General features: G+C 44.5%; 49 protein-coding genes, 1 tRNA gene, 1 rRNA gene and 2 pseudogenes (1 of these 53 running past the window's edge). 30 read left to right on the plus strand and 23 right to left on the minus strand.

What is annotated here, in order from left to right:
- From EAI83_RS03860 to glgB, 3 genes are all read right to left on the minus strand, one after another.
- Positions 1-227, minus strand: a 16S ribosomal RNA gene (locus EAI83_RS03860); the annotation flags it as partial.
- 1,434 nt (positions 228-1,661) lie between these two features.
- Positions 1,662-1,734, minus strand: a tRNA-Thr gene (locus EAI83_RS03865).
- A gap of 126 nt (positions 1,735-1,860) precedes the next feature.
- Positions 1,861-4,134 (minus strand): 1,4-alpha-glucan branching enzyme, encoded by a 2,274-nt coding sequence (glgB, locus tag EAI83_RS03870; protein WP_129974638.1) that lies wholly within the window; start codon positions 4,132-4,134, stop codon positions 1,861-1,863.
- Positions 4,135-4,349: 215 nt separating this feature from the next.
- Between glgB and EAI83_RS03875 the strand changes: the two genes are divergently transcribed.
- The gene (locus EAI83_RS03875; RefSeq protein WP_022427213.1) at positions 4,350-5,321 is read left to right on the plus strand and encodes a carbohydrate kinase family protein; all 972 of its coding nucleotides are present in this window, start codon (positions 4,350-4,352) and stop codon (positions 5,319-5,321) included.
- A 183-nt stretch (positions 5,322-5,504) separates the two neighbouring features.
- Here EAI83_RS03875 and EAI83_RS17995 read toward each other — a convergent pair whose 3' ends face one another.
- The 11 genes from EAI83_RS17995 to tgt all read right to left on the minus strand — a co-directional run bounded on the left by EAI83_RS17995 (position 5,505) and on the right by tgt (position 18,931).
- On the minus strand, positions 5,505-5,720 hold the full coding sequence (locus EAI83_RS17995) for a pentapeptide repeat-containing protein (RefSeq protein WP_129974676.1): 216 nt from the start codon (positions 5,718-5,720) through the stop codon (positions 5,505-5,507).
- Positions 5,721-6,240: 520 nt separating this feature from the next.
- Positions 6,241-7,404: a phosphoglycerate dehydrogenase gene (locus tag EAI83_RS03885; protein ID WP_129974639.1), complete on the minus strand. Its 1,164-nt coding sequence runs from the start codon at positions 7,402-7,404 to the stop codon at positions 6,241-6,243.
- Positions 7,404-8,486: a 3-phosphoserine/phosphohydroxythreonine transaminase gene (serC, locus tag EAI83_RS03890; RefSeq protein WP_015527147.1), complete on the minus strand. Its 1,083-nt coding sequence runs from the start codon at positions 8,484-8,486 to the stop codon at positions 7,404-7,406. The genes EAI83_RS03885 and serC overlap by 1 nt, the downstream gene beginning before the upstream one ends.
- Positions 8,479-10,161, minus strand: a complete 1,683-nt coding sequence (ilvB, locus tag EAI83_RS03895) for a biosynthetic-type acetolactate synthase large subunit (protein WP_015527148.1) — start codon at positions 10,159-10,161, stop codon at positions 8,479-8,481. Before ilvB ends, serC begins: the two co-directional genes overlap by 8 nt.
- A gap of 15 nt (positions 10,162-10,176) precedes the next feature.
- Positions 10,177-11,850, minus strand: a complete 1,674-nt coding sequence (gene ilvD / locus EAI83_RS03900) for a dihydroxy-acid dehydratase (protein ID WP_015527149.1) — start codon at positions 11,848-11,850, stop codon at positions 10,177-10,179.
- 119 nt (positions 11,851-11,969) lie between these two features.
- Complete coding sequence (leuB, locus tag EAI83_RS03905) at positions 11,970-13,055, minus strand: 3-isopropylmalate dehydrogenase (protein WP_044961505.1); 1,086 nt, start codon at positions 13,053-13,055, stop codon at positions 11,970-11,972.
- A gap of 266 nt (positions 13,056-13,321) precedes the next feature.
- Entirely contained in the window at positions 13,322-14,122 is an 801-nt protein-coding gene (locus EAI83_RS03910; protein ID WP_021651410.1) for a TPM domain-containing protein, read from the minus strand.
- A 13-nt stretch (positions 14,123-14,135) separates the two neighbouring features.
- Complete coding sequence (locus tag EAI83_RS03915) at positions 14,136-15,221, minus strand: hypothetical protein (RefSeq protein WP_118608317.1); 1,086 nt, start codon at positions 15,219-15,221, stop codon at positions 14,136-14,138.
- An 84-nt stretch (positions 15,222-15,305) separates the two neighbouring features.
- Positions 15,306-16,667 (minus strand): SPFH domain-containing protein, encoded by a 1,362-nt coding sequence (locus EAI83_RS03920; RefSeq protein WP_129974640.1) that lies wholly within the window; start codon positions 16,665-16,667, stop codon positions 15,306-15,308.
- A gap of 640 nt (positions 16,668-17,307) precedes the next feature.
- A complete protein-coding gene (yajC, locus tag EAI83_RS03925; protein ID WP_015527154.1) occupies positions 17,308-17,622 on the minus strand; it encodes a preprotein translocase subunit YajC in 315 nt (104 codons plus the stop codon).
- 157 nt (positions 17,623-17,779) lie between these two features.
- Complete coding sequence (gene tgt, locus EAI83_RS03930) at positions 17,780-18,931, minus strand: tRNA guanosine(34) transglycosylase Tgt (RefSeq protein WP_015527155.1); 1,152 nt, start codon at positions 18,929-18,931, stop codon at positions 17,780-17,782.
- Positions 18,932-19,233: 302 nt separating this feature from the next.
- Between tgt and EAI83_RS03935 the strand changes: the two genes are divergently transcribed.
- Entirely contained in the window at positions 19,234-23,475 is a 4,242-nt protein-coding gene (locus tag EAI83_RS03935) for a 2-hydroxyacyl-CoA dehydratase (protein WP_129974641.1), read from the plus strand.
- A 135-nt stretch (positions 23,476-23,610) separates the two neighbouring features.
- On the opposite strand, the pseudogene EAI83_RS03940 reads toward EAI83_RS03935, so the two are convergent.
- Positions 23,611-23,841 (minus strand): annotated as a pseudogene (locus EAI83_RS03940) (manganese catalase family protein); the annotation flags it as partial.
- A 134-nt stretch (positions 23,842-23,975) separates the two neighbouring features.
- Between EAI83_RS03940 and EAI83_RS03945 the strand changes: the two are divergent.
- The 20 genes from EAI83_RS03945 to EAI83_RS04045 all read left to right on the plus strand — a co-directional run bounded on the left by EAI83_RS03945 (position 23,976) and on the right by EAI83_RS04045 (position 43,381).
- Complete coding sequence (locus EAI83_RS03945; protein ID WP_129974642.1) at positions 23,976-27,029, plus strand: VaFE repeat-containing surface-anchored protein; 3,054 nt, start codon at positions 23,976-23,978, stop codon at positions 27,027-27,029.
- Between the two features lie 177 nt (positions 27,030-27,206).
- Complete coding sequence (locus EAI83_RS03950) at positions 27,207-27,530, plus strand: YdcP family protein (RefSeq protein WP_005423177.1); 324 nt, start codon at positions 27,207-27,209, stop codon at positions 27,528-27,530.
- A 15-nt stretch (positions 27,531-27,545) separates the two neighbouring features.
- Positions 27,546-27,929 (plus strand): YdcP family protein, encoded by a 384-nt coding sequence (locus EAI83_RS03955; RefSeq protein ID WP_129974643.1) that lies wholly within the window; start codon positions 27,546-27,548, stop codon positions 27,927-27,929.
- 72 nt (positions 27,930-28,001) lie between these two features.
- Positions 28,002-28,772 (plus strand): EFR1 family ferrodoxin, encoded by a 771-nt coding sequence (locus tag EAI83_RS03960; protein WP_129974644.1) that lies wholly within the window; start codon positions 28,002-28,004, stop codon positions 28,770-28,772.
- A gap of 68 nt (positions 28,773-28,840) precedes the next feature.
- Positions 28,841-30,238 carry an FtsK/SpoIIIE domain-containing protein gene (locus tag EAI83_RS03965; protein ID WP_129974645.1) on the plus strand — a complete coding sequence of 466 codons (1,398 nt, stop codon included), beginning with the start codon at positions 28,841-28,843 and terminating at the stop codon, positions 30,236-30,238.
- 158 nt (positions 30,239-30,396) lie between these two features.
- A complete protein-coding gene (mobT, locus tag EAI83_RS03970; RefSeq protein WP_192926465.1) occupies positions 30,397-31,629 on the plus strand; it encodes a MobT family relaxase in 1,233 nt (410 codons plus the stop codon).
- Positions 31,630-31,632: 3 nt separating this feature from the next.
- Positions 31,633-31,767, plus strand: a complete 135-nt coding sequence (locus EAI83_RS03975; protein ID WP_005611092.1) for a DUF3789 domain-containing protein — start codon at positions 31,633-31,635, stop codon at positions 31,765-31,767.
- Positions 31,764-31,985, plus strand: coding sequence for a hypothetical protein (locus EAI83_RS03980; RefSeq protein WP_004844214.1), 222 nt, complete (start codon positions 31,764-31,766; stop codon positions 31,983-31,985). Before EAI83_RS03975 ends, EAI83_RS03980 begins: the two co-directional genes overlap by 4 nt.
- A gap of 5 nt (positions 31,986-31,990) precedes the next feature.
- Entirely contained in the window at positions 31,991-32,482 is a 492-nt protein-coding gene (locus EAI83_RS03985; protein WP_055158665.1) for an antirestriction protein ArdA, read from the plus strand.
- Positions 32,483-32,497: 15 nt separating this feature from the next.
- Positions 32,498-32,893, plus strand: coding sequence for a hypothetical protein (locus EAI83_RS03990; RefSeq protein ID WP_005423189.1), 396 nt, complete (start codon positions 32,498-32,500; stop codon positions 32,891-32,893).
- 16 nt (positions 32,894-32,909) lie between these two features.
- The gene (locus EAI83_RS03995) at positions 32,910-33,413 is read left to right on the plus strand and encodes an antirestriction protein ArdA (protein WP_055158666.1); all 504 of its coding nucleotides are present in this window, start codon (positions 32,910-32,912) and stop codon (positions 33,411-33,413) included.
- A 113-nt stretch (positions 33,414-33,526) separates the two neighbouring features.
- The gene (locus EAI83_RS04005) at positions 33,527-33,916 is read left to right on the plus strand and encodes a conjugal transfer protein (RefSeq protein ID WP_005611098.1); all 390 of its coding nucleotides are present in this window, start codon (positions 33,527-33,529) and stop codon (positions 33,914-33,916) included.
- The gene (locus tag EAI83_RS04010) at positions 33,903-36,356 is read left to right on the plus strand and encodes an ATP-binding protein (protein WP_129974646.1); all 2,454 of its coding nucleotides are present in this window, start codon (positions 33,903-33,905) and stop codon (positions 36,354-36,356) included. Before EAI83_RS04005 ends, EAI83_RS04010 begins: the two co-directional genes overlap by 14 nt.
- Positions 36,353-38,491: a CD3337/EF1877 family mobilome membrane protein gene (locus EAI83_RS04015; RefSeq protein WP_129974647.1), complete on the plus strand. Its 2,139-nt coding sequence runs from the start codon at positions 36,353-36,355 to the stop codon at positions 38,489-38,491. Before EAI83_RS04010 ends, EAI83_RS04015 begins: the two co-directional genes overlap by 4 nt.
- Positions 38,488-39,495: a bifunctional lytic transglycosylase/C40 family peptidase gene (locus tag EAI83_RS04020; protein ID WP_055158653.1), complete on the plus strand. Its 1,008-nt coding sequence runs from the start codon at positions 38,488-38,490 to the stop codon at positions 39,493-39,495. Before EAI83_RS04015 ends, EAI83_RS04020 begins: the two co-directional genes overlap by 4 nt.
- Positions 39,496-39,509: 14 nt before the next feature.
- On the plus strand, positions 39,510-40,412 hold the full coding sequence (locus EAI83_RS04025) for a conjugal transfer protein (protein WP_129974648.1): 903 nt from the start codon (positions 39,510-39,512) through the stop codon (positions 40,410-40,412).
- Between the two features lie 216 nt (positions 40,413-40,628).
- Positions 40,629-41,303: a response regulator transcription factor gene (locus EAI83_RS04030; RefSeq protein ID WP_020994080.1), complete on the plus strand. Its 675-nt coding sequence runs from the start codon at positions 40,629-40,631 to the stop codon at positions 41,301-41,303.
- On the plus strand, positions 41,291-42,625 hold the full coding sequence (locus tag EAI83_RS04035) for a HAMP domain-containing sensor histidine kinase (RefSeq protein WP_129974649.1): 1,335 nt from the start codon (positions 41,291-41,293) through the stop codon (positions 42,623-42,625). The genes EAI83_RS04030 and EAI83_RS04035 overlap by 13 nt, the downstream gene beginning before the upstream one ends.
- A gap of 50 nt (positions 42,626-42,675) precedes the next feature.
- Positions 42,676-43,188: a membrane lipoprotein lipid attachment site-containing protein gene (locus EAI83_RS04040; RefSeq protein ID WP_006857576.1), complete on the plus strand. Its 513-nt coding sequence runs from the start codon at positions 42,676-42,678 to the stop codon at positions 43,186-43,188.
- A gap of 19 nt (positions 43,189-43,207) precedes the next feature.
- Positions 43,208-43,381: a cysteine-rich KTR domain-containing protein gene (locus tag EAI83_RS04045; protein WP_129974650.1), complete on the plus strand. Its 174-nt coding sequence runs from the start codon at positions 43,208-43,210 to the stop codon at positions 43,379-43,381.
- Positions 43,382-43,489: 108 nt separating this feature from the next.
- On the opposite strand, the gene EAI83_RS04050 is transcribed toward EAI83_RS04045, so the two are convergent.
- Complete coding sequence (locus EAI83_RS04050; RefSeq protein WP_006857575.1) at positions 43,490-43,846, minus strand: helix-turn-helix domain-containing protein; 357 nt, start codon at positions 43,844-43,846, stop codon at positions 43,490-43,492.
- A 562-nt stretch (positions 43,847-44,408) separates the two neighbouring features.
- On the opposite strand from EAI83_RS04050, the gene EAI83_RS04055 reads away from it, so the two are divergent.
- The 4 genes from EAI83_RS04055 (at position 44,409) to EAI83_RS04065 (ending at position 47,246) form a co-directional block, all read left to right on the plus strand.
- A complete protein-coding gene (locus EAI83_RS04055; protein ID WP_008704153.1) occupies positions 44,409-44,828 on the plus strand; it encodes an RNA polymerase sigma factor in 420 nt (139 codons plus the stop codon).
- A 1-nt stretch (position 44,829) separates the two neighbouring features.
- Complete coding sequence (locus EAI83_RS04060) at positions 44,830-45,069, plus strand: helix-turn-helix domain-containing protein (RefSeq protein ID WP_006857574.1); 240 nt, start codon at positions 44,830-44,832, stop codon at positions 45,067-45,069.
- 383 nt (positions 45,070-45,452) lie between these two features.
- Positions 45,453-45,596 (plus strand): hypothetical protein, encoded by a 144-nt coding sequence (locus tag EAI83_RS17175; protein ID WP_006857573.1) that lies wholly within the window; start codon positions 45,453-45,455, stop codon positions 45,594-45,596.
- Between the two features lie 81 nt (positions 45,597-45,677).
- Entirely contained in the window at positions 45,678-47,246 is a 1,569-nt protein-coding gene (locus tag EAI83_RS04065; RefSeq protein ID WP_117605852.1) for a recombinase family protein, read from the plus strand.
- An 83-nt stretch (positions 47,247-47,329) separates the two neighbouring features.
- On the opposite strand, the pseudogene EAI83_RS04070 reads toward EAI83_RS04065, so the two are convergent.
- The 3 genes and pseudogenes from EAI83_RS04070 to EAI83_RS04080 all read right to left on the minus strand — a co-directional run.
- A pseudogene (locus EAI83_RS04070) lies at positions 47,330-47,737 on the minus strand (manganese catalase family protein); the annotation flags it as partial.
- Between the two features lie 3 nt (positions 47,738-47,740).
- Entirely contained in the window at positions 47,741-48,019 is a 279-nt protein-coding gene (locus EAI83_RS04075) for a spore coat protein CotJB (protein ID WP_110103245.1), read from the minus strand.
- Positions 48,019-48,264, minus strand: coding sequence for a spore coat associated protein CotJA (locus tag EAI83_RS04080; RefSeq protein WP_015527159.1), 246 nt, complete (start codon positions 48,262-48,264; stop codon positions 48,019-48,021). The genes EAI83_RS04075 and EAI83_RS04080 overlap by 1 nt, the downstream gene beginning before the upstream one ends.
- Before the next feature lie 244 nt (positions 48,265-48,508).
- Between EAI83_RS04080 and trkA the strand changes: the two genes are divergently transcribed.
- Complete coding sequence (gene trkA, locus EAI83_RS04085) at positions 48,509-49,867, plus strand: Trk system potassium transporter TrkA (RefSeq protein WP_022426054.1); 1,359 nt, start codon at positions 48,509-48,511, stop codon at positions 49,865-49,867.
- 12 nt (positions 49,868-49,879) lie between these two features.
- Complete coding sequence (locus EAI83_RS04090; protein ID WP_021651380.1) at positions 49,880-51,319, plus strand: TrkH family potassium uptake protein; 1,440 nt, start codon at positions 49,880-49,882, stop codon at positions 51,317-51,319.
- Positions 51,320-51,501: 182 nt separating this feature from the next.
- On the opposite strand, the gene EAI83_RS04095 is transcribed toward EAI83_RS04090, so the two are convergent.
- Positions 51,502-52,437 carry a radical SAM protein gene (locus EAI83_RS04095; protein ID WP_243113442.1) on the minus strand — a complete coding sequence of 312 codons (936 nt, stop codon included), beginning with the start codon at positions 52,435-52,437 and terminating at the stop codon, positions 51,502-51,504.
- 236 nt (positions 52,438-52,673) lie between these two features.
- Between EAI83_RS04095 and EAI83_RS04100 the strand changes: the two genes are divergently transcribed.
- A complete protein-coding gene (locus EAI83_RS04100) occupies positions 52,674-53,375 on the plus strand; it encodes a response regulator transcription factor (protein ID WP_118369013.1) in 702 nt (233 codons plus the stop codon).
- A 42-nt stretch (positions 53,376-53,417) separates the two neighbouring features.
- A complete protein-coding gene (locus tag EAI83_RS04105) occupies positions 53,418-56,102 on the plus strand; it encodes a sensor histidine kinase (protein ID WP_129974652.1) in 2,685 nt (894 codons plus the stop codon).
- Between the two features lie 86 nt (positions 56,103-56,188).
- On the opposite strand, the gene EAI83_RS04110 is transcribed toward EAI83_RS04105, so the two are convergent.
- The 3 genes in view from EAI83_RS04110 to EAI83_RS04120 are tightly spaced (at most 38 nt apart) and all read right to left on the minus strand, a layout consistent with a single transcriptional unit that may run on beyond the window.
- Positions 56,189-56,683, minus strand: coding sequence for a deoxycytidylate deaminase (locus tag EAI83_RS04110; protein WP_015527165.1), 495 nt, complete (start codon positions 56,681-56,683; stop codon positions 56,189-56,191).
- 38 nt (positions 56,684-56,721) lie between these two features.
- Entirely contained in the window at positions 56,722-57,150 is a 429-nt protein-coding gene (gene rpiB / locus EAI83_RS04115; RefSeq protein WP_129974653.1) for a ribose 5-phosphate isomerase B, read from the minus strand.
- Positions 57,131-57,671, minus strand: the 3' portion of a protein-coding gene (locus EAI83_RS04120; RefSeq protein ID WP_129974654.1) for an L-threonylcarbamoyladenylate synthase. The gene runs 542 nt beyond the window's last position; 541 of the gene's 1,083 nt are visible here — the last part of the coding sequence; the start codon falls outside the window, past its right edge — the gene reads right to left on this strand; the stop codon is at positions 57,131-57,133. Before EAI83_RS04120 ends, rpiB begins: the two co-directional genes overlap by 20 nt.

Below are 57,671 nucleotides of genomic sequence, written 5' to 3' on the forward strand. Positions count from 1 at the left end.
AGTTTTTCACACCGAGCCATGCAGCTCTGTGCGCTTATGCGGTATTAGCAGTCATTTCTGACTGTTATCCCCCTGTATAAGGCAGGTTACCCACGCGTTACTCACCCGTCCGCCACTAGAAACAATCTAAATCTGCCGAAGCTTCAATAAAAGGTTTCCCGTTCGACTTGCATGTGTTAAGCACGCCGCCAGCGTTCATCCTGAGCCAGGATCAAACTCTCTGATAAAATGTTTGATTCGTTTACTCAAGACAACCGTTTGGCTATCTCTCGTTTTTACTGCTTTTGGTTTGTTTAAACCGTTCTTTAAATGTAAAGAAATTTTCGAGAATCGTATGTGTTTCACTGTTTAGTTATCAAGGTTTGTTGTGTCTGTCTCTCAGACAGCTCGTTTATTTTATCTCATCTCTTTTTGTTTGTCAAGCACTTTTTTAAGTTTTTTCAAACATTTTTGAATTAAGATCTTGTTGTCGCTTCGTTGACGACTTGAATACTTTATCATATCTTCTGTCTTTTATCAACTGTGAATTTTATTTTTCTGAAATTCTTTTTAATTGTTTATTTTTTGAAAACAATTATTTGCAACAGCTCAGTTATAATACCACTGGGAGTTATGCTTGTCAACCATAAATTTCAATTTTTTTAGATTTTCCTGGAAGTTTATCTTTATAGGACAATTTCTTTTCTGCTATCATTCATCCATTATGCTATTATCTTCCTGTTTATTATTTTATATGTGTTGTTTTTTAATAAGACTCTTCGCTGGATGGCGCTACGCCGGTCGCATTTTCAATGCGGGAAATGCAGGGGGAAGGCCATCTCAGAGTTCCGTAGCCCGAAGGCCCTCCCCCTGCACCCCCACCCTCTTGGGCACGGAAGTAATTCTTCGTTGTTGTGTGTGCTACGTTGTTGACTTTTGTCTGTATGCTGCGGTACTCAAAATGGAACGTTGTGCCGATCTGGTTTCTGTATTCTTCGGTACTTATGGTGGTACGCTGTGCCGATCTGGTCCCTGTATTCTTCGATACTTATAGGAATATCCTGTACCAGTCTGACATTTCAGGACAGGACGCCCAGTCCGCTTCCATCCCCCGCATGTTTTTTCCTGTCGGTTGGAAGCGTCAGCCAGAGGAAGGTGGCATCGGGCCGGGCTGCTGCGGAGGAGGGGTGATTACTACTTGGGCTGCGGGAGACGGCGTTATTGCGGCAGGGTCTGCTGTCTGAGCCGCAGGCGAGTTCTGGCCCTGCCGCAATGCTTTTAGCCGTCTCACGGAGTCCTAGTAGTATCCCCCGACGGAGTCCCTGCCCGGAGCGATGCCACCTTCCTCTGGCGTCCCTCAACCACATCCACCTCTCAAAACCTCAAAAACATCCACGACTGCATCCACTCCCGGAGCGATGCCTTCTTCCCCTGGCGTCCCTCAACCATATCCACCTCTCAAAACCTCAAAAACATCCCCGCTTGCATCCACCCCCGGAGCGATATCACCTTCCTCTGGCGTCCCTCTCCATCCTTCTCACAAAACCTCAAAAGCATCCCCGACTGCATCCACCGAGCGATACCACCTTCCTCTGACGTCCCTCAACCACATCCATACACACCCAAAAAAAGCCCGGCATCTTCATATTCCAAAGACACCGGACTCCCATCAGTCATATATAAGCTGGAAATGAGACTCGAACTCACGACCCCTTCATTACGAGTGAAGTGCTCTACCGACTGAGCTATTCCAGCTTGTGCTAAACACAACTGATATTATACCGTATTTTACAAAAAATGCAAGCACTTTTTCCTACAATCCACTCAAATCCTTACCCTCCAATCCCCCCCAAACCATATTCCCATTTAATTCACAAACCATCACTCATCCCCGGAAGCCCCCTTCCTGCGAGAAGCCACCCGTTTCACAACCTTTACCGCATCCTTTACAGCCACAGATTTTTCAACCACCTTCATTTTCGCCTTATCCATACGCTTTCCCCTGCTTTTCCCCGCAGTCTTTTTCACATTTCCTTTCTTTACAGAGCTTTTCTTCACATCCACCTTCTCCGGTGTACACCCAAATACCGCCACACCATAAGCCGGAAGCTTCAGCTTCAAAGAAAACTCCCTGTTATCACACTCCATATGAATAGCCGCTTTCGCACGTGCGTTCACCACACCCTGTCCGCCAAACTTTTCACTGTCACTGTTGAAAATTTCCTTATATTTCCCCGCAAAAGGCACACCAACCCGGTAACTGTCATAAGATACCGGTGAAAAATTACACACCGCAAGAATCGTTTCTTCCTGCTTTTCCGTCTTACGAAGAAACGCAACCACATTCTCATCATAGCTGGTAAACTGGATCCACTCAAACCCATCCGAATTACCATCCATTGCATACAACGCCGGATGATTCCTGTAAAGTTCATTCAGATCATGCAGATACGCCCTCATTTCCGGCCCCACATCCCCATCCGGCGCTGTCATCTTCACACCCGGATGAAGCATCAGATAGCCATACGCAGCACGCAGCTGAGCATCCTTCTGCCTTGAAGATCCCGGAAGCTTCTCCAGAAACTCTTTTAACGTACCCACATCTCTCTTCCCCAGAGTCAGTACATAATGCTCACTATATGCATACATCATGGAAAGCGTCAGCTGATCATAATAATTTCGTCTGTCCAAAGGCTCTGCTTCCAGGTAAGAAAGAAGATCCTTTGTCCAGCCACCACTCCATTTATAGTCAAACCCCAGATGATCATTCTCCACACTGTCTGTAAGCTGCGGCCATAAACCATCCTCCTGTGCGATCAGAAGAATCCCCGGATACTGCTTCTTCACAATAGAATTCAGATGCTTCAGAAACTCCATTGCCTGAAGGTTCTCATTGGAACTATAAAGATTAGCCGTCCACTGTCCCGCCTCTCTTCCAAAATCCAGATACAGCATCGCATCTACATCATCCATCCGAAATCCGTCCACATGAAATTCATCCAGCCAGAAAAACGCATTGGAAATAAGAAAATCTTTGACCATAGGACTTCCGTAATTATAAAGCATGGTGCCCCACATCGGATGAACGGCCATAGCCGGATCCTGTACTTCATAAAGAGGAGTTCCGTCAAATTTCTCAAGCCCTGCATCAAACCGCGGAAACTGAGCCGGTGTCCAGTCCAGGATCACGCCAATCCCTGCCTGATGAAGATCCTCTACCAGTGTCCGGAAATCTGCCGCAGTCCCAAAACGGGTAGTCACAGCATAATACGCAGACGTAGAATATCCTCCTGAACTTCGGTCAAGATACTCCATCACCGGATGAAATTCTACATGCGTATAACCGGTTTCCTTCAGAAACTCCACCAATTCACCACTGTTTTTCCACTCTGTTACATCCGTTTCATAAATGGAAACCGGAACTTCACGGCTGGCAAACCTTTCACGTTCCTTCATCCACGCTTCATCCTGCCATAAAAACTCCCCCAGCTCTGTTACAACAGAAATCACAGACGGCGCTCCCTGGGTTCCATTTCCGTAAGGATCAGACTTCCGCTGTACATTGCCGCCTTTGATCTTGATCTCATACTGGTAAGAGGCCCCTGCCTGTACACCTGGAACAAAAATCTCAAAAATTCCGGACATTGGCATCCGATGCATCGGAAGACGCCTTCCATCCCACCTGTCAAAATCACCGACCACACTGACACGGATTGCATTGGGTGCCCAGACAGCAAAATATGTTCCTTCTACCTCGCCACAGGTCCCAGGATGCGCTCCCAGCTTCTCATATGCCTTGTAATAAACACCGGCACAAAAAGCTCGTTCCTCCTCTTTCGTGATCTGGCATGGACATTCATACGCATCGTAAAAAGTCTCTTTCCTGCTTCCTCTTATCACACGGAAACGATATTCCGGAATCCTTTTCAGTGGAAGCATTACAGCATAATAACCAGCCTCATCTTCCAGGATCATCGGATAACTCTTTTCCCCTACAACAACCTCTGCAGCATCCGCTCCCGGAAAAAATCCCTGGATCAGAACGCCATCCTCTGTTACCCTTGGCTGCATCACATCACGAGGTGATGCCTCCTCCCCATAAACGATCGCCTCGATCCGGGGCCAATCCATATATTCATACGCTTTATCAGCCATAATCGTCTCCTCCATCATATTTGTTGTTTTATAGACTAAGTTTACCACCATTTTACAGAAAAATAAAGATAACAGTTCTAATCTTCGCAAAAAGCACCACAAGTAACCGGTAACAGAACAGAAAATAATTCGATTTGGTTCTTCCCAAAATCATGTGTAACGATTATAATATGAAGCAGAATATGAAACAAATAACTTATCAGGAGGAATCATCAATGGAAAACAGACAGTATGATGTAACAGCTCTCGGCGAGCTTCTGATCGACTTCACAGAAAACGGTGACAGTTCCCAAGGAAACCCTACTTTCGAGGCAAACCCGGGCGGAGCTCCCTGTAACGTTCTTGCCATGCTGAACCGTCTTGGCAAAAAAACTGCATTTATCGGAAAGGTCGGAAACGACATGTTCGGCAAGCAGCTGAAGGCTGCCGTAGAAGAATGCGGCATTGATACCAGAAATCTTGTCATGGACGATGAAATTCACACTACCCTTGCTTTTGTACATACTTACCCGGACGGAGACCGTGATTTTTCTTTCTACCGTAATCCAGGTGCAGATATGATGCTGACAAAGGATGAGGTAGATGCCGATCTGATCCGCAATTCCAGGATCTTCCATTTCGGCACGCTTTCTTCCACACATGAGGGTGTCCGTGAAGCAACCCGCTATGCTCTTGACGTGGCAAAAGAAGCCGGATGCATCATCACCTTTGACCCGAACTTACGCCCTCCACTCTGGAAGGATCTGAACGATGCCCGCAAAGAGATCGAATACGGCATGGAACGCTGTGATGTACTGAAGATTTCTGATAATGAAGTGGAATTTCTTTTTGACACAACAGATTATGATAAGGGTGCTGCCCTTATCGAAGAAAAATATCATATCCCGCTTGTGCTGATCACAATGGGAAAAGACGGAAGCCGCGCTTATTATCGCGGACGGAAGGTCGAGGCTGCTCCTTTCCTTCAGGAAAAAACCATTGAAACCACCGGTGCAGGAGACACCTTCTGTGCAAGCACCCTGAATTATGTGCTGGAACACGGTCTTGAGGATCTCACTGACGAAAATCTCGCAGAGCTGCTTACTTTTGCAAATGCAGCAGCTTCTCTCATCACCACAAAGAAGGGAGCACTCCGCGTAATGCCTGAAAGAGATGAAGTTCTTGACTTCATTGCATCCCGCAAGTAGTGTATGTTTTTCTTTTATTGAATTATTTTTTTGTTTATTGGCTTTGAAAAGCTGAGAAAACACCGCAGGGGGAGAAAGCACTCAAAGTTACGAAGCCCGTTTTTCTCCCCCTGCACCCCCTCTTTCCGGGCACGTACCGCAGAAACGACGCTTCGCGCCTATCCGCCAATTGTTGTGTATTCTTCATATTTTCCCTATTATATCATATATTTTTATTAATATCTTATCGTATAAAAATTTACAACCAATATCATTACGCATATTATATTTGCACATTATATTTGTATTTGATATATTTACATTTAATATATTTGCATTTAATATATTTGCATTTGATATATTTGCATTTGATATATTTGCATTTGATATATTTGCATTTGATATATTTGCATTTGATATATTTACATTTGATCATTTGATATATTTGAATTTGATATATTTACATTTGATCATTTGATATATTTGAATTTGATCATTTGATATATCTGCATTTGATATATTTACCGCTCAAATTCACTTCTATATTATTCCAAAAAATCCGCAGATGTGCCCCGCACATCGAGACCTACCAACGCCCTCCCACCCTCACTCTCGGCTCAACCTTCCACATCCAATACCGTCACATACCTATAACGGCCTCAAGACTTTTTCACTCTCAACAACCCCGTCAGGCCGTTCTCCTCCATCGGCTCAACCTTTCGTTCCCAGCACCGTCGCATACAGACACAAGTCAACCAAACTCCCGTCCTCCACAACCAAGCACTCCTAAAAAAAGCCCGAGGGGTGTGCAGAGGGGCCGCGGCTTTGCGGCCCCTTTGCGGTTTTCCTTTTTTCCTCAAAAAAAATACTGTGCACCATTCGCCAAAAAAGCAAACGCCACACAGTATTTAAAAAAAAGTATTTCTAACCTCTTGTTCCTTTACTTAACAACACGCACCCTGTACATTCCCTCAATCTCCTTGAGTTCATCCAACGCCTTAGCAGATGCCGCACTCTCAAGATCAATAAGAGTATAAGCAAACTCCCCTTTACTCTTATTCGTCATATCCGCAATATTCAGTCCCTCAGATCCAAGGATCTTGGTAACCTGACTGATCATATTCGGTGTGTTGCTGTGCGCAAGAGAGATTCTTCCAACAGCCACACAGGTACGCATATCACAGTTCGGATAATTAACTGAATTTTTGATATTACCATTCTCAAGGTAATCGCGGATCTCCTTTACAGCCATCTCTGCACAGTTTTCTTCAGATTCCTCTGTAGACGCACCAAGATGCGGAGTTACCAGAATACCCTCGCGTCCTGCAACTGTCTCATTTGCAAAGTCAGTTACATACTTCTTAACCTTGCCACTCTCAACAGCCTCGATCAGCGCATCCTCATCAACAAGAAGATCTCTTGCAAAATTCAGAAGAACTACGCCGTCCTTCATCTTATCGAAAGCTTCTTTGTTGATCATCTTCTTAGTGCTGTCAAGAAGCGGCACATGAATGGTGATATAATCGCACTGGCTGTAGATCTCATCCAGGCTCTTGCTGTGCTTGATGGTTCTGGACAGGTTCCATGCCGCATCAATAGAAAGATATGGGTCATAGCCATATACTTCCATGCCAAGACCGCATGCTGCGTTTGCCACCATGGCTCCAATGGCTCCAAGACCGATGATACCAAGCTTTTTGCCGCTGATCTCGCATCCTGCGAACTGTTTTTTCTGCTTCTCGGCAAGCTTGCCGATGTGCTCTTTATCTTTCTCCTGTGCAACCCACTCGATACCTCCTACGATATCTCTGGATGCAAGGAGCATACCTGCAAGTACCAGCTCTTTTACGCCGTTTGCATTGGCTCCAGGCGTGTTGAATACAACAACACCCTTCTCTGCATACTCCTTAACCGGAATATTATTGACGCCTGCACCTGCACGTGCAACTGCGCAAACGCTCTTCGGCAGCTCCATGTCGTGCATTTTTGCACTTCTTACAAGGATTGCGTCACACTGGTCAGCTGTCTCTGTTTTTTTATAATTATCGCCAAAAAGTTTCAGACCTTTTTCAGCGATCGGATTCAGGCAATGATACTGGAACATTATGCATTCTCCTCCTCGAATTTTTTCATGAATGCAACCAGTGCCTCTACGCCGGCCTTTGGCATGGCATTGTAGATGCTGGCACGCATTCCGCCAACAGTACGGTGTCCTTTCAGGTTTACAAGTCCTGCTTCAGTTGCCTCTTTAACAAACTTGGCATCCATTTCCTTGTCACCGGTTACGAACGGTACATTCATAAGGGATCTGTCTTCCGGAACTACAGTTCCTTTGAACAGCTTGCTGGAATCCAGGTAATCATAAAGGATTTTGGCTTTTTCCTCATTGCGCTGCTTCATCACTTCCAGACCGCCCATCTTCTTCAGCCATTTGAATACTTTTCCGCATACATAGATGCAGTAAGCATTCGGCGTATTGTAAAGAGAGCCTGCGTCTGCATGTGTCTTATAAGTAAGCATGGTTGGGGTTCCCGGAAGAACATCCTCTGTGATCAGATCCTCACGGATGATCACGATAACCATACCTGCCGGTCCGATGTTCTTCTGAACACCGCCATAGATAATACCATATTTGCTTACATCCACCGGCTCAGACAGGAAACAGGAGGATACATCTGCTACCAGAGTCTTACCTTTTGTGTTTGGAAGTTTTTTGAATTTTGTGCCGTAAATGGTGTTGTTCTCACAGATGTATACGTAGTCTGCATCCGGGCTGATCGGCAGATCACTGCAGTCCGGGATATAGCTGAAGGTTTTATCTTCAGAAGATGCGATCTTGTTTGCTTTTCCGTATTTCTGAGCTTCCTGATAAGCTTTTTTTGCCCACTGTCCTGTTACGATATAATCTGCGACCTTGTTTTTCATGAGGTTCATCGGGATCATGGCAAACTGCTGGGATGCTCCTCCCTGAAGGAAAAGTACCTTGTAGTTATCCGGAATGTTCATAAGCTCGCGGAGATCTTTCTCTGCAGTATCAATGATCTCCTGAAAAGCTGCACTTCTGTGGCTCATTTCCATAACAGACATTCCTGTGCCGTTATAATCCATCATCTCATCCGCTACTTCTTTGAGTACTTCCTCTGGAAGCACTGCCGGTCCGGCAGAAAAATTATACACTCTACTCATGTTTCTTCATATCCTCCTCGTCAAATACATCATCAAGGTTCGCACCAGCCGGTACCATCGGGAACACACTCAGATCCTGATCGATCCAGCAATCCAGAACGACAGGTCCCTCTGCTGCCAGTGCCATCTTAAGTGCAGGCTCCACATCCTCCATCTTTGTCACACGAATGGCTTTTGCACCCAGCGCCTCTGATAATTTCACAAAATCAACGGCGTCATCCAGTACTGTGGAAGAGTATCTCTTTCCATAGAAAAGCGTCTGCCACTGACGCACCATTCCCAGTACATGATTGTTCATAACAATCTGGATCAGCTGTCTGCCACAGCGTGCAGCTGTTGCCAGCTCATTCATATTCATACGGAAGCATCCGTCACCTGCTATATTTACAACTGTTTTTTCCGGTCTGCCCATCTTCGCGCCAATTGCAGCGCCAAGGCCATAGCCCATGGTTCCAAGTCCGCCGGAAGTAAGAAGAGTTCTCGGCTCTTTGTATTTATAATACTGCGCCGCCCACATCTGATGCTGTCCAACATCTGTGGAGATGATCGCATCACCGTTGGTCAACTCATAAAGCTTCTCTATAATATACGGACCTGTAAGCTGTGTGTGATCATAATTCAGCGGATATTTTGATTTCAATTCCTGGATATGTGCGATCCACTCCGGATGTTCTTTCTTCGGAATTTCCTCCAGAAGGCGTTTCAGCACTTCCTTCACATCACCGATCACACTGGCATCCACTTTGATATTTTTATTGATCTCCGCAGCATCCACATCGATCTGAAGGATTTTTGCATTATGTGCAAAAGTTTTGGTATTTCCTGTTACACGGTCACTGAAGCGTGCACCGAGAACAATAAGAAGATCGCACTCTGTTACGCCAAGATCGGAAGTCTTGGTTCCGTGCATACCTACCATACCTGTATAGAGAGGATCTTCTCCCGGGAAGGTACCCTTGCCCATCAGAGTATCGCAGACAGGAGCCTGGATCCTGCGAGCCAGCTCACGTACTTCCTGGTCAGCACCGGAGATCACACATCCACCGCCAACAAAAATAAACGGTTTCTCTGCCTCTCTGATCATTTCCAGTGCCTGATCAATATCTTCTTTACGGATACTTTTGATCTCACGGTTAACCGTAGCCGGATGGCATGGCTCATATTCATATTTCATTCCTGTGATATCCTTCGGGACATCCACAAGCACCGGGCCAGGTCTTCCGCTTTTTGCAATATAAAATGCTCTTCTTAACGTATCTGCAAGATCTTCGATATTCTTTACGATGAAACTGTATTTTGTTACAGGCATTACGATACCTGCGATATCAACCTCCTGGAAAGAATCTCTTCCCAGGAGTGGTCTTCCTACGTTTGCAGTAATGGCTACCATCGGTACGGAATCCATGTATGCAGTCGCTATCCCTGTTACCAGGTTAGTTGCTCCTGGACCGGAGGTTGCCAGGCAGACACCCACCTTTCCAGTCGCTCTTGCATAACCGTCAGCAGCATGGGATGCACCCTGCTCGTGAGAGGTCAGTACATGTGTGATCTCATCTTTGTATTCATATAAGGCATCGTAAACATTCAGGATCGCGCCGCCCGGATATCCAAATACGGTATCAACGCCCTGTTCCTTCAGACATTCTACGATGATCTCTGCACCTGTAAGCTGCATATCTTTCGTTCCTCCTTATTTTGCTTTCGGTACTTCCAGGATCGCACCACGGTTTCCGGATGTTACCATGGAAGCGTATCTTGCCAGATATCCGGTTGTCACCTTCGGCTCTCTTGGCTGCCATTTTTCTCTTCTAGCCTGCATCTCTTCATCTGAAACCTTGATCTCCAGTTTCAGCTCCGGAATATTGATGCTGATGATATCGCCTTCCTCAACCAGTGCGATCGGGCCGCCTACTGCTGCCTCCGGTGATACGTGTCCGATAGCGGCTCCTCTGGATGCACCACTGAAACGTCCGTCGGTGATCAGGGCTACGGAAGAACCAAGTCCCATTCCCACAATAGCAGATGTAGGATTCAGCATCTCTCGCATTCCAGGACCACCCTTTGGTCCCTCGTAGCGGATAACCACAACATCTCCCTCTACGATCTTACCGCCCTTGATGGCAACAATTGCGTCATCCTCGCTGTCAAATACACGTGCAGGACCTTCATGTACCAGCATCTCCGGTACAACTGCAGAACGTTTTACAACACCACCATCCGGTGCAAGGTTTCCTTTCAGTACTGCAAGTCCGCCTGTCTTTGTATACGGATTGTCGATCGGGCGGATAACATCCGGATTCAGGTTTACACAGTTTTTGATATTCTCACCTACTGTTTTTCCGGTTACTGTCATACACTCTGTATGGAGAAGTCCCAGCTTGTTCAGCTCATTCATGACCGCATAGACACCACCGGCCTCATTAAGATCTTCCATGTAGGTCGGGCCTGCCGGTGCAAGGTGGCAAAGGTTCGGGGTCTTCTCACTGATCTCATTTGCAAAGCTGATATCAAAATCCATTCCGATCTCATGTGCGATAGCCGGAAGATGAAGCATACTGTTTGTGGAGCATCCAAGTGCCATATCTACTGTAAGTGCATTTAAAACTGCCTCTTTTGTCATAATGTCTCTTGGGCGGATGTTCCTTCTGTACATTTCCATTACCTGCATTCCTGCATGCTTTGCAAGACGGATACGTTCAGAGTATACTGCCGGGATGGTACCGTTTCCTTTCAGTCCCATACCGAGAACCTCTGTCAGGCAGTTCATGCTGTTCGCAGTGTACATACCGGAACATGATCCGCAGGTCGGGCAGGTTTTGTTCTCGAATTCTTCCAGATCATCTGCTGTGATGGTTCCTGCTGCATAAGATCCTACTGCCTCAAACATACTGGAAAGACTGGTTTTGTGCCCTTTTACATGGCCGGCAAGCATCGGACCGCCGCTTACGAATACAGTAGGAACGTTGATCCTTGCCGCTGCCATCAGAAGACCAGGTACGTTTTTGTCACAGTTGGGAACCATGACCAGAGCATCAAACTGATGAGCCAGTGCCATGGCCTCTGTGGAATCTGCGATCAGGTCACGTGTTACAAGGGAATATTTCATGCCAACGTGTCCCATTGCGATTCCGTCACATACTGCGATCGCCGGAAATACAACCGGTGTGCCGCCAGCCATTGCAACGCCGAGCTTTACAGCATTTACAATTTTGTCAAGGTTCATATGTCCCGGTACGATCTCGTTATAAGAGCTTACGATTCCTACCAGTGGTTTGTCCATTTCTTCCTTTGTCATTCCAAGGGCATTGAACAGGGAACGATGTGGTGCCTGCTGTGTGCCTTTTCTTACGGTATCACTTTTCATTTTTAAGGTCTCTCCTTTTTATTCTTTACGATAGGATCCGGTATCTGTTTATAGACTTCCTCTTCCAGGTACCGGTTCTTTCTGTTCTGTTTCGTTTTCTTCTTTCTGTCCCGCTTTATTTATGCAATGGCATCTGCGATCAGATCGCCCATCTCTCTGGTTCCGACAAGCTTGCATCCGTCAGACATGATATCTCCTGTTCTGTAACCCTCTGTGAGAACCTTCTGTACTGCTGTTTCCACAGCATCTGCTTCTTTATCAAGATCCAGAGAATATCTCAGCATCATGGCAGCGGAAAGAATGGTTGCGATGGGGTTTGCCTTGTTCTGGCCTGCGATATCCGGTGCAGAACCATGGCTCGGCTCATAGAGACCAAGCTTTGTCTCATTTAAGCTTGCGGAGGAAAGCATTCCGATGGAACCGGTCACCATACTTGCCTCATCAGAGAGGATATCTCCAAACATGTTTTCTGTAAGGATAACATCAAACTGCTTCGGATCACGTACCAACTGCATTGCACAGTTATCAACCAGCATATGCTCCAGTGTTACATCCGGATAATCCTTTGCCACATCCTCCACTACACTTCTCCAGAGTCTGGAAGAATCAAGAACATTGGCTTTATCTACACTTGTAACCTTATTTCTTCTCTTACGTGCGATCTCAAATGCCTTAATGGCAATACGGCGGATCTCATTCTCATTATAAGAAAGAGTATCTACCGCTGTGCGGACTCCGTTCTCCTCAGTAGTCTTTCTTGCTCCGAAATAAAGACCTCCTGTAAGCTCTCTTACGATGATCATGTCAAAACCATCTCCGATGATCTCATCACGGAGCGGGCAGGCATCACGAAGCTCATTGTAAAGATAAGCCGGACGAAGGTTTGCAAACAGGTTCAACGCCTTACGTATCGCAAGAAGGCCTGCCTCCGGGCGTTTGGACGGCTCCAGCTTGTACCACGGGGATGTCTTGGCATCACCGCCAATGGAACCCATCAGTACTGCATCAGAAGCTTTTGCCTGGGCAATGGCTTCCTCTGTAAGAGGTACTCCGTGAGCATCAATGGATGCCCCTCCTAAAAGAACCTCTGTGTATGAAAATTTATGACTGTATTTCTCACATACTCTGTCTAAAACTTTTTTGGCCTCGGCAACAATCTCCGGACCGATTCCGTCTCCCGGAATCAGGGCAATCTTGTACTCCATTTTATTCACTCCTCCGATTTCCCCTGTGCTGTAAAATTTTAACGCACTGGTGTGGATAATTGTTATTATCATAACGCACTTTTCGACGGATTTCAACCTATTAAATAGATAAAGTTATTTCCGGAATGCAAAAAATAAACGGCAATTCCCTGTTTCTGCCGCCACAGAGACATACTTTCGCACACAGAAAAAAGAAAAACTGCCCTACCATTCCGGTACAGCAGTCTTTCTTTTTTTATCATATTCTGTTTTTCCTGATGATCTTCTCAGAATTTCCCGCTGGAACCACCGAAGGTATCACCGGAAGATGAGGTATGGGTGCTGGAACCACCGTTATTATCCTCATTTTTCGGTTTTGCGGATTTTGATACCGTACTGTAGAGGTAAAAATCATTACTTCTGGTCACATTCATACTGCCCTGCCGCACATAAGAAGCCGCCCGATCCTGTTTTCGCACAGTTTTCAGCTTTCTTCTCATATTTCCGGTCACCAGTAATCCTGCCACAAGCCCCACAGCAAGAGCGATCAGCAGGTTTATCCCAACCGCAAAAGGCTCATCTGGAAGGTTTTCCACATCGTATGGCTCTGCCTCATCTGCCTGCGTGATAAAATCATCGCATTCCGTGGCAAACTTATGAAACGCTTCGTTATAATCACCGTCACTTAAATAAGGCTTCACCTGATCCATGATGTAGGACTGTCCGGCATCCGTAAACACTTCTATCGCATATCCGTGTGTTGCAATGGCCCAGTTACGGTCTCCCATATCCAACAGGAATAAAATACCGTCACCATTTTCCCCCTGTCCATATCCATGGTCAATAAAATAATCCTCCGCATACGCCTGGGCCGTTTTTCCCTCAAGACTGTTAACGGTAACGACCACAACATCTACCTGATCTCGCTCACTGATCTCATCCAGAGTACTGCTCAGGCTCTCCTGCTGCTCTGCATCCAGAAGGCCCGCCTGGTCATCCAGACGGCTTACGGTGCCTGCCCATACTGGAAAAGCACATGCCAGACACAAAAGGATCGATATCAAAAATACAGATATTCTTTTTTTCATGGCATCCACCTCCCTACAAAGCCCAGATCAGATACAGGATAATATAAGTGATCACACCCACGACCCCCGTTGTTCCCAGGAACCATCGTGCAAAAGCGTTCTTGTCTGTAGGCAGATTTCCCACAAATTTCCCTGTCTGACCATTCATGGCAAATATGTAATTATCACCCTTCCACTTCGTCTGCAGGATCCATACGGGATATAACGCATATTTCGTTGTCCCGTTATGAAGCCGGATACTGGTATTCTCCGGTGCCACACTGGCGTATCCTCTCACCGTATCCCGGAATGCAGCCTCTGTGCTGCGGCGGATACGCTCATTGGCACGTTCCTCACACTCGCTCGCTGTCACATCATATTTATCTGCAAAATATCCAGCCAGATACGCAGTCTGAAAATCCACCGCTTCTTTGAAATCAAAAGGCTCTATAGACTCCATCAGATCATTTTCCATGCTGGCAGAGCCATCCACCGGTACATGATCAAAACCAAGAGAACCACTTCTGTGTACTGCATAATAGCTGGTCTCCGTATAATCATAATCACTATCGCTCCAGAACCGGGTCTTTGTTGCACGGTAACGGATATCTGCATCTGCGTCTGTGTCATACAGCCAAAACGGAACGTAGATGCCCTTAACCTCGCTGATATGATTCTCTGACTTAAATGCTTTCGGCAAAAGCCTCTTACCGGTAAGATGCTTTTTCAGCCTCTCCTTTGCCGCTTTCTTGTCCAGCTTAAACGGGATCACATAATCCGGCTTCAGTGCACCGGACAGCTGCCCGGTCATTACCACCGGACTTCCGCAAAACGGGCAGGCCGTTGCTGCCGTGTTGGCATCTCCCACGATCTCACCGCCACAGGACTTGCACACATAGGTACGCAGCCCCTCACTCTCCCCGTCCTGCCACTCACTGCCGGCCTCATCCGACCAGCTCATATCCTCAGGCTGCTCTTCCTCCACAGTCTGGGCATATTCCGATAACGTACCAACATCAAACTCCGTATCACAAAACGGACACTTCATCTTCTGCACAGAACTGTCAAACTCTATGGAGCCACCACAGCACGGACACTTAAACTCCTGCATCTTCGCCATATATTCACCTCACTTCATCATTCTGTATCCAACAACCGGCAGGAGTTACCCTGCATTTTGCTCCTGACCATCTCTCTTTCTGATCTATACTGCATCCTCCGGTCCGAACGGATCACCGCACTCCGGGCAGAATTTCGGTGGATTCTCCGGATCTGCCGGTTCCCATCCGCACCTGCTGCAGCGATACTGCATCTTCTTCTCCGGTTTCTTCGCTCCGCAGTTCATACAAAACTTGCCTTTATTCACCGTACCGCAGGAACAGGTCCAGCTGTCCTCCACCGGACGCGATGCACCACACTCCGGACAGAATTTCCCCGAAGAAACCGCACCACAACTGCAGGTCCAGGAACCAGCCGCAGCCGCAGCCCCTGCTCCGTTCCCTGCCGGCGAAACCGGCTGCGCTGCCTGCTGCTGTACACTCTGCTGCTGCGCCTGCTGCTTCTGGCCCATCTCAAACAACTGCTGAGCATTCAGACCACCTGCATTAGCAGCCATACCCATGCCCATAAAACCAGTCATAGCCCCTGCTGAATTAGAAGCCGCAGCCTTCATAGCATCCGCCTGGGCCCCGGTCAGAGTAGCCGCAGCCATAGCAGGATCACGCATCATAGCCGTACGCTGAGCCTGCTTGATCATCTCGGCATCCTCATCCGGCAATGTCACAGAACCAAGTGCCACACTGACCACCTTAAGCCCACGAAGCTCCTCCCACTTGGCAGAAAGCACCTCATTCATGGCATTCTCCAGCTCCGTATTATGAGTCACGATCTGATTCGGACGCATCTCCAGTTCCGAAAGCCTTCCGAAAGCAGGCTGCAGCGCACTGATAAACTCCGCCTTCAGCTGTCCGTCCAGCTCCTCTCTGGTATACTCCCGCTCCACATTTCCACACACATTCGTATAAAAAAGAAGGGGATCCGCGATCCTGTAGGAATAAACACCATGACACCTCACAGCCACATCCACATCCAGCCCGATCCTGGAATCCACAACCCGGAACGGGATCGGATTAGCAGTACCAAACTTGTTATCCACAAGCTCCTTGGTATTAAAATAATACACCCTCTGATCCTTACCCGTATCACCGCCAAAAGCAAACCTCTTCCCGATCGTATCAAAGGTCTTCCTGATTCCGTCACCCAGACTACCTGAAAAAATACTCGGCTCCGTAGAAGCATCATACGTATACTCTCCCGGATCCGCACAAACCTCAACAACCTTTCCCTGCTCCACGATCATCATGCACTGACCATCCGCCACAGCGATCCCGCTGCCGCTGGAAATGATATTATCACTCCCATGCTTATTGGAAGACCTGGAAGAAGACCTCTTCGTCCCCTTCACAACCATCACTTCTTTATCCATAGCCTCACAGTAAAAAAACTCCTTCCACTGATCCGCCAACGTACCACCCGCTGCACCCACAGCCGCTCTGATAAGACCCATAAATCCAACCCCTTTCTGAAAATTCATTCTTATTTACAATTTTACGATATTCCAAAGCCATCGTCACTCTCATTTCTGATAGTAACATCATTATTACACGAATTTTACCAAAAATCCACTTATTTCTATACAATATTACAATTGTCATATTCCCATCACATCCGCAATTCTAGCACATCCGCAACCCCAGGCTGACAGCGCAGCGCCTCAGCCGTCCCCCCAACCCAACACAAACTCAGCCATTGCAGTCGTCCAGCGCAGCGCTGACGACCCACAACCAACCGTCAAACGACACTATTTCTCACCGGAAGCACCAGCCGGGGAAGGGGATGCTGGATGGCTCTGCTTCTGCAGGAGGGGAGCTGATTCTTGGACGGCGGGAATCTGCGTTGTTTTTCAAAAGTCCGCTGTCTGAGCGGCAGCAGGCCGCGAGTTCGGACTTTTTAAAAACGCTTTTAGCAGATTTCCGGCGTCCTAGAAGCCAGCCCCCGACGAAGCCGCAGACCAGCCAGCATCCCCTTCCCCGGCGTCCCTTCATCCGTTCGTTCGTCCATTCGTCCACATACAAATACAAAAAAAGACACCACGTCACAAAAAACGCAGTGCCTCTCTCATATTCAAGTTATTGCGAAAAAAAGCATCAAGCAGAAGCCTGATCAGCCTTCTCAACCTCAGCAATCGCCTGCTTCCTCATAGGAATACGGCAATTCTTATTATTACCAAACTCAACAATAACATCTTCCTCAGTCATATCAATAACAACACCATAAAAACCACTGGTAGTAACAACACTGTCACCAACCTCCATGCTGTTCAACATAGTCTGAGTTCTCTTCTGCTCCTTCTTCTGCGGACGGATCATCATAAAATACATAATTCCAAACAGAACTACGATCCAGACAATACCAAGACCCGCGCTAAGTCCGCCAGCTGCCGCTGTAGATGATGCGATCATTTCAAATTCCTCCTGCTAAAAACAAATAATCTGCGGTACCCCCGCCGTTACTGACCTCTAAAAGTGTCACTTCGTACTATCATACACAAAAACCAAAAAACCTTCAAGAGTTTTCTTATAAAATCAAAGTAATTTACACAAATTTTATAAATAAAACTTACCGGTTCCCGTTGATCCTGCCTTCCTCAAAGCCTTCCAGACGCATCTTCTTATAAGCCGCAAAATTCCCTGCATCCAGCGCATCCCTGATCTCTTCCATCATATGATTATAGAAATACAGATTATGCAGAACACAAAGCCTCATGCCAAGCATCTCCTTCGCCTTCAGAAGATGACGGATATACGCTCTGCTGTAATGACGGCAGGTCGGGCACTGGCACTCCTCATCGATCGGTTTGGAATCCAGCTCATACTTTGCATTAAAAAGATTCATCTTGCCATGGTTGGTATACACGTGACCATGACGGCCGTTACGGCTGGGATATACACAGTCAAAAAAGTCAATACCACGCTCAACCCCCTCCAGGATATTGGCCGGGGTACCAACCCCCATAAGATACGTCGGCTTGTTCTGCGGCAAATGCGGAACCACCTCATCCAGGATCCGGTACATCTCCTCATGACTTTCACCAACTGCAAGGCCGCCCACTGCATAGCCGTCCAGATCCATCTCCGCGATAGCCTGGGCATGCTCAATACGGATATCTTCATAAACAGCCCCCTGGTTAATGCCAAAAAGAAGCTGGTTCTTGTTAATGGTATCCGGCAGACTGTTCAGACGAGCCATCTCATCCTTGCATCTTTTAAGCCAGCGTGTTGTACGCGCTACCGATTTCTGTACATAATCCCTGTCTGCCACACTGCTTGGGCACTCATCAAAGGCCATTGCAATGGTAGAAGCCAGATTTGACTGGATCTGCATGCTCTGCTCCGGTCCCATAAAAATCTTATGACCATCGATATGAGAGTTAAAATACACGCCCTCTTCCTTGATCTTACGAAGCTTCGCCAGCGAAAACACCTGGAATCCGCCGGAATCGGTAAGGATCGGTCTGTCCCAGTTCATAAATTCATGAAGACCTCCCAGCTGCTTTACCACCTTGTCGCCAGGGCGCACATGAAGATGATAGGTATTGGACAGCTCTACCTGTGTACCGATCTCATGAAGATCCACAGTGGAAACTGCACCTTTAATTGCTGCAATTGTTCCTACATTCATAAAAACAGGAGTCTGGATCGTTCCGTGGACCGTCTTAAACTCGCCCCTTTTCGCTCTTCCTTCTGTTGTGATCAGTTTATATTCTGCCATTTCATTTCCCTTCTAAAAACATTTTAAAGTTGTCTCTGCCCGGCATCTGCGTCGCAGATACAGCCATAACCAGCTGCCGATGCAAATATCTTTCAAAACTTTTAGTCAATATCATAACACATTTTTTTCTTTACGGCTACTGATTGTTAAACTTTTACATTGCCATTTTTTAAACGATATCGTATAATATAGAATATTCGCTTAAAAATCCTTTATAATAAGAAGAAACAACTCCCATCTGACAGAAATGTCAGAGTCGGGCAACCCCTGTATAGATACAACGAGGAGGAAATCAATTTTTTATGAAGAAACACACACTTGGAATTGACATTGGTTCCACCACTGTTAAGATTGCGATCTTAGACGAAAACGATACGCTTGTCTTCTCCGACTATGAGAGACATTTTGCAAATATCCAGGAAACCCTTGCAGATCTTCTTCAGAAAGCTGAGGATCAGCTTGGTGAACTGACACTCTGTCCGGTCATTACAGGTTCCGGCGGACTGACACTTGCCAATCATCTGGAAGTACCTTTTGTACAGGAGGTTATCGCCGTATCCACTTCCCTACAGAAGCTGGCACCAAAGACGGATGTTGCTATCGAGCTTGGAGGCGAGGATGCCAAGATCATCTATTTCGAAAACGGAAATGTAGAGCAGCGTATGAATGGCATCTGTGCCGGCGGTACCGGTTCCTTCATTGACCAGATGGCATCTCTGCTCCAGACCGATGCACCAGGTCTTAATGAATACGCCAAACATTACAAGGCACTTTATCCCATTGCGGCACGTTGCGGTGTTTTCGCAAAAACAGATATCCAGCCACTGATCAACGACGGAGCAACTAAGGAAGACCTTTCTGCCTCCATTTTCCAGGCAGTTGTCAACCAGACCATTTCTGGTCTTGCCTGCGGTAAACCGATCCGCGGACACGTTGCCTTCCTTGGCGGGCCTCTTCACTTCCTTTCTGAGCTGAAGACTGCTTTTATCCGAACCCTGAAGCTGGATGATGAACATATTATCGCACCAGACAACTCTCATCTGTTCGCAGCCATCGGCTCCGCCCTGAATGCAAAGCAGGATGTTACCGTTTCCCTGACTGAACTGAAGGAACGCATGCGGACCACCATCAAGCTGGATTTTGAGGTAGAACGTATGGAGCCGCTTTTTGCCACAGAGGACGACTACCAGGCTTTCCATGACCGTCAGAGTGCCTACAGGGTAAAAACCGGAGATCTTTCCACCTATAAGGGAAAATGCTTCCTGGGGATCGACGCCGGTTCTACCACAACAAAAACCGCGCTGGTAAGCGAAGACGGAACTCTTCTTTATTCCTTCTACAGCAGTAACAACGGAAACCCGCTGAAAACCACCATCAACTCCATCAAGGAGATTTACAGCCTTCTTCCGGAAGATGCAGAAATTGCTTTTTCCTGCTCCACCGGTTACGGCGAAGCCCTGATCAAAGCGGCACTTCTTCTTGACGAAGGTGAAGTCGAAACCGTTTCCCATTATTACGCAGCTGCTTTCTTTGATCCTGAAGTAGACTGCATCCTGGATATCGGCGGTCAGGATATGAAATGTATCAAGATCCGTAACCAGACTGTTGACAGTGTACAGCTCAACGAAGCATGTTCCTCAGGCTGCGGTTCCTTTATCGAAACCTTTGCAAAATCTCTGAACTACACAGTACAGGACTTTGCAAAAGCAGCTCTTTTTGCAAAACATCCCATTGATCTTGGAACACGCTGTACTGTATTTATGAATTCCAAAGTTAAGCAGGCCCAGAAGGAAGGCGCTGAGGTTTCCGATATCTCCGCTGGTCTTGCCTACTCCGTTATCAAAAACGCCCTCTACAAGGTTATCAAGGTTTCCGATGCTTCCGAGCTTGGCAAGCACATCGTTGTACAGGGTGGTACCTTCTATAATGACGCAGTTCTCCGCAGCTTTGAGAAGATTGCCAACTGCCAGGCCATCCGCCCGGATATCGCCGGGATCATGGGTGCTTTCGGTGCTGCTCTAATCGCAAGGGAGCGCTATCAGGAGGGTGAAAAAACCTCCATGCTTTCCATCGATCAGATCAACAGCCTCCAGTACACCACCTCCATGGCAAACTGCCGCGGATGTACCAACAACTGCCGTCTGACCATCAACAAATTCTCCGGCGGCCGTAAATACATCAGCGGAAACCGCTGTGAGCGCGGACTTGGAAAAGAAAAGAACAAGGATCATATCCCAAACCTTTTCGATTACAAATATAAGAGGCTCTTTTCCTATGAACCACTTTCCGCAGATAAGGCTACCCGTGGACAGGTTGGTATCCCACGTGTTCTGAATATGTTTGAGAATTACCCGTTCTGGTATACCTTCTTTACAGAGCTGAAATACCAGGTGGTGCTTTCTCCTACTTCCACACGTAAGATCTACGAGCTGGGTATTGAGTCCATCCCAAGTGAATCCGAATGCTACCCGGCCAAGCTTGCTCACGGACATGTCACATGGCTGATCCGTAACGGTGTGAAGTTTATCTTCTACCCATGCATCCCTTACGAACGCAACGAGTTCCCGGATGCGGTCAACCATTATAACTGCCCGATCGTTACTTCCTATGCGGAAAATATCAAGAACAATGTGGACGAGCTCAGTGATCCATCCATCACCTTCCGCAACCCGTTCCTGGCATTTACTTCCGAGGATATCCTGACAAACCGCCTTGTGGAAGAATTCCAGGATATTCCTGCTGCCGAGGTCAAAGCTGCTGCCCATAAGGCCTGGGAAGAACTTGCAGCCGTACATATGGATATCCAGAAAAAGGGTGAAGAAACCCTGCAGTACCTGAAAGAAACCGGCCGCCGCGGAATCGTTCTTGCAGGCCGTCCATACCATATTGATCCGGAAATCCACCACGGTATCCCGGATATGATCAACAGCTACGGAATCGCCGTATTTACCGAAGACTCCGTTGCACACCTTGGACATCTGGAGCGTCCCATCCGTGTCAACGACCAGTGGATGTATCACTCCCGTCTCTACTCTGCCGCAAATTTTGTAAAAACAAGAGAGGATCTGGATTTGATCCAGCTGAATTCCTTCGGATGCGGACTTGATGCCGTTACCACCGATGAGGTTTATGAGATCCTGGATGGAAGTGACAAGATCTACACCTGCCTGAAGATCGATGAGGTCAACAACCTGGGTGCGGCAAGGATCCGTATCCGTTCCCTGATCGCTGCTATCCGTGCAAAACAGGCACAGAATAAAAAAAGGAACATCAAGCCGGCTTCCATTGAGAAGATATCCTTTACCAAGCAGATGCGTAAGGAGTACACCATTCTCTGCCCGCAGATGTCTCCATTCCACTTCGGAATCTTTGAGGCTGCTTTTAAAGCATCCGGCTATAACCTGGAAGTCCTCCCCAACGACAACAAGCATGCTGTTGATGTGGGCCTTAAATATGTAAACAACGATGCCTGCTATCCGTCCCTGATGGTTGTGGGACAGATCATGGATGCTCTTCTTTCCGGCAAATATGACCTGAACAAAACTGCAGTCATCATGTCTCAGACAGGCGGCGGCTGCCGTGCCTCCAACTATATCGCATTCATCCGCCGTGCTCTGAAAAAAGCCGGCATGGAACAGATTCCGGTTATCTCCCTCAACTTAAGCGGACTGGAGAGCAACCCTGGCTTTAAGCTGACACTGCCGCTGATCAAGCGTATCGTTTACGGTGCCGTATTCGGTGATATCCTGATGAAATGCGTATATCGCATGCGTCCTTACGAGCTGGAAAAGGGTATCGTAAACCGCAAGCACAAAATCTGGGAGCAGCGCGTCATTGCCTTCGTAACAGGCAGCAGCGTCAGCCATGGTACCTTCAAAAAAATGTGCCGTGAGATGGTCCATGATTTTGATACGATCCCGATCTCCGATGAGAAAAAGCCTCGCGTTGGTATCGTAGGTGAGATCCTTGTCAAGTTCCTGCCTGCTGCCAACAACCACCTGGCAGATCTTCTGGAGGCAGAAGGGGCAGAACCGGTTGTTCCGGATCTTATCGACTTTATCTGCTACTGCTTCTACAACCAGAATTTCAAGGTTGAAAAGCTTGGATTCAAGAAATCCAAGGCAACCATCGCAAATCTTGGTCTCAGAGCCATCGACTGGCTGAGAAAAACAGCAAATGAGGCTCTGGAGCAGAGCCGCCACTTTACACCGGCCGCAGATATCCGTGATCTTGCAAAAATGGCTGCGCCCATCGTTTCTGCCGGAAATCAGACCGGTGAAGGATGGTTCCTGACCGGAGAGATGATGGAACTCATCCATGGCGGTGTCCCGAACATCGTCTGCATCCAGCCTTTTGGATGCCTGCCGAACCACATCGTAGGAAAAGGTGTCATCAAGGAAGTTCGCCGTGAGCATCCGGAAGCCAACATTGTTGCCATCGACTACGATCCAGGTGCCAGCGAAGTAAATCAGCTGAACAGGATCAAACTTATGCTTTCCACAGCACAGAAGAATCTGCATAAAGACGATAAAAAAGACGCATAACAAGAAATGTAGGTTACAAACATCTTTTTCCAAGAAAACAAATTCAAAGCTGCACAGCCGCAGGATTCCTGCCGGCTGTGCAGCTCTTTTTATTTCAGATATGATTCCTGTCAGACAGATTTTTTCTCTGATCCATCACTCTTCACAGGAGGCTTTGCACGGAGCATCAAAGCTCGGGTTAAAGGCATAGAAATTTTTGGCATCCAGCTGCTCCTGCACAGAACGCAATGCTTCACCGAAACGCTGGAAATGAACCACCTCTCTTGCCCGAAGGAAACGGATGGGATCTGCAACCTCCGGGATATTTTTCACCACCCGGAGGATATTATCGTAGGTGGAGCGTGCCTTCTGTTCTGGGGCGACTTCGTAAGAACAACATTACACAATATAATATGAAGATAAAACAAGCTATCCTACATAGTTCCAGTGTTTTCGATATTTAGGCGTTCAGAAATGAGCGTCTATTTTTTTACCCAAAATCGAAAGGAGAAAGAGAAAATATGAATAAGCTAGTAAAGCGATTGCTGACAGGGACGCTTGCTTTTGCAACCATTCTCACGGCATTACCAGTGACGGCGGTTCACGCTTCCGGCAATCAATACTGGACAGAATCAGCAGAACGTGTCGGCTACATTGAACACGTTATGAATGATGGTTCTATCAAATCTACATTCAATGAGGGACACATGAAAGTTGAGGGCGAAACTGCCTACTGCGTGGATATCAACACCAGTTTTAAGAATGGATATAAAACACGTTCTGACGCAAGCTCCCGTATGAGTAGCGATCAGATTGCGGACGTTGCTCTTTCCTTAGAGTACGTCAAGCAATATACCGCTTCTCATACGAACTTGAATTACAAACAGGGATACTTGCTGGAACAGTGTGTTGTCTGGCAGAGGTTGAGTGAACAGCTCGGCTGGCAGTGCGATAACGTCAGAGCTTCCTATAATGAAATCTCACAGGCAGTACAGAATGAAGTTTACGCTGGTGCGAAAGCATTTGTGAAAGCAAATAAGGGACGCTATGAATGTGGCGGTTACATTTATACTGGCGAAGGACAGGACATCGGACAGTTCTGGGCGAAGTTAAATGTAGGAAATGCAAAGGTCAAAAAGACTTCTTCCAATCCAACGGTCACAGATGGCAATGCCAACTATTCCTTTGAGGGTGCGACATTTGGTGTCTATTCTGATAAGGGCTGTAACAGCCAGCTTGCCACACTTACTGCCGATGGAAACGGCGATACCAAAGAAGTTGAGGTAAAAGTCGGAACAGTTTACATCAAAGAACTTTCCGCACCAAAAGGTTACAAGCTGGATTCTACTGTCCATGCCTTAAATGTGGAAGTTGGAAAAACAGCGACATTAACTGTTGCTGACACTCCAAAGGTCACAGAGACTTTGATTGATTTATTCAAAATTGACATGGAAACAGGAAAATCTACTCCACAGGGAACTGCTTCTTTAGAGGGTGCAGAGTTCACATGGAGCTATTATGACGGATACTACAATGCAGATAATCTACCTGCAAAAGCTACCCGTACATGGACAACCAAAACCGTTGCCGAAAAAGACAGTGACGGAACTATCCATTATGTATCCAGACTTGCCGACAGCTACAAAGTATCCGGCGACAGCTTCTATACACAGGACGGTAAAAATGTACTGCCACTTGGTACACTCACTGTCACAGAAACAAAAGCACCAAACGGCTACTTATTAGATGGTGCATATATGCAGGCTGACGGAAGTTCTGAACAGATTAAGGGGACGTACCTTACACAGATTTCCGAAGATGGCGAACTTACCATACTTTCTGGAAGTAACCAGTATTCCGTATCTGACAAGGTTATCCGTGGCGGTGTAAAAATCCAGAAACGTGACCTTGAAACAAAGGATACCAAAGCACAGGGAAGTGCGACCTTACAGTACACAGAATTTAATATCATTTCCTTAAATAACAGTCCTGTACTGGTAGAGGGAAAATTATACAACAAGAATGAAACTGTCAAGAAGATTCAGACAGGCATTGATGGAATTGCTTCTACTTCTGCTGACTTGCTCCCTTACGGAAATTACAGATTAGAAGAAAGCAAAGCACCAGAGGGCTACTTAACAGATGGTGCAAAGACAATCGACTTTTCTATCACGGAAGATGGAAAAATCGTGGATTTGACCGACAAATCCCACTCTGTCTACAACCAGATTAAGCGTGGCGATATTGAGGGTGTAAAAATCGGTGCAGGTACACACAAACGCCTTGCAGGTGTTCCATTCAGAATTACAAGCAAGACAACAGGAGAATCCCATATTGTAGTTACTGACAAAAACGGTCAGTTCTCCACTGCTTCAAGCTGGGCTTCCCACAAGGTCAATACCAATGCCGGAAAATCCAGTGAGGACGGTGTATGGTTTGGGACATCTGAACCAGACGACAGCAAAGGTGCATTACTCTATGATACCTATGTGATTGAGGAATTAAAGTGTGATTCCAACGCCGGATTTAAGCTGATTCCAGCTTTTGAGGTGGTCGTATCCAGAAATAAAGTGACCGTAGATTTAGGGACACTTACTGATGAATACGAAAAAGAAATCACAATCCATACCACAGCGACCGACAAGAAAACAGGCGAAAAAATGATTGTTGCCGGAAAGGACATCAAGATCGTGGACAAAGTCACACTTGATGGCTTGGAAGCTGGAACAAAATATAAACTTTCCGGCTGGCAGATGTTAAAGGAAGAAAACGCCGAACTTCTGATTGACGGGAAACGTGTAGACAGTAATTATACTTTCACTGCTGACAGTGAAAAAATGACGGTTGAGATTACTTACAGTTTTGACGGTTCAGCTCTTGGCGGTCAGAACCTTGTTACTTTTGAGGAATTGTACGATATAAGCAATCCGAAAGAGCCTGTCAAGGTTGCCGAACATAAAGACATCAACGATGATGGACAGACTGTTCTTATCACAGAACGTATCATCAAAATCCATACGACCGCTACGGACAAGAACGGCAAGAAAGAAATCGAAGCCGGAAAAGATGTAACGATTGTGGATAAAGTCACATTAGATGGGCTGGAAGTTGGAACAAAATACAAACTTTCCGGCTGGCAGATGTTAAAAGAGGAAAATGCAGAACTTCTGATTGATGGAAAGAAAGTATCCAATGATTATGAGTTTACAGCCGACAATGAAAAAATGACAGTTGAGATTGCATTTACTTTTGATGGTTCTTCTCTTGGTGGTAAGAGCCTTGTCACATTTGAGGAATTATACGATATGACCAATCCAGACGAACCAAAGAAAGTGACAGAACATAAGGACATCACAGACGATGGACAGACTGTGACAATCAAGGAAGTGCCGGAAGTCCCAGACACACCAAAGGATACCGACACGCCGGATACACCATCTATGGTTACTAAGACAAGTGACAGCCCAAAAACAGGCGACAATACCAATATCTATGCTTATCTTGCCATGCTCGGTCTTTCCTGCGTAGGGCTTGGCGGTATGCTTTACTTCAAACGCCGTAAAAAGAAATCATAAGGCGGTAATGTAGCGGTTGGTAGAGCGTTCAAGGTCGCCACCCTTTTTGCAACTTCACGCTCCCGTGAAGCTCTGATTTACGGGAGCGTGAAGTCCACTAGGGGCGTGGGGAGTGTAGCTCCCCACAAAGTACAGCAGGAAAGAAAATAAAACAGAAAGAAAAGAGGTCAATCATTTATGGAATTAAGATTTGTCGTACCAAACATGGAAAAGACATTCGGGAACTTGGAGTTTGCCGGAGAAAATACTACGGAACAGCAGAGAATCAACGGGCGTATGGCTGTCATTACCAGAAGCTACAACCTGTATTCCGATGTGCAGAGAGCTGATGATGTTGTCGTTGTGCTTCCTGCCAAAGCTGGTGAAAAACATTTTTCGCCGGAACAGAAAGTAAAACTTATCAACCCACGAATCACTACCGATGGTTATAAAATCGGGGAACGTGGATTTGTCAATTATATCCTGCTTGCAGACGATATGTTACCAGCAGAAAGTAAATAAGGGGGTATTCAGATTATGAGATTAGCAAATGGAATCGTCATTGATAAAGAAAAGACTTTTGGAGTGTTGAAGTTCTCCGCATTACGCCGTGAGGTTCATGTACAGAATGAAGATGGAACGGTCAGTGAAGAAATTAAGGAACGTACCTACGATTTGAAGTGCAACACACAGGGACGCATGATACAGGTATCCGTTCCGGCGACTGTTCCGTTAAAGGACTATGACTACAACGCCGAAGTGGAACTTATCAACCCTGTTGCAGATACGGTAGCCAATGCGAATTACCGTGGTGCAGATGTGGACTGGTATGTAAAGGCAGACGATATTGTTTTGAAGAATAAAGGTACTCATGCCGGAAATTCACAGAACAATGCTCCACAGCAACCGCAAAAAAAATAATGCTATCTATTGAAACATTTTTAGTATAGCGGTAAAATCCTGTATAAAAGTTAAAAGAAAGAGGTAATTTACTTGATTTTATATTTTTCCAGCACAGGGAACTCAAAATTTGTAGCAGAAATATTAAAGATGGATTTGCAGGACACTGCTGTATCCCTCAATCATATATTTAAAAATAATTTAAAACTGGAATTTTATACAGAAACTCCATATGTTATCGTATGTCCAATATATGCATGGAGGCTTCCACGAAAAATTGAAACATTCTTAAAGAAAGCTCATTTTAATGGTAGTCAAAGCATCTATATTGTTGCTACTATGGGGGATTCTTATGGGTTAGCAGACCAATATTGTAAAAAAATCTTTCTAAAACGGAAAATGGATTATAAAGGTTTTGCTGGAATTCTTATGCCTGATAACTATATGGTTTCTAACAAAATGCTTTCTAAAAATGAAGCTATTTCCAACATACAGTCTAATCTGCCATATTTGCATGAAATTTCAAAGCATATTCTGAATAGAAGTGAATTGGAAATGAAATTATCTTCTAAAAAAAATGCTTGGCTGTTATCAAGTATTGCGAATTGGGGATTTAATACATTTATGCGTAACAGTCGTTCGTTTAAAGTTGATAATACTACATGTATACAATGCCAAAAATGTGTACGAGTATGTCCAACGAATAATATTTGTATGAAAAATGGAAGAATCCATTTTAAAAATGAATGTATGTTTTGCTTGGGTTGCATACATAATTGTCCAGTTCACGCTATTGATTATAAAGGAAAGCTCAAAGCAAATGGTTATTATCTGTGTCCACCTTTAACGGATTTATTAAAATAATTTTTACAATCAAAGCAGTTAGTCTACATGATTAACTGCTTCTCTTATGTCCGAAGAAAGGAGTTTATATGAACATATGGAAAAAATCTAAAGGTAACAGGATTCGTGCCAGCGACAAATCACTGCTCTATCATTTCTGTATTGGCTGGCTGTTGCTCCTGTTCGTTGCGGTGTTCCTGTTACTGAATCTGCGACAGCTTCTTGTTACAGACTGGAAAGATTTTAACCTGCTCCATGCCGGAATTACTTGGACTGCCTACAATTCCATTACGGTTCTGATAGCGACTGGTGTTTGTGCATTGGTCGCTTTTCTCTACTACCGTTACGGATATGACCGTATCAAGCGGTTGCTACACAGACAAAAACTGGCTCGTATGGTGCTGGAAAATAAATGGTATGAAGCGGAAAATACCAAAGACAGCGGTTTTTTCACTGACCTGCAAAGCAGATCAAGAGAAAAAATCGTGTGGTTTCCCAAAATCTACTATCAGATGGACAACGGCTTGCTCCATATCCGCTGTGAAATCACAATGGGAAAATATCAAGAACAGCTCCTGTCCTTAGAGGATAAATTGGAATCGGGGCTGTACTGTGAGCTGACCGACAAGACACTGCATGACGGCTATATCGAATACACCCTGCTCTATGATATGATAGCGAACCGTATTTCGATTGATGAAGTGATTGCCGAAAACGGCGGTCTGCGGTTAATGAAAAATCTGGTGTGGGAATACGATTCACTTCCCCATGCCCTTATCTGCGGTGGTACAGGTGGTGGAAAGACCTATTTTCTTCTGACCATCATTGAAGCATTGCTTAGAACCAATGCGGATTTATACATTCTTGACCCGAAGAACGCTGACCTTGCAGACTTGGGAACGGTCATGGGAAATGTCTACCACACGAAAGACGATATGATTGACTGCGTCAATGCCTTTTATGAGGGTATGGTCACACGCTCGGAAGAAATGAAACTGCACCCGAACTACCGCACAGGGGAAAACTATGCCTATCTGGGGCTTGCTCCACAGTTCCTTATCTTTGATGAATATGTGGCGTTCTTGGAAATGCTCACGACAAAGGAAAGTACTGCACTGTTAAGCCAGCTAAAGAAAATAGTCATGCTTGGCAGACAGGCTGGATACTTTCTGATTGTGGCTTGCCAGCGTCCAGACGCAAAGTATTTCGGGGACGGTATCAGAGATAACTTTAACTTCCGTGTAGGACTTGGTCGCATGAGTGAACTCGGTTACGGTATGCTCTTTGGAAGTGATGTGAAAAAACAGTTTTTCCAGAAGCGAATCAAAGGGCGTGGATACTGTGATGTGGGAACAAGCGTTATATCGGAATTTTATACTCCACTTGTACCCAAAGGATATGATTTCTTAGGTACGATTGGAAAACTTACACACATAAGGCAGGACGGACAGGTGGCGTGCGGAGCGAAAGCCACAGGTACGGACTAGCCTTGCTGGTGTGGCGGTAGCCACGCCAGCATATATCAAGCCCCTCGGTATCTAACAGAGGGGCACAAATCACAAGGAAACATACACAAAAGTTACCGATTCTTGGCTGAAATCAAGCGTTTGGTAGCTTTTTTTACTGCTGTGACATCGGATAAAAAATGTCACAGTTTTTTCGTAAAGGGGGTATCGCACTGAATGATACAGAGTTGATACAGGATTTTGCAGACAGACGTTTGCAGTACGGTGTATCCCAGACGAAACTTGCGGTCATGGCTGGAATCAGCCGTGAACATTTAAGCCGTATTGAATCCGGCAAGGTGGCGGTCACAGAAGAAATGAAAGTGAAACTTTTGGAAGCTCTGGAAAAATTCAACCCAGAAGCACCGCTTACCATGCTGTTTGATTATGTGAGGATACGGTTTCCGACACTGGATATTGGACACATCATTAAGGACATCTTACAGCTCAATATCCAGTACATGATACATGAGGACTTCGGGCATTACAGCTACACGGAACACTACTACATCGGAGATATTTTCGTATACACTTCTCCCGATGAAGAAAAAGGTGTTCTGCTGGAACTGAAAGGAAAAGGCTGTCGCCAGTTTGAAAGTTATCTGCTGGCACAGGAACGGAGCTGGTACGACTTCCTTATGGACGCTCTGGTGGACGGCGGTGTGATGAAACGCCTTGACCTTGCCATCAATGACCATACAGGAATGTTGGATATTCCAGAACTGACCGAAAAATGCCGGAATGAGGAATGTGTATCGGTGTTCCGTTCCTTTAAGTCCTATGCTTCCGGAGAACTGGTTAAGCATGAGGAACAGGACAAGGCTGGTATGGGTTATACGCTTTATATTGGCTCGCTAAAAAGTGAGGTGTACTTCTGTGTCTATGAAAAAAGCTATGAACAGTACATCAAACTGGGGATTCCCATTGAGGAAGCACCGATAAAAAACAGATTTGAAATACGGTTGAAAAATGAACGTGCTTATTATGCTGTCCGTGACCTGCTGACCTACTATGACGCTGAACGGACGGCATTTTCTATTATCAACCGTTATGTACGCTTTGTGGATAAGGAAGCAGACAAGAAACGGAGCGACTGGAAATTATCTGTCCGCTGGGCGTGGTTCATCGGGGAAAACAGAGAGCCGTTAAAGCTCACGACCAAACCCGAACCCTACACACTGGACAGAACCCTACGCTGGATTCAACGGCAGGTTGACCCGACACTCAAAATGCTGGAAACAATCACAGCGAAAACAGGGATTGATTATCTGAAAGAAATCCGTAAATCCACGAAACTGACGGAAAAGCACTACAAGATAATCGAACAACAGACCACATCAACCGAAGATGTGATTTTAGAAAAGGAGAATTGAAAAATGCAACGATTATTATTTGACTTCCTGTTCTTCTCTTTAGGGGGAACAGTTGGCGTGATTGCCATGTGTATTTTACAGGCTGGCAGACAGTCTGACAGAAAAATGATGGAACTGAAAGGAGAAAAGAAAGCATGAATTTTGGACAGAACCTTTATAACTGGTTTTTAAGCAACGCACAGAGCCTTGTGCTGATGGCGATTGTAGTTATCGGTATCTACTTGGGATTCAAGCGTGAGTTTTCCAAACTTATCGGATTCTTGGTAGTTGCCTTAGTAGCCGTTGGTCTTGTATTCAATGCGTCCGGCGTAAAAGACGTATTGTTACAGTTATTTAATAAGATTATTGGAGCGTAAAGCCTATGGAAGAATGTAGCGTATTGATTGAAACGACTAAATTAGCAGAGGATAAAACCTCTCGCTGGTTTGATTTACCTATTGATTATGAACTGTTCCGTGACCTGCTCGGGGTGGAAGCTGACAGTAAAGATTATCAAATCACAGATATGAAACTTCCTTTTGCTGGCGACATTGTAAGGACAACATCTGTCAGACGGTTAAACAAACTGTACTTTACTTACACGGATTTATCGCCAGAAGTTCAGCAGGCATACAAAGAGTTGATTCCCTATTGTGGCGGTGTAGAGGATTTATTGCAGAAATCCGAAGAATTTCTGTTTTATCCAGAGTGCCACAACATCATGGACGTTGCCCGTTACCGCTTGGAGCATAACATTGAATTTTCTGCTCTCTCCGAAAAGGGAAAGAAATATTTTAATCTGGAAGCCTACGCCCATGAACTGGAAGAAAAAGGACGTTATGCCCTCTGCAATAATGGAATGTTCAAACTTTGACAGGTGGTATTGCTTATGGCAGAAATGAAAGTATTTGTTATCAATCTTGATGAACAGGAAAAAGATACAGGCTGTGCATGGTTTACACTTCCCTGCAACATAGAAACATTAAAACAATCCATTGGCTTACCGCCGGACAGTGACCGTTATCTTATCAGTGATTATGATTTCCCTTTTGAAATCCTGCAAGATACAGACCTTGACCTGTTAAACAATATCTGCCTTGCGATTTCGGAGTGTGAAATTCCACCCGAAGATATACCTTTAATTCAAAGAGAATGGTTTTCAAACCTGCAAGAGCTGGAAGCCGGACTTTGCAATGTTACATACCATCGGAACTGGTCAGGTATAGAAGAAACATCGGAACATTTCTTGTGTGTGCATGGCAGATTTTATGAATACAATGAGTGAAAGGAAGTGACCTCTTATGATTGATGATATGCAAGTCTATATAGCCAATCTTGGCAAGTACAATGAGGGAGAACTGGTCGGGGACTGGTTCTCTTTTCCATTGGACGAAGAAGTGATTGCAGAACGTATTGGCTTAAATGCGGAGTACGAAGAATACGCAATCCATGATACGGACAACTTACCGATGGAGATTAGCGAATACACTTCCATTGATGAACTGAACCGTATCTATGAGCAGTTGGAAGAATTACCAGATTACCTGCTGGACGACTTGGACAGTTTTATATCCTGCTATGGAAGTCTGGAAGAACTGGTGGAGCATAAGGACGACATCATTCTGTATTCCGGCTGTGAAACGATGACCGATGTAGCCTACTATCTGATTGATGAAGTACAGGCACTCGGAGAAATCCCGTCCTCTTTACAGAACTATATTGACTATGAAGCCTACGGGCGTGACCTCGATATAGAGGGGACATTTATTGCAACGAACGCTGGTATCTGTGAGGTACTGCGTTAAGGGCTGGCAGATCAGCACCAACTACTGGTGCTACTGTCAGCTTTTTTCTTGGGACAGTCTGGGAAATCTGGCTGTCCCTGTTGTTATGAAAATGAAGAAAGGAGTATTTACAAGTGAAGAAAATCCGAAGTTATACAAGTATCTGGAACGTGGAAAAGGTACTGTATGCCATCAATGATGTAAACCTGCCATTCCCCGTGACCTTTACCCAGATTACATGGTTCGTGCTGACGGAATTTATCATCATTCTGTTTGCAGATGTACCGCCACTTTCCATGATTGAGGGTGCGTTTTTGAAATATTTCGGGATTCCCGTTGCCCTTACATGGTTTATGTCACAGAAAACCTTTGACGGGAAAAAGCCATACAGTTACATCAAGACGATGGTGCTGTATGCTCTGCGTCCCAAAGTGACTTATGCCGGAAAAGCCGTGAACCTGCATAAGCAGAAATTTGAGGAAACTATCACGGCAGTAAGGAGTGTGACCTATGTTCCCGATTAAATATATCGACAATAACCTTGTCTGGAATAAGGACAATGAGGTGTTCGCCTACTATGAGCTGATATCGTACAATTATTCATTCTTATCCCCAGAACAGAAATACCTTGTGCATGACAGCTTCCGTCAGCTTATCGCACAGTCCCGTGAGGGAAAGATTCATGCGTTGCAGATTGCAACTGAAAGTTCAATCCGAAGCATACAGGAACAGTCAAAGAAGCTGGTCACTGGAAAGCTCTGTGAGGTAGCAATCCAAAAGATAGACGACCAGACCGAAGCCCTTGTATCCATGATAGGCGACAATCAAGTAGATTACCGTTTCTTTCTGGGATTCAAGCTCATGGTCACAGAGGACGAAGTCAATCTGAAGAACTTCAAAAAATCGGTATTTCTGACATTCCGTGAGTTTTTGAATGAGGTAAGGCATACGCTGATGAACGACTTTGTTTCTATGAGCAATGATGAAATCAACCGTTATGTGAAGATGGAGAAATTACTGGAAAACAAAATCTCCCGTAGGTTCAAAATCCGCCGACTGGAAGCCAAAGACTTTGCGTATCTGATGGAACACCTCTACGGCAGGGACGGGATAGCTTATGAAGATTATGTGTATCCTCTGCCAAAAAGAAAATTAAAAAGAGAAACACTGATTAAGTATTATGACCTTATCCGTCCTACCCGTTGTGTGGTGGAAGAAAGCCAGCGATATTTGCGTCTGGAACATGAGGACAGCGAAAGCTATGTATCCTACTTTACGGTCAATGCCATTGTCGGGGAGCTGGACTTCCCATCATCGGAAATCTTTTATTTCCAGCAACAGCAGTTCACATTCCCTGTGGATACGTCTATGAATGTTGAGATTGTCGGGAATAAGAAAGCCTTAACCACTGTCCGTAACAAGAAAAAGGAATTAAAGGACTTGGATAATCACGCCTATCAAGCCGGAAACGAAACAAGTTCAAATGTGGTGGAAGCCTTGGACAGTGTCGATGAACTGGAAACAGATTTAGACCAGAGCAAGGAAAGTATGTACAAGTTAAGTTACGTCATACGGGTATCTGCACCCGATCTTGACGAACTGAAACGCCGTTGTGATGAAGTCAAGGACTTTTACGATGATTTGAATGTGAAGCTGGTTCGCCCTGCCGGAGATATGATGGGACTGCATGGAGAATTTCTTCCAGCCAGCAAGCGTTATATCAATGATTATATCCAGTATGTGAAATCCGATTTTTTAGCCGGACTTGGCTTCGGTGCTACCCAGATGTTGGGCGAAAATACAGGAATCTATATCGGATATTCCGTGGATACGGGAAGAAATGTCTATCTGCAACCGTCCCTTGCCAGTCAAGGGGTAAAAGGTACGGTCACAAATGCGTTGGCTTCTGCTTTTGTAGGTTCGCTTGGCGGTGGAAAATCATTCTGTAATAACCTGCTAGTATATTATTCCGTCCTGTTCGGTGGACAGGCAGTTATCCTAGACCCGAAAAGTGAGCGTGGGAACTGGAAAGAAACACTGCCGGAGATTGCAGAGGAAATCAACATTGTAAACATTACCAGTGATTCCAGCAATCAAGGGCTGTTAGACCCGTATGTGATTATGAAAGATGTCAAGGACGCTGAAAGTCTTGCCATTGATATTCTGACGTTCCTTACAGGTATCAGCAGTCGTGATGGAGAAAAGTTTCCTGTCCTTAGAAAAGCTGTCCGCACGGTATCCCAGAATCAGAACCACGGGCTGTTGCAGGTCATTGAGGAACTGCGGAAAGAGGATACCGCCGTATCCCGTAACATTGCAGACCATATCGAAAGTTTTACTGACTATGATTTTGCACAGCTCCTGTTCTCGGATGGTTCGGTGGAAAATGCAATCAGTCTGGATAACCAGCTCAACATCATACAGGTTGCAGATTTGGTTCTGCCGGATAAGGATACCACCTTTGAGGAATACACGACCATTGAGCTGTTGTCGGTATCCATCTTAATTGTTATCAGTACCTTTGCCCTTGACTTTATTCACAGTGACCGAAGTATTTTTAAAATTGTAGACTTGGACGAAGCATGGGCGTTCTTAAATGTGGCACAGGGCGAAACACTCTCAAATAAACTGGTGCGTGCTGGTAGAGCCATGAACGCCGGAGTCTATTTCGTGACACAATCCTCTGGGGACGTATCGAAAGAAAGTCTGAAAAATAACATCGGCTTAAAGTTTGCGTTCCGCTCCACAGATACTAATGAAATCAAACAGACCTTAGAGTTTTTCGGGCTGGACAGTGAGGACGAAAACAACCAGAAACGGTTGAGGGATTTGGAGAACGGACAATGCTTAATGCAGGATTTATACGGACGTGTCGGTGTGGTACAGATACACCCTGTCTTTGTAGAACTGCTCCATGCCTTTGATACCAGACCGCCGATAAAAAGTGAGGTGGATTTGGAATGATGAAATCTGTCACAAAAGAAAAGGTATTCCATGTACTGAAACTGGTTCTGCTTGCCGTGACCGTTACACTGGTACTGTTGTCCCTGCTTGGGACGGTAGCTCATGCGTCTGGACTGGTCGATGATACGGTCAATGCAGACAACCTGTATTCAAAGTATCCGCTTTCCAACTATCAGCTTGATTTCTATGTGGACAATAGCTGGTCATGGCTTCCGTGGAACTGGCTGGACGGCATTGGAAAATCAGTGCAGTACGGGCTTTACTGTATCACAAATTTTGTCTGGACAATCAGCCTGTATCTTAGCAATGCCACAGGATATGTGGTGCAACAGGCGTATAAGCTGGACTTCATCAATGACATGGCAGACAGTATCGGGAAAAGTATCCAGACACTTGCCGGAGTGACCGAACATGGATTTTCCAGCAGTGGATTCTATGTGGGATTCCTGCTCATTATCATTCTGATTGTAGGTGTTTATACCGCCTATACAGGGCTTCTCAAAAGGGAAACCAGCAAGGCACTTCACGCTGTTATCAACTTTGTGGTGGTGTTCATTGTGTCTGCGTCCTTTATTGCTTATGCTCCCAATTATATCCAGAAAATCAATGATTTCAGTTCGGACATCAGCACCGCTTCTCTGGACTTGGGGACAAAAATCATGCTCCCCGATTCACAAAGCAAAGGCAAGGACAGCGTAGACCTTATCCGTGACAGCCTTTTTGCGATACAGGTAGAAAAACCGTGGCTGTTGTTGCAGTTCGGGAACAGCGATACCGAAGAAATCGGGACTGACCGTGTGGAAGCTCTGGTATCTGCCAGTCCGTCAGACGAAGATGGGGAAACAAGGGAAAAGGTTGTCAAAACAGAGATTGAGGATAACGACAATGACAATCTTACCATTCCACAGGTCGTAAACCGTCTTGGCATGGTGTTCTTCCTGCTCATTTTCAATCTCGGTATCACAATCTTTATCTTCCTGCTTACTGGCATGATGTTGTTTTCCCAGATACTCTTTATCATATATGCCATATTTTTACCTGTCAGTTTTTTACTGTCCATGATACCGACCTATGAGAACATGGCGAAACAGGCAGTTGTCCGTGTGTTCAATGCCATTATGACAAGAGCCGGAATCACACTGATTGTGACCGTGGCATTTTCAATTTCCAGTATGTTTTACAACATTTCCACAGACTATCCGTTCTTCATGGTGGCATTTTTGCAGATAATCTGTTTTGCCGGAATCTACATGAAGCTCGGAGAACTAATGAGTATGTTCAGCCTGAATGCTAATGACAGTCAGCAGATAGGTCGCCGGATTTTCCGTAGACCGATGGTGTTCATGCGACATCGGGCAAGACGTATGGAACACAGGATTGCAAGGGCTGTCGGTGCTGGAAGTGTTGCAGGTGCGGTGGCTGGTGCAAGTGTTGCCAGAGCCGGAAAGCCAGCAACGAACCAACCGCCAAAGAAACGGGAAAATACTTCTGCCAGCATGGGAAGCCGTGTCGGTTCTGCTGTCGGTGCTGTGATGGATACGAAAAATAAAGTCCGTGACAGTGCTTCTTCTCTGAAAGAAAATGTGAAAGACTTGCCGACACAGGCTGGTTATGCTGTCCACTCTGCCAAACAAAAAGCAAAGGATAACGTATCTGACTTTAAGCGTGGCGTTGTGGAAGAACGGGAAAACCGACAGGAACAGCGTACACAGAAACGTAACCTGCACAGGGAAAATATCTCACAGAAAAAGCAGGAATTACAGAAAGCACAGGAAGCAAGGCAGACAATTCATGCGAATGGATCAGCGACAGCCGGAGCTACCAGAAGCCATAAACGCCCTGTTGCCACACCTGTTCCAAAAACAGCACAGACCGATACGGTCATAAAGCCGGATATGAAGCGTCCTGCTACTTCCCCTGTGATAAAAAATGCAGAAATCAAGGCTGGAAAAGAAACTGTCCGAACCAACATCAGACAGGAACAGCAGGTCAAATCGGTTGCCAGAACGAACCAGCCAAACGTAGCGGAAACTATCAGTAATCATAAGAAATCTACGGTACAGAAAACACAGGTCAATGGGAAATCTGCCCGTAAAACTGTTACGAAACATTCAGAGAAAGGACGGAAAAAATGAGATTAAAGCGTATCCTTATCATAGGTACGATATTTCCTGTCCTTTTCTCCATCGTTCTCTTTTTCGGGATATTGATTTCCGGCGAAGATGACGACAATTCAAACAGCTATTCGCCTGTTTATTCTGGCATGAACCTGTCAGCCGATGTCCTCAAACATCAGCCGATGGTAGAAAAATACGCCAGAGAAAACGGTATTTCGGAGTATGTAAACGTCCTGCTTGCCATCATACAGGTGGAAAGTGGCGGTACGGCTACCGATGTCATGCAGTCCAGTGAAAGTCTGGGGTTACCGCCGAACTCATTAAGTACAGAGGAATCTATCAAGCAGGGGTGTAAATATTTTGCGTCCCTGCTTTCTTCCTGTAAAGGGAAAGGTATGACAGACATTAACGTGGTCATTCAGTCTTATAACTATGGCGGTGGCTATGCTGACTATGTGGCGAAGAATGGGAAAAAGCACAGTTTCAATCTTGCAGAGAATTTCGCAAGAAACAAATCTGGCGGTACAAAAGTGACCTATACCAATCCGATAGCTGTCAGTAAAAATGGGGGCTGGCGTTATAACTACGGAAATATGTTTTATGTGGAGCTGGTCAACCAATATCTGACCGTGAAGCAGTTCAGCAACGAAACGGTACAGGCGGTTATGAATGAAGCATTGAAATATCAAGGTTGGAAATATGTCTATGGTGGCAGTAATCCGAACACCTCTTTTGACTGTTCTGGTCTTACCCAGTGGTGCTACGGAAAAGCCGGAATCAGCCTGCCACGAACTGCACAGGCACAGTATGACGCAACCCAGCATATCCCATTGTCACAGGCACAGGCTGGCGATTTGGTCTTTTTCCATTCCACTTATAATACCAGTGACTATGTTACCCATGTAGGAATCTATGTGGGAAACAATCAGATGTATCATGCCGGAAATCCAATCGGCTATACCGATTTGACCTCTGCCTACTGGCAACAGCACATCATTTGTGCCGGAAGAATCAAACAATAGAAAGGACTTGAAATATGTTTAAGAAAAAAGAAAAAACAGAGAAAGCACCTAAGAATAAGAAAGTGCGTACCATGAAAGTCGGGACACATAAGAAATCTGTCCTGCTGTTGTGGGCGGTGCTTCTGGCAAGCACCAGCTTTGGTGTGTATAAGAACTTTACCGCCATTGACACCCACACGGTACATGAAAAAGAAATCATTCAGCTAAGATTGAACGATACCAACGGTATTGAGAATTTTGTCAAGAACTTTGCGAAAGCCTATTATTCATGGGATACCAGCAAGGAAGCCATTGAAGCAAGGACAGCGGAAATCAGTAAATACCTTACCAAAGAATTGCAGGACTTGAACGCCGATACCATCAGAACGGATATCCCAACCAGTGCGACCGTTACAAATGTGCTGGTCTGGAATGTAAAGCAGTCTGGAACGGACGATTTTACCGTTGCCTACGAAGTAGATCAGCAGGTAAAAGAGGGCGAACAGACACAGGCAGTCACAAAAAACTATACTGTGACCGTTCATGTGGATAAGGACGGTGCAATGGTCATTACCCAGAATCCTACCCTTGCTCCGGCAATGCAGAAATCAAAGTATGAGCCGAAAGTACAGGAAGCCGATGTCAGTGTCAGCTCCGACACAGTCAAGGACGCTACCGCTTTCTTGGAAACATTCTTTAAGCTCTATCCAACAGCTACGGAAAAAGAACTTGCCTATTATGTCAAAGACGGCGTGCTTGCTCCTGTATCCGGCGATTATGTATTTTCAGAACTGGTAAATCCTGTCTTTACCAAAGATGGCGATAACCTCAAGGTCAGTGTGTCTGTGAAGTATCTGGATAACAAGTCGAAAATGACGCAAATCTCACAGTATGAGCTTGTGTTACATAAGGACGATAACTGGAAGATTGTAGAATAAATAATCAAGGCTTGCGTCATAAACCGTATAGTATGCTCCGCAAGCCTCATTTCGGTATGATTTGCAAGCTGATTAATATAGTTGTTACATTTCGTTTAAGAGATTATAATAATTAAAACAGCTAAAATCTATCAATTTTTAACAGTAGTATGTGGACATAGTTGATAAAAAATTGCTTTTTCAATGATAAGATATATTTCTAAGGAGGAACGAGATATGGCACAGAGCATTTTGATTGTAGACGACGAAAGAGATATTGTATCAATGCTAAATCAATATTTTTGCAAAATTGGTTATGTAGTATACACAGCAATTAACGGAAAAGAAGCACTGAATGCAATCACAAAACATCCAGATATTATTTTATTAGATATAAATATGCCAGATATGAATGGTTTTACAATTTGTGAAAAAATCAGGAATTTTGTGTCCTGTCCTATTATTTTTTTAACAGCTCGGATTGAGGACTGTGATAAAATCAAAGGATTTGCTGTCGGTGGTGACGACTATGTTGTAAAGCCTTTCTCCGTTGATGAATTAGAAGCCAGAGTTGCTGCACATTTGCGGAGAGAAAAAAGACATGGTTCGTCCGCAATAGTTCAGTTCGATAATAATATAGTAATTGATTATTCATCACGAGTTGTTTTTTATAGAAATGCTGAAATAAATTTTACGAAGAAAGAGTTTGATATTATTGAATTTCTTTCACAAAACAAGGGGATTATTTTTGATCGTGAGACAATTTATGAAAAAGTATGGGGCTTAGATGGTTCTGGCGACAATTCTGTTATTACAGAACATATACGCCGGATAAGAACAAAATTCCTTTCTATAGGCGACAATCCTTATATAGAAACTGTCTGGGGGTGCGGATATAAATGGAAAAAGTAAGGCGAAAAAATTCAAGGCATTATATTGACAACATGAGTATTAAAAATTCGTTTGTTTTTTATGCTCTTATTTCCTTAGTGATTGGTATTGTAATAGGTGTTATATCTATTACTCTTGTAGATGATTACAGAATAAACCTTAACTATAAATATGAGGACATGACAACAAGGTATGATATACCTGAAAATGGTTCATTTACAGCGAAATATAACAAAGACCAAACAGAATACACAATATATAATGCAAGTGAAAAGGAAGTATGTAATTTTGTTGTAGACTATCAAAAGGAACGTCCAGTACAAGAATATATTTATCCTAATCATGTTTCTTACATTGAAGTTTCACCAAAGTTTACTAAACATGATAGAATTGTGGATTCTGCTCTAGGTGTGGTTAATATTGTCACCATTCCTATTGTTCTTTCAATTAGCATGATTCTTTGTGTGACTATCTTTGTAAACCGAAAATTAGTAAGACCCATAAAGTTACTGACGAATGCATACAGAAAAGTCGAAAACAACGAACTGGATTTTACGTTGCCTTACCCTTATAAAGACGAGATGGGGAGGCTGTGTCTTGCATTTGAGAAGATGAAAAATTGTTTATATCAAAACAACCAAAAAATGATACGGCAATTTACTGAACAAAGGAGATTAAATGCTGCTTTTTCACATGATTTACGCACGCCTTTAACAATACTAAAAGGACATACCACAATGTTGTTATCATTTATTCCCAAAGGATTAGTTTCTCAACAGGAGGTACTCGACGAATTATCAACAGTACGCAACAATGTGGAACGGCTTGAAAAATACGTTAGTGCTATGACAAACTTATACCGTTTAGAAGATATAGAAATCGAAAAAGAAAACATAAACTTTGACTTCTTATTAAAAACCTTATCAAATACAACGGAAATGCTCTGTTCTGATATAGAATATACGATTAAAACAAATTGTAATAAACAGCAAACTCTATTTATCAATCTTGAAATTATCATACAAATTTATGAAAACCTGTTGTCTAATAGCATTAGATATGCTAAGTCGATGATAGCTATTGATATAAATAAACAGGAGGAATTTTTATTGATTACGGTCTCTGACGATGGCTGTGGTTTCAAAAGTACGGATATAGAACGTGTAACATTACCATTTTATAAAACATCGCAAGATACTACGTCTGAACATCTAGGTCTGGGATTAAACATTTGTAAAATATTATGTGAAAGGCATGGAGGTACAATAAAAATTTCAAATAATCATAAGGGGGGAGCCTGTGTTACAGCTTGTATAAAAATTGCATATGTTGATGAAAAATAGACATTTTCCCCATATAATTGCATTAAGCACTTATAAAGGAGGTTTCGATTATGAAAAAAATTATCTGTATTATTTTAATAACTGTCACAAGCATTTTGTCCGGGTGCAATTCAACATCAGATGAAGAAATAATATCATCACAGGATTTCAAAGAGAATTATGAGGTTTCGTCCTATGGAACTGAGGAAAAAATTAATACTTTATCAGATGTTGAGCTTACATCAAGTGAAAAAGAGTATTCTGACTTAGAAAACGCAAAATTTTTTTTAGAAAATAACTCCAACAAAGAGTATCATTATTCTAAAGCCTATTTTGAAATTGAAGCGGAGCAATCAGAAACATGGTATCAATTAACTCAACTTTATGACCCATCAAAAGATAACGAAGATGATGCAGTTATAAATCCCACCGAAAGATTAAGTTTACCATTTGATATTTCCTCGGTTTATGGCGAACTCCCATCAGGGCACTATAGAATAATAGTAAGTATTTCTTATTTCGAATCCCCTAAAGATTGGGATTATGACACTTATTATTTGGCATGTGAATTTACATTAAAATAGTATATCAGAAAGGAAACAAATGGGAATAGCAAAATGGATATACTGTCCTATATGCAAGAATAAAACAAGAACAAAAATCAGAACGGATACTAAGTTGATAAATTTTCCACTGTATTGTCCAAAATGCAAACAGGAAAACCTAATTAATGCCAGCAAATTAAAAATAACAGTAATCAAAGAGCCAGACACTTAGATGCAGAGCCGATAATTCAGAGGATTTCATATCTCATAGATTATCGGCTCATTTTTATTACCTATCACCATATCCCGTATGATTGGCAGGCAAATAAAAATGGAGGAACTAATCTTCCCCCACTTCCTTTGATTTGATGATACCAGCAGCGACGCTCTCCATGACAACCATATCTTTGTCGTCGAAAGTATCAAGCTGTTGTTCCAACTGTCTGCGGCGAGTGCTTTTTACTTTGTCACTGGTCGGCAGGAAAATTTCATCAACAGACACATTAAGTAGAGTTACAAGGTCATAAAACACCTGTAAACTTGGGTGCTGCCCTTTATTCTCAATATTCGTCAGATAGCGTGGGTCAATTTCAATTTTTGCTCCCACCTGTTCACGGGTCAGACCTTGTTTCATCCTTGCCGCTTTGATGGCAAGACCAAAGGCTCTGAAATCGTATTTATCTTCTGTTTTACGCATAATTAATCACCTCACTACATTTTACTGTTCCTAAAGAATTTGTAACAGGTACAGTAAAACGTATTGCAAGGTTTATCAGTTCCTATGAACAGGTAAATAACAATATATGCTGCTTGGCGGTAAAAAAAAACCGTTGTCAGCAGTAATGCTTTTATACGTCCTTTTAGATAGAACGACGGTTCATACAGCCGCCGTTTTATTTTTGTCCAACGGTGGACAAACTACTGGTTGGTTTTGTTTTAGCGGCTTCAGGAGGTAGCCGCATGGAATGCCTATACATTCAACAACATTCGACCATTGGTAGCTTGTTAAAAAAATCCGTTTAACTTTTGCGGATTATATCGCTCTTGTATATGGTTTTTCACATCACATAGCAGGAACAATTTATAAGGCACAAGAACAGCACGTCAGTATTGCTCTTGTGCTTTTTTGCTACTTTAAAAAATTTTTTGATTTTTTTCTGATTCGGGTTACAAATCACCCCTCCGTGTTGAGTGTTAGTGCGGAAAGAGGTAAAAAGCCTTTTCGCTTTAGCAACTTCGACTTGAAAGGAGGTGAGATTATGAAACCTTCTTCATTTGAGAACGCTATAAGACTTCAATTTGACTGTCTGGCTCGTAAGGTGATTGGCAGAACTGTAAAGAACTACAACAAAGAACTTGCCAGACGTGCAAAGCATGAAATATCTTTCTGTGAAATACCAGAGCTGGAATTAAACCAGTTGGGTGTATCGGACGAATACTCGCTTGAATTTACTTCCTTTGATGTGTTCGGTACAGAAGTTCGTGTCTATGATGAGAAATTATGTGAAGCAATCAAAAAATTAAGTGAAAGACGACGCAATGTTGTGTTGATGTTCTACTTTCTGGAATTACCAGACGCAGAAATCGCAGAGATTTTGGATATTTCCAGAAACTCTGTTTATAGAAACAGAATGTGTTCACTAAAGCTCATTAGAGATATGTACGAGGAGGAATTATAACATGATGAAGTCTACAAAAAAGTGTCCTCTATTCTCCACAATCAGTTTAGCTGCTGATGGCGACGAAGTGGCAATAGAGAAAATTTTAAATCACTATGACGCTTACATATCAAAAGCAAGTTTACGCCCGTTCTATGATGAACACGGAAATATGTATATTGTGGTCGATATGGAACTGAAAGGCAGAATTAGAGCTGCCCTTATTAAAGCAATTCTAGGTTTTGAAGTCAGAGTGAAATAAGCGAATATATACGGAGTGTGATACCACCTCATTCCAGCTCCGTTTTACAAGTGTTCTTTGAAAATTGAATAAAGTAATCAGATACGTTTGATATGCGGTGAGCCGACGGACTGGAACGCCATGACCCATGAAAAGGAGGGATAAAGAAGCGAGCGACCACGCCAGTGATCCGTAAGCGACTGTTGGAAAAGTTGCTGCCATGACCCGTATATCAGAATAATGATACACTCGCATGGTGCGGTTCACCCATCAGAATGGGAATGGTGAAATTCCAGTGGAGCTTTCCAAAGCCATCTGATTACTTCTTACTTTATAGACAAATTCTTTCATAATGTACAAGCATTTTTGCATACTTTGTAAATATATTGTAGTGAGGTGGTTCAATGGCAAATGACGCAAAGGTAGTTTGCAAGAATGTTTTTAAAAATTGTGATAAAGCGGCGTTTACAAAAGCATTTACTCTAAAATGGATAGAGTTGATAAATCAATATGAAAAAAATAAAGGAAGGGCAACTCCTGCCAGATGATAGACAAACTATCCTACAAGATGTTATAATAACATTATGTAGAGATAGTTTGTTTCGTCTTCTCAAAAAGGAGAACGAAGCATGATAGAATCAAAATCAAGAGTTGCTATTTATTGCCGCTTATCAGAGGAAGATAGAAACAAACAATCAGAAACAGACGACAGTAACAGTATTCAGAATCAAAAGTCAATGTTACTTCAATACTCATTAGAGCATGGTTGGGAAGTCTACAACATATACAGTGATGATGATTACACTGGTTCTGACAGACGACGACCAGAGTTTAACAGGTTGTTGGAGGACGCAAAGAATCGTAAATTTGATATTGTCCTTTGTAAGACACAATCCAGATTTACCAGAGAACTAGAATTAGTGGAAAAATATATCCACGGTCTTTTTCCTATTTGGGGTATTCGCTTCATCAGCATTGTTGATAATGCAGATACCGCTAATAAAGGAAATAAGAAATCAAGACAGATTAACGGTCTGGTGAATGAGTGGTACTTGGAGGATATGTCAGAGAACATTAAAAGCGTTCTCACTGACAGAAGAAAGAACGGACACCATATCGGTGCTTTTGCTCTGTATGGTTACAAAAAAGACCCTGACGTAAAAGGGCATTTGATTATTGATGAAGAAGCTGCGGAAGTTGTCAGAGAAGTTTTTACACTGTTTTCACAGGGATATGGAAAGACCGCCATTGCCCGTATGCTGAATGACAGAGGAATACCAAACCCTACGGAATACAAACGACTTCATGGTTTGCGTTACAAGCAGCCTAAAACGAAAAACAGTACCCTATGGAAATATTTTGCCATATCAGATATGTTGGTGAATGAAATCTATATCGGGAATATGGTTCAAGGGAAATATGGCAGCGTTTCTTATAAGACAAAGCAAAACAAACCCAGACCCAAAGACGAGTGGTACAGAGTTGAGGGTACACATGAGCCGATTATTGACCGTGAGTTATGGGATAGGGTTCAAGCATTGGTAGCTCAAAAGGCAAAACCTTTCACAGTTGGCACAATCGGTTTATTTGCCAGAAAAGCTCGCTGTATGAATTGTGGTTATACAATGCGTTCGTCAAAGAATCATGGTAAGCATTATTTACAATGTTCTAACCGCCATGTAGCAAAGGACGCTTGTATAGGTTCTTTCATTTCAGTAGACAAATTAGAAAAAGCTGTGATTGATGAACTTAATAAGTTATCCGCAGAATATCTTGACAAAGATGAGCTTGAACAAAATGTGCAATTCAACAATGACTTGCGAGGTCAAAAAGAAGCTCTGGAAACGGAGATTGCTGCTTATCAAAAAAAGATTGCGGAATATACAAAAGGAATCCGAGAATTATATTTAGATAAGGTAAAGGGTATTCTTTCCGAACTTGATTACTTGGATTTATCCAAAGACTTCTCAACACAAAAAGAAAGGCTCGAAAAACTGGTGATTGATACGCAGAAACAGCTTGATGTTATTGAAAGAAAAATGCTGATTGGCGACAACAGACGACAGTTAATCGAGCAATATACAAATCTTGAACACTTAGACAGGGAAACGGTTGAAAAGCTGATTGATTATGTATTGGTTGGCAAAAAAGACCCTGTAACTAAGGAAGTACCTATTGAAATACATTGGAATTTCTAGGGTTCTCATATCTGGCAGCTAGTATGCCAGATTATCGGGAACTTTCTTTTAAAACCTCAATGTTGTCTTTATACAATCGCACCCTCTGCTGCCAGATCTTCAAACAGATCCGTGATCGGATCACCCTTACTCTGGAATTCGCAGGCATTAAAGGGCACTCCACCTGCAGCCTGCGGCCAGATTCCCACCGTGTGGTCAATATAATACGGCCCAAGTCCGCTGTTCTCGATTTCTTCCATAGAAAGATCCTTTGTCAGCTGATGGACAATGGTGGACACGATTTCCAAATGTGCCAGTTCTTCTGTTCCCACATCATTGAGCACTGCCGCGACCATCCGGTTCGGTGCGGTAAAACGCTGGGAAAGATACCGCATGGAAGCTCCTATTTCTCCGTCCGGCCCGCCATACTGGCTGGATATAAACTGTGCCAGCTTTGCGTTAGACGTCTTGATATTTACAGGATACTGGAGTCTTTTTTCATAATTCCACATACCTTATCTGCACCCTCCTTCCTGTTCCCATGGAAACGGCTGTTCCATCCACTGCCATGACTTAAGATTGCTGTCGTTTCCGGTATCAATGGTCAGCGGTCCATAAAATTTTGCATATTTTTCCAGGAGCTCATTTCTTCTGGCTGAAAGCTCACTGTAATATTCAAGAGCTCTTTTTTCTTTTGGATGCGTATCCAGAAAAAGGAGAAGATCGTCAATGGCAAAGCTTACCTGGTCAATAAACTGCAGCAGTTCTTTTTTGGAAGTACAATTTCCGGACATCATCGACTTCCTCCTCTCCTGCCGCAGAACGGCTTGCAAAGCTCAGGAAAGATAGTTCCGACCTGAAGAGCTTTTTTCAACTCAAAGGTAGGCGCAAATTCCTGGTATGGCACATACGCCATTGCAGGAACCTGTTTTGCCATATCAGAAAATGATCGATCCGTCCGGCCTGCCATCCCGCTATTCATCCCACAGGTATACTGATATGGCCGGCAGCCCGAACGATTCATCTGAAATCGGTCCATAATCGAAATCCTTTCATTCATGATCACGCTATATTTTATGACGGTTTTTTAAACTTGTGAAAACAGGAATGTTCACTTTCCTTCACATATATCTATCTTTCTGCCATTTTTTTCTATATATACAGGAAAATATTACTGTTTAAAAATCAGATATACAGTGCTATAATATCCTTGCCTATCTTTACACGGATGGGCGCTTTTACTTATGATTTGTAGCCCTGACCGGCTATTGAAGGAGGAAATTATGCAGGTAATTATTGTAGGCTGCGGAAAAGTCGGTAGAAATCTTGCAGAGCAGCTTCAGGCAGAGGATATTGATATCACTCTTGTCGACGTTATTGCCGACAAGATCAATGATCTCTGCGAAAATATCGACGCTATGGGAATCGTCGGTAATGGTGCCAGCATCAATACTTTAATGGAGGCAGGTGTTGATACTGCAGATATCCTGATCGCAGTTACCGCTTCTGACGAGCTGAACCTTCTCTGCTGTCTGATCGCGCAGAAGGCCAACCACTGCCAGACTATCGCCCGCGTCCGTAACCCCATTTATGAAAAAGAAATCGGATTCATCAAAGAACGTCTTGGTGTTACCATGATCATTAACCCGGAGTTTGCCGCTGCCCAGGAAATTTCACGGCTTCTCCGTTTTCCATCTGCGATCAAGATTGACACCTTTGCACGTGGTCGTGTAGAACTTCTCAAGTTTAAAGTTCTCCCGGAATTCAAGCTGGACGGAATGAGCGTTTCCCAGATCTCAGATGCTTTCCGAAGTGATATTCTGGTCTGCGCGATCGAGAGCCGTGACAATGTATCCATTCCTGGTGGTGATCACATTATACACGACGGAGATATGGTTTCCATTCTGGCCTCTCCGCTTAATGCAGCGGCATTTTTCCGTAAGATCGGTCTCAAGACCAATCAGGTCAAAAACTGTATCATCGTAGGTGGCGGAACCATTTCCTATTATCTTGCCCATGCACTTCTGGATATGAAGATCAGTGTCAAGATCATCGAGCAGAACAAAAACCGCTGTGAGCACTTAAGCGAACTGCTTCCAGATGCGACTATCATCAATGGTGACGGAACGAACCGTTCTCTTCTGCTAGAAGAAGGACTTTCCGAGTCCGAATCCTTTGTCACTCTGACAAATCTGGATGAGGAGAATGTATTTCTTGCTCTCTTTGCCAAAAGCATCTCCGATGCCAAGCTGGTTGCCAAGGTCAACCGTCTGGAATTTGATGATGTCATCGACTCCCTGGATATCGGAAGTGTCATCTACCCGAAAAATATCACTGCTGATTATATCCTGCAGTATGTCCGTGCCACTCAGAACAGCATCGGCAGCAACGTAGAAACCCTTTATCATATTCTGGATGGCAATGCAGAAGCACTGGAATTTGCGATCCGTGAGGAATCTGCCGTAACTTATATCCCTCTTGCAGAGCTGAATCTCCGCAAGAATCTTCTGGTGGGATGCCTGAACCGCAACGGCCGCATCCGCATTCCCCGTGGTCAGGATATGATCCAGGTGGGAGATACCGTGATCATCGTAACCACTCACAAGGGGCTTCGCGACATCACAGATATACTTGAAAAATAGAGGTACTGCCAAATGAATTATTCGATTATTATTTATATCCTGGGATGGATCATGAATGTGGAGGCTGTCTGTATGCTGGTTCCCGGCATCACTGCCCTTATCTACCGCGAAAAATCCGGTATTGCCTTCCTGATCACGATTCTGGCATGTCTGGCCATCGGTGTTCCACTGGTCAGCCGCAAACCGTCCAAGAAAGCGTTTTACGCCCGTGAAGGCCTTGTGACTACTGCTTTAAGCTGGATCGTCCTCAGTATTGTCGGTGCTGTGCCGTTTGTGCTCAGCGGGGCTATCCCGAATCCCATTGATGCTTTTTTTGAGATTGTTTCCGGTTTCACTACAACCGGTTCCAGTATTCTCTCCGATCCATCACAGATGCCTTACAGCATCAATATCTGGAGATGTTTTTCCCACTGGATCGGTGGTATGGGTGTTCTGGTATTTATCCTGACACTGCTTCCGCTTGCAGGTGGCTATCATATGAACCTTATGAAGGCAGAAAGCCCCGGTCCTTCCGTAGGAAAGCTTCTTCCAAAAGTCCAGTCAACTGCCAAGATCCTGTACAAGATCTACATTGCACTCACTGTTGCACTGATCATCCTCCTGCTTCTTGGGGGGATGCCTCTTTACGACAGTCTCTGTGCAGCATTTGGAACTGCCGGAACCGGTGGGTTCGGAATCAAATCCGACAGTATGGGAAGCTACAGCTTATATATTCAGATCGTCATCACCATCTTTATGATCCTGTTTGGCGTAAACTTCAATGTCTATTTTCTTCTTCTCACCAGGAAGTTTTCTCAAGCATTGAAATCTGAAGAGGTCCGCTGCTACTTCTTTGTGATCATCGCTTCTGCCCTGATGATCACATTCAATGTCCGACATCTGTTTGACAATGTGTGGGAAGCACTTCAACAAGCATTTTTCCAGGTTGGTTCTATTATCACCACCACCGGTTATGCCACTACGGATTTTAACCAGTGGCCTGCGGTATCCAGAACGATCCTGGTACTGCTTACCTTCTGTGGTGCCTGTGCCGGCAGTACAGGCGGCGGAATCAAGATTTCCCGTCTTCTGCTTCTTGCAAAATCCGTCCGCAAGGAACTGCATCTTTATCTGCATCCCAATGCAGTAAAAAAGATCAAAATGGACGGAAAAGCGGTGTCTCACGAAGTTATGCGTGCCACCAATATTTATATGATCGTTTATCTGATGATCGTGGCTACATCTATCTTTATCATCAGTTTTGATGAATTTGATCTTGTAACAAATTTCACAGCCGTAGTCACCACTTTAAACAATGTGGGTCCCGGTCTTTCCCTGATCGGTCCTACCGGAAACTTCGGGATCTTTTCTCCGCTGTCCAAGCTGGTCCTTTCTTTCGATATGCTGGCCGGCCGACTGGAGCTATTTCCGATCCTGATCCTTTTCCTTCGTGAAACCTGGAAGAAATTCTGATAAATATTCGTCATATTTTGCTATGTTTGTGGCATAAATTGTTCTTTTCACATTTATTTCAAATGTTAGACACACTTTCTTCACATTTTTACTGTATATTATAAGTCATAGAAGGTGATGAACTTTCTATAATATTTTTCTTTTTCATACGCGCCGGTACGAAAGTACCGGCCTCCTTCCATTTATGGAGTATTTTTTTCCACTCCCTCATAATCGAAATCCGGAATAAAGCTTTCTGAAGCAGTTTCTCCTTCCTGGATAAATCCATTCTGAATCCCCATATCCACAGCAGCATCCAGAACTTTTTCATACTCTCTTTTTGTAACTTTCCGGTTTAATTCCTTAAATTCCACAAATTTTCTCACCGGCGTATACTGATTCATAATACTGATATAAATATCTTCCCCATAGGTTTCATGAAGATACCTCAAAGCCTTTATGGAATTTCCTGTATGTCCCGGCAGGATCAGATGACGGACAATGGTTCCTTTCCGGATGTATCCATCCTCTCCAAACTCACATTTCCCGGTCTGACGCACCATCTCTCCAATTGCAGCCTTTGCAGCCTGCACATAATCCGGCGCATTAGAAAATTTCTGTGCAAGCTCCGGATCCAGATATTTCAGATCCGGAAGATAAATGTCCACATATCCTTCCAGAAGCTTCAAGGTTTCTGTTTTTTCATACCCGCTGGAATTATACACCACCGGAATATCCAGACCCTTCCTCCGGGCCATATCCAGTGCCTCTATGATCTGTGGTACATAGTGTGCACCTGTTACCAGATTGATGTTTGCAGCTCCTTTTTCCTTCAGTTCCAGAAAAATCTCTCCAAGCCGTTCCACACTTACAGCCCGTCCCCTGCTCCCGATGGCAATATCATGATTCTGGCAGAAACAGCAGCGCAGCCCACACCCGGAAAAGAACACTGTCCCGGAGCCTTTTGTTCCGGAGATACAGGGTTCCTCCCACATATGAAGTGCAGCCCTTGCCAGATAAATTCTCTCATCCATGCCACAGAAGCCTTTTTTCCCTGCCCCCCGGTCTGCCAGGCATTCTCTTGGACAAAGAGCACAAGCTGACATAATTTCTTCCGTACAGTGCGCGCTCCCTGCCATACTGCTGATTTTATTTTCATTCTCCACTTTCACTTTTCTCCTGATCTTTCTTCCACTATCGTTATTTTCTGTTATCTAGTACTAGTTTAGCACATCACGTCTGCTGCCAACAAGGCTTTCTCTGTTTACACTATATCCTTAATATAGTACAATGGATTTCATGGAATCTTAAGAATTTACCCCTTTCGTCTTAATTTCCGGCTGCTATTCTAATAACATCAGGGAGGTACAAAAAAGTGGCTAACATACTTGTTTGCGATGACGACAAAGACATCGTGGAAGCTATCGAAATCTATCTTACGCAGGAAGGCTATCACATTCTGAAAGCCTATGACGGACAGGAAGCACTGGATATCCTGAACAGCGAAACTGTAGATCTGCTGATCATCGATGTGATGATGCCCCGTCTCGACGGGATCCGGGCAACAGTCAAGATCCGGGAAAGCAATCCTCTGCCCATCATCATCCTGTCCGCAAAATCTGAAGACACGGACAAAATCCTTGGCCTTAACATCGGTGCAGATGACTATATCACCAAACCTTTCAATCCTCTGGAGCTGATCGCCAGGGTAAAATCCCAGCTGCGCCGGTACACACAGCTTGGCTCCGCTGCACCGGCAGCATCGGAACACATCTACACAACCGGAGGTCTTACGGTAAACGATGACAAAAAAGAGGTGCTGGTAGATGGAGAAGCGGTACGGATGACGCCCATCGAATATAATATCCTGCTTCTTCTCATGAAAAATCCCGGACGTGTTTTTTCCACCACACAGATCTACGAGAGCATCTGGAATGAAGATGCTCTGGCCGCGGATAACACGGTAGCCGTCCACGTCCGTCACATTCGCGAAAAGATTGAGATCAACCCCAGGGATCCCCGCTATCTGAAAGTTGTCTGGGGCCTGGGTTATAAAATCGAAAAACTGAGCCGGTGAGCCAGCCGGCCATGAAGTATCTGTACTTCAGAAAGGGGTATTATGAATAAAAATAAACATACGGAAAAAAAACGTTCATTTATGCGCATTCCTGCTCTTGTCCTTGCCCTTATCCTGCCTCTGATCATGGTCTTTTCAGCGGCACTGGTGATCCAGGCAGGTATCCGGATGGACTCTGCAGAAGATCTTAAAACAAAGGATTATTTCCAGACCTCTGCTTTTGCTGACAGCTTTTACTCAAAAGCTTCCACGATCCTGTCCGGAATCTCAGCCAGAGAAATCCTAGATAAAACAAACGAAGATGCATACATTGATCTCGGAGAGCTTTATAACGGAGATTCTCTCTCCTTCAAAAACACCTCCGGACTAGCCTATTCCTTCAATGATCTTAAGGAATGGAGCTCACAGAGTATCCATTCCAATGATGACTGGATCGTCCTGGGCCTTACCACCCCGGAGGGTGAAACAAAATATATGTACTATTCCGATTTCAAAAAAGCTCTGGAAGACGGAACCCTGCAGCTAAATGCCAACTCCGGTGCCCTGAAATACGAGGGAATTTCCCAGAAAGACTGGACTGAGAGGATTCTTTCCGCTCTGAGCGCCGAATATGCAGACGGCGGCATCCAGTCACAGGAACCTTTGAAAAACATCACAGACAAAAACGGAAACGTGGTTTACACAGATGTGGCAGATATGCTCACTCCGATCCTTGATATCCCCTGTGCACCGGAAGGTTACGACAGCCTCCTGGATTACATGAATTCCACCTCATCCAAAACCAGGAATTTCAAGGGGAACCTGAACGATGCCTTTGAGCAGCTGGATAATGCCCGGGATCTTTTTTCCAGCTGGACAGAAGCTGCTCAGACACTGGATGAGTACAGCAGTGATAATTCCAATATCCATTATGCCTATACGGATAACACCTCACAGAAAATCTTCACAAATACAGATGCAGCCTATACTTCCGACCTGACTGATATTTCCGGTTTTTCAGCCAAAAAGCCTTACGTGTTCCTAAGTGTCAACGAAGCTGCCACAGATGAGAAAAATGCCCGGAATGGTCTTATGAATCTGAATCTTTCTGCTGCTGCAAACCCTTCTGTAGGAAACTGGATCGATCTCCTTCGAAATTCCACATACGATGAAAACTGCAGTTTTCTTGCCTGGATCGATGATACCAGCCTTCCTGTACAGGATTCCATTAAAACTGACAGACAGCATTTCCTGACTTACCGTACTTTATTTATCCCAGCTGCTGTGATCACCATGATCAGTTTTCTGCTCTTTATCATAGATTTTATCTGGCTTACTGTCCACACCGGAAGAAGAAATTCCGATAGCGGTAATACAGACACGGCTCAGCCAGAACTGAACTTTTTTGACAGGATCTATACGGAAGTAGCAGCCGGACTCGTATGTATCCCGGCACTTGGTGTATTGACCGCAGGACTGAGCATGCAAGCTTCCACCTATAACCTTGTCTCCTCCCTGATCATCCTGGGTATCACGATTTTCCTGATCACGTGCCTGTTCTGGATCGGCTATTTAAGCCTGATCCGCAGGATCAAAGCTCGCACCCTGTGGAAAAACAGCCTGCTTCGCAAATGTCTGAAGCTTCCCCGTCTGTGTCTTTGCAAAGCCGGTAAACTGATCGATTTTTTCTCTAGGAATACCATCAGCAGAATCCGCATGGTAGTGGGACTTGGCGTATTTCTGTTCCTTGAATTTTTCTTCAGTGCCCTGCTCGCGGCATCTGATGGATGGTTCCTGATGTTTTTGCTTCTATTCCTTCTGGATCTGGGTGCGCTTTTCTGCGTCTACAAAATTGCTCTTGGACGGGAACTCCTCCTTGATGGCCTGAAACGGATCACCGATGGAGAGCTCACTTACAAGATCCCGGAAAAGGAACTCCGTGGTGATCAGAAAGCAATGGCACAGTATATCAACCGCATTGGTGACGGGCTGGACGCTGCCGTGGAAAAAAGCCTCAAAGATGAGCGTATGAAAACCGAATTGATCACCAATGTCTCCCATGATCTGAAAACGCCACTGACTTCCATCATCAATTACATTGATCTACTGAAAAGGCTGAACCTCAAAGATCCGGAAGCACTGAAATATCTTGAGATCCTGGACTCAAAGGCACATCGTCTGAAAAGTCTGACCGAAGATGTAGTGGAAGCTTCCAAAGCCAGTACCGGAAATCTTTCTCTGGAAATGACGGAACTGAACTTTGTGGAAATGCTTTACCAGGTGATGGGTGAATTCGAAGAACGGATGAAAAGCAGACATCTGACCCTGATGACACATCTGCCTGATTTTCCTGCCATGATCTATGCCGATGGCAGACGGATGTGGCGTATCCTTGAAAATCTTTTCGGCAATATTCTGAAATATGCCATGGAGAACACAAGAGTCTATGCAGAAGTTCTTCTGGAAAAAGATCAAGTCATCTTTACCCTGAAAAATATTTCCGCACAACCTCTGAACATTCCGGCTGAAGAACTGACCGAACGTTTCATCCGCGGCGATGTTGCCAGAAATACAGAAGGCAGCGGACTTGGATTATCCATCGCACAGAGCCTTACCCAGCTTCAAGGTGGCACCTTTAAACTTTATCTGGACGGTGACCTTTTCAAAGTCTGCTTAAGTTTTCCACAGAAGATCTCTCCCACAGCCTTATCCGCACCGGAAGATCCTCATTCCGAAGCACATTCTTAACCATTCATAAAAAACAGCAGCGGAAGCCCTGATGATATGATGGATCAGGAGCCAGGCTGCTGTTTTTCTCTTATTTTTGTTCTCTTTTACACTTTAATGGTGATCTCACGGTCTGTCCGATTATATTTATAATACCGGACTCCGGCTGCATCCAGCATTTTTTTGGATGCGATCACCGACGGAGTATCTGCATATTTATCACAGTCGTATACGATAGTCCTGATCCCTGCCTGGATAATAGCCTTGGCACATTCGTTGCAGGGAAACAGGGACACATAAAGCTTGGCACCTTCCAGACTTCCTCCCCGGTAGTTCAGGATGGCATTGAGCTCACTGTGTGTCACATAAAGATATTTGGTATCCAGCGGATCTCCTTCTCTTCCCCAGGGAAACTCATCATCGGAGCATCCCTTTGGAAATCCATTGTACCCCATTGACAGGATCTTGTTATCTTCACTTACGATACAGGCACCAACCTGTGAATGCGGGTCCTTGGAACGCATGCCGGAAAGCATGGCAACACCCATAAAATACTCATCCCAAGAAAGATATCCCTGTCGTTTCTGTCCTTTTTTATCCATACAGAATCCTCTTTTTCTATTGGTTTCTTACTGATCGATCAATCCTCGATCATGTTGATTCTTCTGATATGACGCTCATCCCCGGAAAATGGTGTATCCAGGAATGTATCCACGATCTTCAGAGCAAGCCCCGGTCCTACTACACGACCGCCCATGGCCAGAATGTTGGCATCGTTATGAAGTCTTGTTGCCTCTGCAGTAAAGCAATCTGTACAAAGTGCAGCACGGATTCCCTTGAATTTATTAGCAGTGATGGAAATTCCGATACCTGTTCCGCAGATCAGGATTCCTTTCTCACACTCACCGTCCACGATCGCCTGTGCTACTTTCTTTCCATAAACAGGATAGTCTACAGATTCCGGACCATTGCATCCAAAATCTTTGTACTCCAGTCCTCTCTCTTTCAGATGCTTCTTTACCTCCTGCATCAGCTCATAGCCGCCATGATCACATCCCAGTGCTATCATTTTCTTTCTCCTCCTCAACGTTGATAATTTTATGACCAGCCGCTTTCAGTAAGCGGTTCATGATCGCCTGTCCCATTCTTGGTGTAAAAAATGCCTCTGAATAAATGGCACTTACATTACAGCTGTCAAAATCACGCAGGACCTCGTACAGATGATGCGCGATGGTTTCTTCCTGCTCCCGGCTTCCGATACTCTTTACGATTCCATGTGAATATCGGCCTTTTGTTTCATCTGTTGCGATGATCCCCACAGTCAGTCCCTTCTCCTCAGCCTCTCCGGCTCTTTTTTCGATCTCCGCGATCACACCCTCTGTGGACCCCTCCACAATGGCAAGATCTGCCTTTGGTGCATAATGACGGTATTTCATTCCCGGTGCTTTTGGATGGACCTTGCTGTCCGGTTTGATCAGTCCCTTATCCATCCTTACATCTCCAAGTGTTTCCCGGAGCATTTCCAGGGAAATATATCCCGGCCGCAGGACTACCGGTATGTTTTCTGTAAAATCTACGATCGTAGATTCC

It is taken from the genome of Blautia sp. aa_0143 (assembly GCF_004167315.1).
GTDB classification, from domain to species: Bacteria; Bacillota; Clostridia; order Lachnospirales; family Lachnospiraceae; genus Blautia_A; species Blautia_A fusiformis.

What these genes read in the sequence shown, in the direction of transcription:
- EAI83_RS04080 (WP_015527159.1), bottom strand. Translation starts at nt 48,264, where the DNA reads ATGGACCGATTTCAGATGAATCGTTCGGGCTGCCGGCCATATCAGTAT.
- EAI83_RS04040 (WP_006857576.1), top strand. Translation starts at nt 42,676, where the DNA reads ATGAAAAAAATTATCTGTATTATTTTAATAACTGTCACAAGCATTTTG.
- EAI83_RS17175 (WP_006857573.1), top strand. Translation starts at nt 45,453, where the DNA reads ATGGCAAATGACGCAAAGGTAGTTTGCAAGAATGTTTTTAAAAATTGT.
- EAI83_RS03985 (WP_055158665.1), top strand. Translation starts at nt 31,991, where the DNA reads ATGGAAGAATGTAGCGTATTGATTGAAACGACTAAATTAGCAGAGGAT.
- EAI83_RS04075 (WP_110103245.1), bottom strand. Translation starts at nt 48,019, where the DNA reads ATGTCCGGAAATTGTACTTCCAAAAAAGAACTGCTGCAGTTTATTGAC.
- EAI83_RS03885 (WP_129974639.1), bottom strand. Translation starts at nt 7,404, where the DNA reads ATGTTCCAGTATCATTGCCTGAATCCGATCGCTGAAAAAGGTCTGAAA.
- tgt (WP_015527155.1), bottom strand. Translation starts at nt 18,931, where the DNA reads ATGGCAGAATATAAACTGATCACAACAGAAGGAAGAGCGAAAAGGGGC.
- rpiB (WP_129974653.1), bottom strand. Translation starts at nt 57,150, where the DNA reads ATGATAGCACTGGGATGTGATCATGGCGGCTATGAGCTGATGCAGGAG.
- leuB (WP_044961505.1), bottom strand. Translation starts at nt 13,055, where the DNA reads ATGGAGTACAAGATTGCCCTGATTCCGGGAGACGGAATCGGTCCGGAG.
- EAI83_RS04025 (WP_129974648.1), top strand. Translation starts at nt 39,510, where the DNA reads ATGTTTAAGAAAAAAGAAAAAACAGAGAAAGCACCTAAGAATAAGAAA.
- EAI83_RS04105 (WP_129974652.1), top strand. Translation starts at nt 53,418, where the DNA reads ATGAATAAAAATAAACATACGGAAAAAAAACGTTCATTTATGCGCATT.
- EAI83_RS04050 (WP_006857575.1), bottom strand. Translation starts at nt 43,846, where the DNA reads ATGCGTAAAACAGAAGATAAATACGATTTCAGAGCCTTTGGTCTTGCC.
- ilvB (WP_015527148.1), bottom strand. Translation starts at nt 10,161, where the DNA reads ATGCAGCTTACAGGTGCAGAGATCATCGTAGAATGTCTGAAGGAACAG.
- EAI83_RS04110 (WP_015527165.1), bottom strand. Translation starts at nt 56,683, where the DNA reads ATGGATAAAAAAGGACAGAAACGACAGGGATATCTTTCTTGGGATGAG.
- EAI83_RS03945 (WP_129974642.1), top strand. Translation starts at nt 23,976, where the DNA reads ATGAATAAGCTAGTAAAGCGATTGCTGACAGGGACGCTTGCTTTTGCA.
- EAI83_RS03975 (WP_005611092.1), top strand. Translation starts at nt 31,633, where the DNA reads ATGCAACGATTATTATTTGACTTCCTGTTCTTCTCTTTAGGGGGAACA.
- ilvD (WP_015527149.1), bottom strand. Translation starts at nt 11,850, where the DNA reads ATGAAAAGTGATACCGTAAGAAAAGGCACACAGCAGGCACCACATCGT.
- EAI83_RS04010 (WP_129974646.1), top strand. Translation starts at nt 33,903, where the DNA reads ATGTTCCCGATTAAATATATCGACAATAACCTTGTCTGGAATAAGGAC.
- EAI83_RS04015 (WP_129974647.1), top strand. Translation starts at nt 36,353, where the DNA reads ATGATGAAATCTGTCACAAAAGAAAAGGTATTCCATGTACTGAAACTG.
- EAI83_RS04030 (WP_020994080.1), top strand. Translation starts at nt 40,629, where the DNA reads ATGGCACAGAGCATTTTGATTGTAGACGACGAAAGAGATATTGTATCA.
- EAI83_RS04095 (WP_243113442.1), bottom strand. Translation starts at nt 52,437, where the DNA reads ATGGCAGGGAGCGCGCACTGTACGGAAGAAATTATGTCAGCTTGTGCT.
- mobT (WP_192926465.1), top strand. Translation starts at nt 30,397, where the DNA reads ATGTCACAGTTTTTTCGTAAAGGGGGTATCGCACTGAATGATACAGAG.
- EAI83_RS04020 (WP_055158653.1), top strand. Translation starts at nt 38,488, where the DNA reads ATGAGATTAAAGCGTATCCTTATCATAGGTACGATATTTCCTGTCCTT.
- EAI83_RS03965 (WP_129974645.1), top strand. Translation starts at nt 28,841, where the DNA reads ATGAACATATGGAAAAAATCTAAAGGTAACAGGATTCGTGCCAGCGAC.
- EAI83_RS03935 (WP_129974641.1), top strand. Translation starts at nt 19,234, where the DNA reads ATGAAGAAACACACACTTGGAATTGACATTGGTTCCACCACTGTTAAG.
- EAI83_RS03875 (WP_022427213.1), top strand. Translation starts at nt 4,350, where the DNA reads ATGGAAAACAGACAGTATGATGTAACAGCTCTCGGCGAGCTTCTGATC.
- EAI83_RS04065 (WP_117605852.1), top strand. Translation starts at nt 45,678, where the DNA reads ATGATAGAATCAAAATCAAGAGTTGCTATTTATTGCCGCTTATCAGAG.
- yajC (WP_015527154.1), bottom strand. Translation starts at nt 17,622, where the DNA reads ATGATCGCATCATCTACAGCGGCAGCTGGCGGACTTAGCGCGGGTCTT.
- EAI83_RS04060 (WP_006857574.1), top strand. Translation starts at nt 44,830, where the DNA reads ATGATGAAGTCTACAAAAAAGTGTCCTCTATTCTCCACAATCAGTTTA.
- EAI83_RS03910 (WP_021651410.1), bottom strand. Translation starts at nt 14,122, where the DNA reads ATGAAAAAAAGAATATCTGTATTTTTGATATCGATCCTTTTGTGTCTG.
- EAI83_RS04045 (WP_129974650.1), top strand. Translation starts at nt 43,208, where the DNA reads ATGGGAATAGCAAAATGGATATACTGTCCTATATGCAAGAATAAAACA.
- EAI83_RS03990 (WP_005423189.1), top strand. Translation starts at nt 32,498, where the DNA reads ATGGCAGAAATGAAAGTATTTGTTATCAATCTTGATGAACAGGAAAAA.
- EAI83_RS04035 (WP_129974649.1), top strand. Translation starts at nt 41,291, where the DNA reads ATGGAAAAAGTAAGGCGAAAAAATTCAAGGCATTATATTGACAACATG.
- EAI83_RS03915 (WP_118608317.1), bottom strand. Translation starts at nt 15,221, where the DNA reads ATGGCGAAGATGCAGGAGTTTAAGTGTCCGTGCTGTGGTGGCTCCATA.
- serC (WP_015527147.1), bottom strand. Translation starts at nt 8,486, where the DNA reads ATGAGTAGAGTGTATAATTTTTCTGCCGGACCGGCAGTGCTTCCAGAG.
- EAI83_RS03955 (WP_129974643.1), top strand. Translation starts at nt 27,546, where the DNA reads ATGAGATTAGCAAATGGAATCGTCATTGATAAAGAAAAGACTTTTGGA.
- EAI83_RS03995 (WP_055158666.1), top strand. Translation starts at nt 32,910, where the DNA reads ATGATTGATGATATGCAAGTCTATATAGCCAATCTTGGCAAGTACAAT.
- EAI83_RS03950 (WP_005423177.1), top strand. Translation starts at nt 27,207, where the DNA reads ATGGAATTAAGATTTGTCGTACCAAACATGGAAAAGACATTCGGGAAC.
- glgB (WP_129974638.1), bottom strand. Translation starts at nt 4,134, where the DNA reads ATGGCTGATAAAGCGTATGAATATATGGATTGGCCCCGGATCGAGGCG.
- EAI83_RS04090 (WP_021651380.1), top strand. Translation starts at nt 49,880, where the DNA reads ATGAATTATTCGATTATTATTTATATCCTGGGATGGATCATGAATGTG.
- EAI83_RS03920 (WP_129974640.1), bottom strand. Translation starts at nt 16,667, where the DNA reads ATGGGTCTTATCAGAGCGGCTGTGGGTGCAGCGGGTGGTACGTTGGCG.
- trkA (WP_022426054.1), top strand. Translation starts at nt 48,509, where the DNA reads ATGCAGGTAATTATTGTAGGCTGCGGAAAAGTCGGTAGAAATCTTGCA.
- EAI83_RS03980 (WP_004844214.1), top strand. Translation starts at nt 31,764, where the DNA reads ATGAATTTTGGACAGAACCTTTATAACTGGTTTTTAAGCAACGCACAG.
- EAI83_RS04055 (WP_008704153.1), top strand. Translation starts at nt 44,409, where the DNA reads ATGAAACCTTCTTCATTTGAGAACGCTATAAGACTTCAATTTGACTGT.